The organism is Shewanella sp. SM71 (assembly GCF_025653905.1).
Classification (GTDB): Bacteria; Pseudomonadota; Gammaproteobacteria; order Enterobacterales; family Shewanellaceae; genus Shewanella; species Shewanella oncorhynchi.
Window position 1 is genome coordinate 1 of sequence record NZ_JAKKRW010000018.1, and the last position, 57671, is coordinate 57671.

A 57671-nucleotide genomic window follows, 5' to 3' on the forward strand; every position below is an offset into this window, starting at 1 on the left:
ATCGAGCCATCAATAAAGACCCATTCTATATCAGCAAGGTTGGCTAAGGCCTTGAATAAATGTGCTAGAACGCCTTTCTTAGACCATAAATGAAACCGTCTAAAGACCGTGCTCCAATGACCGAACTCTTTAGGTAAATCTCGCCAAGGGATACCTGTTCTAAGGCGGTAAAGAATACCTTCGAATGTTTGTCTATGTTCAGGTTTGTCATAAACACGGCCTGTGCTTTTCATTAAATGAAATAGCTTTCCCAGCGTGCATCGGTTAGCATAAGTCTTGGCATGGCTTGAGGTTATGGTTACTTTTGGCGAAGCAAATTATAACGTCTTGCCATGCTGTCTAAAAATCACTCTCGAAAGATCAACAGACCCTAGATATCGTAGTGCAAACCACACTCACGTTGTAGCCCATTAAAGCGAGTTTCTTCCTCTGTCATGCCTAATTCGAGTGGTTTACTCGAATGGGTATCTCCCACAGAAACATATCCTTGGTCCCAAAGTGGATGGTACGGCAAGTCAAATTGAGTCAGATAGAGGTGCACATCTTTATTCGACCACTCGATAATAGGCAGTAACTTAAAGCGCGTGCCATGAATCGCCAGTATCGGCAACGCCTCACGGGTACTGGCTTGGCTGCGTCGAAGCCCAGCAAACCAAGTGCCGACCTCAAGCTCGGCTAAAGCGCGTTGCATAGGCTCAACTTTATTTAACCGGTTGTATTGCTCTAGTCCGTTTACCCCTTGCTCCCATAACTGGCCAAAGCGCGCCTCTTGCCATGCCGATGTCATCACTGCTTGGTACACTTTTAAATTCAGTGATAAACGCTCTGTCAGCTCGTCGATAAACTGATAAGTCTCAGGGAATAAATAACCCGTATCCGTGAGAATAACCGGAATATTCGCCTGTGCCTGACTCATCATATGTAGCATTACAGCGGCTTGGATCCCAAAGCTTGAGGACAGCGCATGATTACCGGGCAAATAAGTTAAGCCCCATAGAACTCGCTCTTGTGCGCTTAATCCACCTAAGAACTGATTAATACGTTCAAGCTCTATCGCTTGCTCTGCCTTAGGCGCACTCAATAATGCCTTGAGTTCGGCAGCGCTGACCACAGTCGGCACTTTATCACTGGTTTTTTGCTCAATATCAGCCATGAAAATCCTTAGCGGCATCGATCACCGCCTTCACTACACCCACGCGGACGGTGAAGTTACCAAAGGTTTCGCCTGCATCACGCTCTACGGCGTAGCGGCCAAACAGGGTATCCAATTCGGCGAGAATGTCCGCCTCTTGGATATTTTCTCTGTGCATTTTGTTCAAACGAGTCCCTTCAAAACTTGCACCTAAGTACAAGTTATAACGGCCCGGCGCTTTACCCACAAGGCCAATTTCAGCGGCAAATGGGCGAGCACAACCGTTAGGACAACCCGTCATACGCACGACAATCGCTTGCTCGCTAATGCCGTGTTTTGCCTGCAGCGCATCGATATGATCGATAAACTCAGGGAAATAACGCTCGGCTTCCGCCATCGCTAATGGGCATGTCGGCAACGCCACACAGGCAATCGAGTGACCGCGGGTTTGCGTCAACACTTGGCCCAGCAGACCATGTTTACGGGCTAAACCTTCAATGGTAGCTTTATCTTCAGCTGCGACGCCTGCGATGATCATGTTTTGATTCGAGGTCATGCGGAAATCGCCCTTGTGGATCTTAGCGATTTCACGCAGCCCCGTTTGCAGGGTTTGGCCTGGTAAATCTTTAATACGACCGCTTTCGATAAATAAGGTTAAATGCCACTTACCGTCAACGCCTTCGACCCAACCATAACGATCGCCGCGATCGCCAATCACTACATCACGTTTAGGTTCAAATTTCACCCCAGCACGTACTTCAACTTCGGCTTTAAATTTCTCATAGCCGTGGTCAACGATTGTGTATTTAAGGCGCGAGCGCTTACGATTAGAGCGATTGCCCCAGTCACGTTGCACTGTCATCACAGCTTCGGCAAACTTCATCACGTCTTCAGTTTTGATAAAACCAAAGTCGTCTGCTAGGCGTGGAAAGGTTTCCACTTCGCCGTGGGTCGAGCCCATGCCGCCGCCAGCCGTTAAGTTAAAGCCAACTAGCTCGCCATTTTCGGCAACAGCAATAAAGCCTAAATCGTTGGTGTAAACGTCAACATCGTTATCTGGAGGAACCGCAACCGCCATTTTGAACTTACGTGGCAGATAGGTTTTGCCATACACAGGTTCAACGGTTTCATCTTCGGTTGAGAGTAACTTTTCTTCATCTAACCAAATTTCGGCGTAGGCGCGAGTGTGTGGTAATAGATGATCAGACAGTTGTTTCGCCACCGCATAGGCCTGCTCGTGCAGTTTAGATTCCACCGGATTGGGGTTACACATCACGTTACGGTTAACGTCACCACAGGCAGCAATTGAATCCAGCGCTTGACGATCTAAATCTTGAATAATGGTCTTCAAATTACGCTTAGGAATACCGTGGTATTGGAAGGTTTGGCGGGTCGTCAAACGAATACTGTTCGAGCTTGTGAGCGTCGAGGCAATTTTATCTACGCCTAACCATTGCTGCGGAGAACAAATACCGCCGGGTACACGGGCGCGCAACATAAAACTATATAAAGGTTCGAGTTTTTGCTCTTTACGTTCGTTACGTAAATCACGGTCATCCTGCTGATAGAAGCCATGAAATTTGATCAGCTGCTGATCGCCGTCACTGAAACTGCCAGTCACAGAAGAATCTAAACCTTCTTTGATGGTCCCTCGCAGGTAATCACTGTCGGTCTTTAGGTATTCGTTTAACGCTAATTTTTGCTCACTCATGGCAACTGCCTCTTAAAATTGGGTTCGCTGGCTGCACAGATCATCACGTGTGCAACGTTGGCTATTCTTATGCGTTTCTTATCTGCGCAACGGTTGAGATTAATACACGTCTTTTTGGTAACGTTTATCGCTGCGCAGGGTTTCAAAATAGGCTTCAGCAGCTTCGGTATTCAAACCACCGACTTCGACTGCCACCTCAATCAAGGCTTGGTGAACATCTTTGGCCATACGTTCAGCATCACCACAAATATAAAGATGCGCGCCATTTTGCAACCATTGCCACAGGGCTTGGCCTTGTTCTTTAATGCGGTGCTGCACATAAATCTTATGAGCTTGATCGCGTGAGAACGCCACATCGATACGGCTGAGATCGCCATTTTTCAGATACTGTTGCCACTCAGTTTGATACAAGAAACCCTGCTCAAAGTGAGGATTGCCGAAGAATAACCAGCTATCGCCTTGGCTCCCTTGTGCTACGCGCTCCTGCATAAAGGCACGGAAGGGCGCAACACCTGTGCCAGGCCCCACCATGATCACTGGTGTTTCTGGATTTTCAGGCAAACGGAAATGCTTGTTCGACTCAACATAAACCTTAACTTGCGTGCCTTCCTGCGCAGATGCTAAGAAGTGTGACGCGCCGCCAAAACGTGCTGAGCCGTGGCGCTCATCTTCCACTAAGGCCACAGTTAAGTGGACTTCTGTTTCGACTTCGCTTTGACTTGAGGCGATAGAGTAAAGTCTTGGCGTTAATGGACGCAGTAGCTCAAGCAGTTTTGCTGCATTTAAGGTTACTGAGTTATTTGATAACGGATACTGAGTGACTAAATCGGCAAATTGATGCTTAAGGATAAAGTGGCGCACTTGTTCTTTATCTTCGCTCAATGCCAGCAGTTCTGCGCTGCCGCTCAATTCGGCCCATGCTTTGACTAATCCAGGGTATAACTGAGTCAATTCTTTCTTATCAACCAAAGCCTGCTTAAGGGACAAGGATTCAGTACCAAGGGTCACTAACTCATCGGCGGCTAATGACAAACCCGCTAAGACTTCATCGACTAAGACTTCGTTATTACTAAACCACACACCAAGGGCATCACCCGCTTGATAGGTTAAGCCTGAGTCGCCAAGGTCGATTTCAACATGGCGCACATCTCGGTCTGATCCACGGCCGGTAATTTTTTGGCTCACAAGCACTTCGGCGCTATAGGGGTTTTGCTTAGTAAATTCACTTTCGCCAATCGCTTTAGCGGTGCCGATGGATACCACACTGGCGGACGAGGTTTCGATTAGCGGCTTAACGGCCTCTAATACATCGGCGTGCCACTGGCCCGCGGCAGCTTCATAATCCACATCACATTCAATTAAAGGTAATAGTGATTTAGCACCCAGCGCTGCTAGGCGGGCATCGAAGTCTTTACCGGTTTGGCAGAAAAATTCATAGCTAGAATCCCCCAGCGCCAGCACTGAGTAATGTAAATTGTCTAACTTAGGGGCACGTTTCGATGCTAAAAACTTGTGTAATTCAATCGCATCATCCGGCGCTTCACCTTCACCATGGGTGCTGACCACCAATAAAAGCACAGCTTCTTGCTTTAATTGGCGAACATTGTATTCGCCCATTGAAGCCAGATTGACCGCATAACCTTGCGCCTGCGCCTTATCGGCGAGCGCTTTAGCGACACCACGGCCATTACCCGTTTGGCTGCCATAGAGAATAGTCACAGTTTGAGCCGTTTGCGCCTGTGCGGCAGGCGCTAATTGGCCCGCATTGGCTGTGGCAGCAAGATAGCCACTCACCCAGGCCAATTGCACAGCACTTAACTCAGAAGTGAGTTGTTTTAGCTTATCGACTTGTCCTTGAGACAATGGCGAAGCCAGCGATGAAAGTTCTTTTAACAACATGAGACGGCCCTATGACAGTGTAATGTCCACAAGCTTATCGCGGTTTAAGAAAAGCAAAAAAGAATAAAATAGGATTTTTAATTCCATTTTGGAATATACAAAGTGCAAAATTTAAGCTACAAAAGTGTGCACTGGTTAAAAGTTTTTGATCCGACCAGTGCAGAAACGGCCTGCTTGAGAAATATGCACTTGTGCCAAGCTAAAGTATTGCCACAATGGTCATTAGCCTGTCGAACAATAATTTCTGTTGCCCACAGAATAGTTTGTTTTAAAAACAAAAAGTGTCCATCCTAGATTGAATGCCCTAACTGACTCGAATCACCCGCCGAATAAACGCTGGTGACGACAGATTTTGCAGTTGAGTACGATGAAGGAAGAACAGCAGGCGGAACGATTATATAAACCATCAGGGAGTAGTCATGCAGATTGGAATACCGAGAGAAAGTCTCGCCGGTGAAACTAGGGTCGCCGCGACCCCAGCCACCGTTGAGCAGCTTAAAAAACTCGGCTTTGAAGTTGTTATTGAGGCCAATGCAGGTCAACTGTCAAGTTTCGATGATGCAGCCTTTGAAGCTGCGGGCGCGAAGGTGACAACAAACGTTTGGCAAGCCGATCTGATCTTTAAGGTCAATGCGCCAAGCGACGCCGAAATTGAACAAATCAAAGACGGGGCGACTATCGTCAGCTTTATTTGGCCCGCACAAAACCCTGAGCTGGTTGCGAAGTTATCTAAACGTAAGATCAACGTGATGGCAATGGACATGGTACCACGCATCTCCCGTGCCCAGTCACTTGATGCCCTCTCCTCTATGGCAAACATTGGTGGATATCGCGCAGTTGTTGAAGCCGCACATCAATTTGGCCGTTTCTTTACTGGCCAAATTACCGCTGCTGGTAAAGTACCGCCCGCCAAAGTGTTAGTCATTGGTGCTGGTGTAGCTGGCCTTGCCGCCATTGGTACTGCTGGTTCGCTTGGCGCCATAGTGCGCGCCTTCGATACCCGCTTAGAAGTGGCCGAGCAAATCGAATCTATGGGCGGCCAATTCCTTAAACTGGATTTTGGTAACGAGGAAGGTGGTTCATCGGACGGTTATGCTAAAACCATGTCGGATGAATTTATTGCCGCCGAAATGGCACTGTTTGCCGAACAAGCCAAAGAAGTCGATATCATCATCACCACAGCGCTAATCCCTGGTCGTCCAGCGCCTAAGCTCATCACCAAAGCCATGGTTGATAGCATGAAGAGCGGCTCAGTGATCGTCGATTTAGCCGCTGCGACGGGTGGTAACTGCGAATACACGCAATCGGGTGAGCTGTTTGTTACTCCTAACGGCGTAAAAGTGATTGGTTATACCGACCTTCCCGGTCGTCTACCGGCGCAATCGTCACAGCTTTACGGCACTAACTTAGTCAACCTGATGAAGTTAATGTGTAAAGAAAAAGACGGCACAGCCAGCATCAACTTTGATGATGTAGTCATGCGCAATATGACAGTGATTAAAGAAGGTGAAGTGACCTTCCCGCCGCCACCGATTTCGGTTTCTGCGGCGCCAGCAAAACCAGCGGCGAAAATCGAGCCTAAAAATACCACTCCGAAGGCACCATCTAAGCTCAAATACGTGCTCGCCGCCTTAGGCGTTGCAGGATTTGCTGCCGTGGCATCGGTAGCACCACCAGAGTTCCTGTCGCATTTCACAGTATTCTTGCTGTCCTGCGTTGTTGGCTATTACGTGGTATGGAACGTATCCCACTCACTGCATACGCCTTTAATGTCAGTCACTAACGCGATTTCGGGCATTATCGTGGTCGGCGCCCTACTGCAAATCGGTCAGGGTTCAACTTTGGTCACTGTACTGGCGTTTATCGCCGTGCTGATCGCCAGTATTAACATCTTCGGTGGTTTTACCGTCACTCAGCGCATGCTGAAGATGTTCCGTAAGGATTAAGGGGGTTTAACGTGTCTCAAGGACTGGTAACAGCAGCTTACATTATTGCCGCCATTCTCTTCATCTTCAGTCTCGCGGGACTGTCGAAGCAAGAGACGGCAAAACACGGCAATTTATTCGGTATCTTAGGTATGGCAATCGCCCTACTGGCTACCATTTTCAACCCCGATACTAACGGAATTGCGTGGATCTTAATCGCTATGGTGATTGGCGGCGCGATTGGTATCCGTTTAGCACTAAAAGTCGAAATGACTGAAATGCCTGAACTGGTTGCTATATTGCACAGCTTTGTGGGTATGGCCGCGGTATTAGTGGGTTTCAACAGCTTTATCGACTTACACCCACAGGAAGTATCACAAGTCGTGGTGGCAGTCGGTGGTGATATCAATACGACCCTCGCCGCAGTACAAGATGCGCTAAGTGAAGCGGTGAAGACCGCCAGCAAAGAGCACCTCACTGGCGCTATGCTTAACATTCACTTGGTCGAAGTCTTCCTCGGGATCTTCATCGGTGCGGTGACCTTTACGGGTTCTATCGTTGCCTTTTGTAAGTTACGCGGACTGATTTCATCTAAACCTCTGATGCTGCCACATCGCCACAAGCTAAACCTAGTCGCAGTGCTAGTGTCTTTCGCCCTGTTGGTATACTTCGTTCAGACAGGTGGCACTATGCCAGCACTGCTGTTGATGACCTTGATTGCCTTCGCCTTTGGCTGGCATTTAGTGGCATCCATTGGCGGCGCGGATATGCCAGTGGTTGTGTCTATGCTGAACTCCTACTCAGGTTGGGCAGCGGCAGCGGCAGGCTTTATGTTGTCGAACGACCTCTTGATTGTGGTCGGCGCGTTAGTGGGTTCATCGGGTGCTATTCTGTCTTACATTATGTGTAAGGCCATGAATCGCTCGTTTATTTCAGTTATCGCGGGCGGCTTTGGCACAGATGGTGTGGCCTCAACCGGTGATGAAGAAATGGGTGAATACCGTGAAACCAACGCCGAAGATGTGGCGGATATGCTGAAAAATGCCACTTCAGTCATCATCACTCCGGGTTACGGTATGGCAGTGGCGCAGGCGCAATATCCTGTTGCGGAAATCACTCAAAAACTACGTGATCGCGGCGTGAAAGTGCGTTTTGGTATCCATCCAGTTGCTGGTCGATTACCAGGCCATATGAACGTACTACTCGCTGAAGCGAAAGTCCCCTACGATATCGTGCTCGAAATGGACGAAATCAACGAAGACTTTAAAGACACAGATGTCGTGCTCGTTATCGGCGCCAACGACACGGTTAACCCCGCGGCAATGGAAGATCCAGGCAGTCCAATCGCAGGTATGCCAGTGCTGGAAGTGTGGAAAGCGCAAAACGTGATCGGCTTTAAACGTTCGATGAACACAGGTTATGCCGGCGTGCAAAACCCACTGTTCTTCAAAGAAAATACCCAAATGTTGTTTGGGGATGCTAAGGCCAGTGTTGAAGCCATTTTAAAGGCACTTTGAGTTTGATTTAATATCAACAGAGTAGAAATCGTTTAGGCGATAAACATTATTCTAAAGAAATAAAGGGAGCCACTGGCTCCCTTTATTTTCACATTTTTTTAAGCCTATTAAGCTAGTCTCTGCGCCAATATGATGCGAGGCTTATCTGCCCCAAATGCTGATACGCTTAATGTAAGCTAAAACAGTAAGTTAAATCTAAAGCTGATTTAAGGAAATAAGAAATGTTGCTTGGGCTGTTTATCCTGTCTGCCGTATTAATCAAAACCTCATTACTCGGGCTTGGCTGGATATCGATTATCATCGGCCTGAGTGGGTACCTATTTTGTCGATGGTGTAATATCAAGTTAGATATCAAACTGATTGATAAATTTAAACGACTCTTTATCACTGGCGCGGCTCTGCATCTTCTCGTCTATATCGGCTTAATCACTAAGCTTTTCCTTATCGACAGCTTTGAAGACTTGCCCACATTCCTGATAAGTCACTTAGTCTTCCACCACGCAATCAGCGCCGTGATTGCTGCCGCATTAACCTTCTTGGCGATTCGCATCTATCTACAACAGCAAAAATTAACTCAAGCCTATCGACAGGAATTAAGCTAACTCAACAAGGTTTTGATGATAAATACCGACGGAGAAAATCTGACTAGATTCATCATTAGCTTAAGTACCATAAAATAATGGGGGACTAAAGCAGATCATACAGAGGTGTTGTCAGCAACACTGAATTCATCAATGGATTCAAACATCAGGGATAAGAATGACCCCTGATGTTTGGGGGGGAGCTAAGCCAAGATACGTTAGTCGGCGGCAATATCGTTATCTTTAAGCTCTTTTGACAGGGTTTCATAATTCGTTTTGAGTTTTGGCAAAGTATCTTCTTTGATTTTACTCAATACATTTTGCAACTGATCCTTACCGTAAGAAACGCTATAGTGACGGGTTTCAATATTGCTAATGATCTTCTCAGACTCTAAATACAAACGACGAATATCAGACAAAATATCACTCGGTGTTTCTAGCGCATTGGCAGAATAGCGCATGTTATCCCAGACAAATAATCCCATCTGCGGATGCATTTTCACTAAACTATTACTACTCACAGTCTCAACTGTGTCAGCGTAATGACTCAAGATTTCAACATTGTCACTCACTTCGTCATATAGGGCATGACGCAAATGATAGTTATTCTGCATATTGCTCAGGGCATCAAATTTAATTGCCTGTGACAACCCTTCTTGTGCGGCTAAATACACGCCAACAACAGTCGCAATGATTATAAAAATCTGACTCACCCAAAAACTGGTTTTGATAAGCTCAGTGTTATCAAGCTTAATGGTGCGTTTAGGCATATCTGCCTCATTAGAGATGGGGGTCATGTCCATATGTTTTATCCTGTCAAATCAAAAGTACAAGGCAATATCACTAACTTAAATCATTATTGAGTGGTCATCCTACACTATTGGGGTATGACTTACCTCAGTACAAATCACGATTTTTACCCACAAAAAAGGAGCCATCTGGCTCCATTTTTATATTCATTGGTCAGTCTATTATGCTGCTTTTGCCACATCAAAATTGGATAGCAACATCACAGCTGTACGGCCTAATAGGTGGTTGATCGTGCGATCGCCCGCTAAGCCTAACTCAGCAATCGCTTGCTGACGCGCTGTACTCACCGCTCTAAAGAGGGTAATTTCATTATTCGCACCACCACAAAGACTAAAGAACAGTCTTAATACTGCGCGGTAATGCTCTTCCTGCATTGCCTGCATCCAGGATGTTTCCAATGCCTCTTGGCTAGAAAAATCCAGCGCAGCAACAAATAGATTGCCGATACGACTATCTAAACGAACAAGAAAATCGCTTTTGCGTGGAAAATGGTGACTAATACCTGTGCGACTAATACCCGTTGCTTCAGATAACGTAGTATAAGACATAGTCTCAAAGCCGATAGTCAAAATTTGTCTTAACGCTTCATCCATAATTTGATTTATGGTTTGCTCAGTTTGTACTCGCGAGCGCTTAGCCATAGTAATGTCTCCCCTCTTATTTTTAGGGGGGAAAGCTTACCAAAGCCGCTCAGGGATTACTGCTGTTCACTGGGCCGTAACCAGCGTATTTCACTTTTGTTCAGCTAGGGTTCAGTTTAAAACAGGCTTCACCACTGATTTAATTAACACATTCATAACATTGAATTTTGTACCAACCAGTTATGTGCTTTTTCTTCGCCCATGAGTAAAACGAACGTCGGTTGGAGATAGTGTCCAAGATCAGCTTTTCGCCAAAATAGATATTCAGGAAGGGGTTGCAATACACTCGCGCCAAAAGTGCGTTGCATTAAGCTCGAATACTCACCTAATAATCTCGGCTCTAATTGCTCGGCTTTAGGGTAGAAATTCGTTAAAAAGTCCCGATACTCGGCAAATTTAGCCACTTGAGCAACATCGTATCGATGCAACACTTGTATCAACATTGGCGAGCTCCAATGCGACAAATATTGCGGGCTTGTTAATGCATCAAGGTTGCGTCTGTGGTATTGCTGCCACGCCAAGGCAAAATCATTTTTCTCCCGTGCGATACGCCAAACCAAATAAATGTCAGCTAGCCATTCATGTTGATATGCACTCAAGTGAGTCGGTAACACAGAGCCTTGCAGAGCAAGGTTCTCCAAATGACCGAGCTCATGCCATAGGGTTAATTGCGGCTGTTCAAGTAAAGGTAATTGATAGGTCACCATATCGACACTGGCTAACTGTACTTGTGGTGTCAGCTGCTCATTCACTAAGACTAGGCCCGCAATCTTATTGTCATCGACGGGCATGACCATGGCACTTCTGCGGCCTAAATCGCGCTTAAATTGATCTAGCGTGGCGGGCAGCTGCGCCAACACTTGCTTAGGCAATAATGCCAAGCAAGTGCCAAGCTCTGGTAAAGGGCAAATCAAAGCCTGCTTATCGGCAATGGGCGTCCAAGTCAGGCTAGATGCGAATGCCAGAGCGACTAAGCTCACTGATTCGCCATGATATTTTGTATAATCGCTGTCGTTGAAATACCATCCTCAAAACCCAGCACTTGCACTTGGCCACCTGCTGCAATCACTTCAGCGCCACCAGCAATATCCTCAAGCTTATAATCACCACCTTTGACCAGCAGATTTGGCAGCAATCGAGTAATGATGCGCTGCGGCGTATCTTCACTAAAAGGCACAACCCAATCAACAGAAGCTAAGCCAGCGAGCACAGCCATACGACGATCAACCTGATTAACTGGACGGCCTTCACCCTTGAGGCGTTTAACCGAGGCATCATCATTTACCGCGACGATCAAACGATCGCCCAAAGCTTTCGCCTGTTTAAGATAGCTCACGTGGCCCGCATGTAAAATATCAAAGCAACCATTAGTCATCACCACACGCTCACCGCGCAGTTTGGCTTGCTCTAAGGCGTAGGCCAGTTGATCTTCACTCACCACCCCAAAACCCGATTCTCCATGGTGCAAAGCTAAAGCTTCAATAAGCTCAATGCGGCTCACGGTAGAAGTGCCAAGTTTACCGACCACAACGCCAGCGGCGGTGTTCGCAATCGCACAAGCTTGGGGTAAATCGGCGCCCGCGGCTAATGAGGTTGCTAAGGCTGAAATCACAGTATCGCCAGCCCCCGTCACATCATAGACTTCACGGGCAACGGTAGGAATGTGCAACTCAGGCGCATTAGCGGTCACTAAGGTCATGCCCTTTTCAGAGCGGGTCACTAAAATGGCATCAAAATGATGTTGCTTGAGTAAGCCACGGGCTTTTTCTAGCAGATCGGCTTCAGAGGTCACAGTGCCAACAACGGCTTCAAACTCACTCATATTTGGGGTAATGAGTGACGCGCCATGATAACGACCAAAGTCACTGCCCTTAGGATCGACTAATACCATCACACCTTTCGAACGCGCTAAAGCAATAAAATCTCGCGGCTGATCGATAGCGCCCTTAGCATAGTCAGATAACACCACGACATCGACAGAATCGAGTAAGGCCTCGGATTGTTTCAATAAACGCACGCTATCGGCCTTGTCGAAGGCTTCTTCGAAATCGAGGCGGATAAGCTGCTGATTACGTGATAACACCCGCAGCTTAGTGATGGTTGGTTTATCAGCAATACTTAACCATTGGGGTTCAACCCCTAAAGTTTGCACACCGAGCGTTAGGGCATGGGCAGTATCATCTTGGCCGACGAGCCCGGCAAGTTGGACTTGCCCCCCTAAGGTCGCGATATTGAGCGCCACGTTGGCCGCGCCGCCGGGTCTGTCTTCGACTTGATTAATCTTCACCACAGGTACGGGGGCTTCAGGGGAGATACGTCCCGTAGGGCCAACCCAATAGCGGTCTAACATCACATCGCCGACGACTAACACTCTGGCTTTTTCAAATGCTGGCAGAGAAACCTTCATAGTGCTCTTATCTTTATGCAGAAATTAAACCGTGATTGTACCTAATTTTCAGCAAAAATTGAGTTAGAATGAGCAGTAATTTTCAAAAGTAGTGAGTATTTTTGTGGTCGAGAAAGCCGAGTTTTCATCTTCTTTATATCATCCTAAGCATTGGCCCATGTGGTTTGGCGTATTTTTGATGCGTTTAACTCAGCTTCTACCGCTTCCTTGGCAGATGACGCTGGGTAAGGGATTGGGTCGCTTAGTGATGAAATTCGCAGCTGGTCGCACCCACACAGCGCGCCGTAACTTGACCCTCTGTTTCCCTGAAATGACGGAAGCACAGCGAGAAGATTTACTCACGCGTAATTTTGAAGAAACGGGCAAAGCCATTTTCGATACCATCAATGCATGGTGGTGGCCCGATGAAAAAGTGCAGCAGCACATGAGTATCAAAGGCGAAGAACACGTACAAGACACGTTAAATGCTGGCCACGGCGTGATCCTCTTTGCCGTGCATTGTTTGCCGCTGGAAATGGGCGCACGTATCTTCGGCCAATTCCAACCCGGCGTGGGGGTTTATCGCCCACACAATAATCCAGTGATGGAATACCTGCAGGTCAAAGGCCGTTTACGCTCCAATAAAGGTCTCGTTTCTAAACGCGACTTGCGCCAAATGATACGCTGCCTCCGCAATCCCGATGTGATTTGGTACACGGCCGATCAAGACTTTGGCCGTTCCAGTGCGGTATTTATCCCATTTTATGCCATGCCAGATGCGGCAACGATTACCGGTGCCACCACGTTAGCTAAACTCGGCAAAGCCAAAGTCCTGCCTTTTTTTGTGGAACGTACTACAGATGATAAAGGCTATCGAATTGAAGTGATGCCACCGCTGGATAATTTCCCCGGCGAAGATGAATTAGCCGATGCCATTCGCGGTAACAAGATTATTGAATCCATCATAGATAAAAACCGCGCCCAATATATGTGGTTACATCGCCGCTTTAAGACCCGTCCCGACCCAACGGATAAATCTTTATATCAGTAACTCATTCAGTTTTTGAATACGAAAATGCCAGCAAATAAGCTGGCATTTTTTATGGTGACTTTCGATAGTAAGGACCATCTAGCACATAGGATTAGAGCGCATTCTCAGTCGGTAAACGAATACCTACGTTAGTGACTTTACCTTCATACAGCCCCGCCACCACCCAATGCAACGACTGCCAGTGGAACTGATCCCCAAGTACAGGATTAGCGCCAAGCTGAGATACCACAAGGTCTGCGACTGTCATATCATCAGCGAGATTATCTAAACTTAAACCATAAATAGGCGCGAGATCCGCAAGCTTAACGTCTGTTTCAATAAAGAAATCACCGAAGAATCGTTGTACTTCTTTATTTTCTGGCGCTTGGCTAAAGAGGTTACTCAAGGCTTCTAAACTTTTCTCCTGACCCAGCACACAGAGTATATCGCCCGCCTCGAGACGAGTGCTACCCGATGGATGCAGCAAAGTGTCATCCCTAAATACCGCCGCAATCCGTGTCCCATCTGGCATAGCCAAGCGCTTTAGCGGCTCACCAATACACCACTTACTTTCACTCAAACGATAGACAAACACTTCCCATTCGCTGCTCGGGTAAATTTCAACTCCCGAGCGCGAAACGGGTAACGGCTTTGGGGGCAGTTCCACCTTAGCTAAACGCGCTGCTGTGGTCAAAGATGCACCTTGAACCAGCAACGACACTAATACAACGAAGAAGGCTAAGTTGAAGTACAACTGAGCACCCGGTAAGCCCGCCATCATAGGGAATACTGCTAAGATGATAGGCACAGCGCCGCGTAACCCCACCCAAGAAATAAACCAGCGGTCGCGACTGCTAAAGCTCTTAAACGGCAATAGACTGATCCATACGGCGACAGGGCGAGCAAATAAAATCATCCCGAATGCCAGAGCAAAACCTGGGATCATGATATCGACTAAATCTGAAGGGGTAAGCAATAACCCTAATACGAGGAACATGCCGATTTGACTGACCCAAGTCATACCATCCAGTACGTTCAAAATCGCATGACGGCCACGGGTTGGCTTATTGCCGAGGAACAGACCCACTAAGTAAATCGACAAAATACCGCTACCACCCAGTTTGTTGGACGCAGCATAAATAATCAGACCACCGCTTAAAACTAAAATAGAGTACAGACCATCAGCTAACTTGCTTAAATTGACGAGCTTCCACAGCATCCAGCCGCCGCCCAAACCTAAACAGATCCCCAGACCAAATTGCTTAATAAAGCTAATAAGCATAAAGCTGAAGGACAACTCACTGTCGACATTGGCAAGAATGGCAATCAAGGTTACGGTTAAGAATACCGCCATGGGATCGTTACTGCCGGACTCAATTTCTAAGGTCGCACCAACCCGCTCGTTAAGGCTACGCCCTTTAAGCAGTGAAAATACCGCAGCGGCATCGGTCGAGCCCACAATCGCGCCCACCAGCAAACCTTGCAACCAATGCAAATCGAACAACCATGCGGCCATCATGCCGGTGATACTGGTCGTAATGGCAACGCCAAAGGTCGCCAACGATAATGCAGGCCATAGCGCCACCCTAAAACTGGCAACGCGGGTGCGCATACCTCCATCGAGTAAAATAATCGCTAAGGCTAAGTTACTGACTAAATAGGAAGTTGAATAATCATCAAACTGGATTCCACCAAGGCCATCTTCGCCAGCCAAAATACCCACAGCGAGGAAAATCAATAAAATAGGGATGCCCAAACGGGAAGACATAGGACTAAGTAAAACACTCACTGCTGTAAGCAAGGCGCCAATCAGAAAAAAACTATTGATGGAATCTGCATCCACAAACGCCTCCTTAATACAGGTTGTTTAGTTAAACGATAGACAAATCACCGAGGTTAAAAATGACTCAACTCACAATTTTATGATTTTATATTAGCACAAAAATATCGAATTATTGGAGCGTTAAATATTAAATTTCAATCATCTACATAAAAAATGTCATAAAACCAACTTTCTATTAACCTTTAGATAAAGGCTAACGTAAAACCTAAAGGATAGCAGAACATCACCACACGACTTAATAAGCATTAAAATAAATAAATATCAAATAGTTAAAAATAACAAACTGAACGTAAACTCAAATCATTCAAGCAAAACTCAGCTCACAAACCTGTATAAACTAACGGTATCATAGCCAATTTAGTGTCAGATAAAATAATGTCGTGTAAAGGGTGAATATTTGAACATTATCCTTAAGCTAATTGTTTTAACTCCATTTATTTGCCAATGAAATGATTTAAATTCACTTTATCCGATGAGCAATAGCCTTGTCAGAAAAGGACCACACTCTGTTTTCCCAAAACAAATCAATTCCAGTAACGCCATACATGCTCGCCATTCAAACAGACACGTTTTAGATTGGTTAACACTGCAAATATTTTTCATCAAGCAGGAAGGTATACACAAGATAATTGAGTACAGCAGGTTTTAACGACAAGACTAAATACTGACAATTGACGCCGCTAAGGAAAACCGTTAAAACAAAAAATTAAGCGACAAATACGCCGTACTGATCATATTTCAGTTGAAATAATGTCCAAAATAAGGAAGGATGCGAGCTTCGCGCGCCAGTGCATTTTGCTCGTCAAATTGCCGCTCTCGTTTTAAGAGAGAAAGCTGCGTTAAACACGCTTTTTTATTAACAGGAATCGTAGTATCCGCTTATGAGTATGCTTCGCACCACAGCTTTATTATTGACTTTGGTTTTCCCTAGTCTGTCCGCTTTAGCAACGGAATATCCTTTACCAGCCGCCCAAAGCAGGCTAATTGGCGAGAACCAGTATTATACGGTTCCAGAGGGTAAACACACTCTCGAAGATATCGCAGCCAAATACCAGCTTGGTCTCAGTAACTTACTCGAAGCTAACCCAGGTGTGGATCCATTTCTGCCAAAACCAGGTAGCCAACTGATCATTCCATTGCAATTGATCCTGCCAAACGCTCCCCGTGAAGGCATAGTGATCAACGTGGCTGAAATGCGTTTGTATTACTATCCGAAAGGCAAAAAGACTGTTGAAGTGTTGCCTATTGGTATTGGCCAAATTGGTAAAGACACACCAGAAAACTGGGTGACCACTGTACAACGCAAGCGTGCGAATCCAACTTGGACACCCACACCGCGCATTCGTAAAGAATATGCTGCTAAAGGTGAAATCCTGCCAGCGGTATGGCCAGCGGGTCCAGATAACCCTATGGGACTGTATGCGCTGTATATCGGCAACTTGTATGCGATTCATGGTACTAACGCAAGTTTCGGTATTGGTTTGCGTGTCAGTCAAGGTTGTGTGCGTTTACGCCATGAAGATATCGAGCATCTATTCAAGACTGTACCAGTGGGAACCCGGGTACAATTTGTGAACCAGCCGATTAAAGCAACCGAAGAGCCAGACGGTAAACGCTACTTAGCCGTGCATCAACCATTGTCTCGCACTGTGGCGGAGTTTGAATCAAATGAGCCAGTTGCGATATCACTGCCAAAAGAGATCGCTAAGTTTATCGCGAAAGCTGACACTGATTCTTCTGTGATCAAGAAGCTACTCGATGAACGTACTGGTGTGCCAATGCGAATTAATCAATAATTCACTGGCGAATACCACCTAAAAAAATACCCGCAATCTGCGGGTATTTTTTTGTCGTGTCAGGCTATTCACTAACGTAATAGACTAAAATATCAATCACATAAAGGTGCACACAGGGCCAAGAAGTGAGTCATAGCAGCACTGTTTGCTAATACGCGTTGATCGAAGTTTTGCAACGCAGGCGTTTCAGTACAAGCACCGACACGAGCACCACTTCGCACTAAACAAGCTTCAAAAGACGTATCAAAATGATTGAAGATCAAACCATCTTTTACAGGACACCCATCAATCTCACCGTCTACCGCAATCGGGAAATAACCACCTAAAGTATCGCGCAGATCGAGACTAAAACGTCCAGGTACTTGGCTTGGCTCAAAAGAATACACATAGGCTTCACGACTCAAGACATCTTCATGGCAAGTTAAAATACCGTCTCGACTCGCAGCAAGCAGTAACTGTGCGTGCTCTAACAATAGCTTACCTTCAACCGATGTATGTTCATTCGCTTTAGGTTTACCGTTCTCAAATACAAAACCACGATTTGGGTTTTCGCCGTATTTATTAAATCTATGACCACGACTGAATCCAGTAGGATTGACGAGAGGCAATAAACTCAAGTTCACCCGTTCAAATAGGTCTGCTGAAGCTTCACTCAAAAAATGCAACAAACCCCATGGGCCTGCAGATTCTTCGCCATGAAATCCTGTGCTGATCAATAAAGAAGGTAAGCCTGACTTAGCGGCCGGTGACTGATACAAGCTAACATCGTATTTACCCACTTCACCCAATGTTTTCTCAACCATGCCCAAACGGGTCATTTCCTGCTCAAGCAGCAGATAGAAATTATCAATATCAGTGCTTTCACAGTTAAAAATATCGCTTTTCCACTGAAAGGATTCGAACGGAGATCTGCTTACCATATCTTGTACTTATGCCAGAAAAAGAACTGTGCCATCATAGCAGTTCTTTTCAAAAACTGAATGCTATTCAACTGATTTCGATGAAATCCGAGCAGTCGTCGACAGTGGTGCAATCTGTATCGATACCTGCGAATGTATCAATTGCCTGTCGTTAATGGTATCCAGCTTGAGTAAGACATTTAACGAATTAAAAAATAAGCTCGGCAGGACGCACTTATGAACACTCAAATCACCTTTTTTATCGCCATTTCGGCCAGTGTTTTCAGTCATACGCTACAGGCCCAATGCCGCACCGAGCAAGATGCGCAAGCCTTATATGCGCTCGAAGCGAATATAGAGACCTATACGCTACAAAATGGCCTAACAGTGCGATTACTGCCCATGGCAGATAAACAAACAGTCACAGTCGCCAGCCAATTTAATTTAGGCGCCCGCAACGAAGCCCAAGGTCAGAGCGGTTACGCCCATCTGTTTGAGCACATGTTGTTTAAAGGGAGTGAAAATGCCCCCAGCGATACCTATGCTCAGCAGTTCAGTGCTTTAGGTGCACGTTTTAATGCCAGCACGCATTTTGACTACACCAACTACTATGTGACGCTGCCAAACCAAGCATTAGAACTGGGCTTATATCTCGAAGCCGATCGCTTTATCCGCCCTAGCCTTAACGCCACTACGGTTAAAAATCAGCAGGAAACCGTACTGCAGGAAATGGCACAAACCATAGATAATCAGCCCTATATCCGCAGCGCGATGGCGTTTTTACTCGAGCAAGTAAAAGGCACTCCCTACGGTCACGGTATTATTGGCAGTCGCGAAGATATCTTGCAAGCCACACCAGAAAACCTAACTGCCTTTCACCGTGCTTATTATCGTCCCGATGCGATGCAGCTTTCCCTTGTCGGCAAACTAAGCCCACAAACCCGACAATGGATTGAGCAAAATTTTGCGGCTTGGTCTAGGCCAACGATTGCTGAACCTGAATTTTCTGAGTTAACAATCCAGCCTAAACAAGTACATGCTGAGTTAGTGGATGAGCGCGGACCTTGGCCCGGATTACTGCTCGCTTGGCATGCAGTAGGTAAAGATCACCCAGATGCTGCCGCAATTCGGCTGCTAGAAGGCTATTTATTTCAAAACACCACCAGTGCACTTGCTAAACTCAGTCTGCATAATCCCGAACAAATGCTCAGCTACTCCCTGCCCTTTGAGTTAGAAAATCATGGCATAGCGAATATCGTCTTGGTTCCACGGGCACGGACCTCACTCGATGCCTTAGTGCAAAAAGTGTTGGGACTTGTGGCACAAACGCAGCAAGATGCTCTGGATGAAGCAAGTCTTTGCACACTTAAACAAGTGTGGTTAAACAATCAATTACAACAACTGGATGACACACAGGCCTTAGCCATCAAGCTTTCCGCAACGTCGGCTCAAGATAAAGACCATCCCTTTACTGCGCAGTGGCAACGGATCAACGCAGTCACGGCCGACGATATCCAAAGCGTCGCAAAACGGTATTTCAACCAAGATTATGTCCGAGTCGACCTACTGCCACCTTGGTATATTCGCTGGGGTAAAACGCTACTGGAATGGCTGCCTAACGATATGAGTGACAGTTTAGAGGATGCGGTATTATGACGACTCTGACAATGTCAAAGCAGCTACAAGGCTTAATGTTCTGCGCTGTGGCTTTATCACTAAACGCCTGCCAGCAGACGCAAATCGTCTTCACGCCGAGCGAACCGCCGAGTTTGGCCCATTTTGAAACACCAAACTCTTTAGCCCATTCTTTACCTAACTCTTTAAACAATCCTTTGGGCAGCTCTTTGAACAATCATTTACCCAAAAGCGGCGTCATTATCCCCGTAACGGATGAAATTTTTACCGATGAAGTCCATACCGAATTGGATTTACCCTATCAGTTACATCGCCTTGCCTCAGTTCAAATGAATAGTAGTGTGAGTAACAGGGTCAGTTTAGCGGCTGTGAGCCCGCAAGTTCCCTTCAATAATCCCGATATTTTACAGATTGCCTTTCAAGAAAAGGCCCGCGCACTTGCCATTAGCCGCGCAGATCCCTGTCTTGAGACTTTCAGTATGCGTGTCAGCTTGCACAGCATTAATTTAAGCCTCACTTGCCCCGACGATGTTAACCATATCTACGACTTACTACTGCAATTTTGGCAGCCAGATGCCTTTGTTGATGCGACAACCACCCCCGTCGATGTCGACAATATTCGCCGTCAACTCAAGCTCAATAAACACTTAAACGCCTTTAGTGGCGCCGAGATAGATAAAGTGTGGCGCGATAAACTGCTCGGCCCTGAACATCCCTACAATAGAGTGATCAATAATAATGCATTGTTCGATTCGCTCAGCCTAAGGCAACTGCAACAAATCCAACAGCAGGCGGTAACACAAGCACAGTGGCATCTTTTTCTACCCAACTCTTTGGCAAATAACGCTAAATTTGACCTTCAAGCTAGCCTTAAACTGTGGCCAATATTGCCTAATTCAGGGCCGAAAGTGGATAAACTAGAGACAGTAAAGCCTCAGCAAATCAAGAGGATTTACCTTATTGATGCGCCGGGCAGCGTGCAAACCCAAGTCCGCCTAGGTTATGCCATAGATCATGTCCTAAGTGATGCATCAACTCAGCAGCAACTGAACCCACAGGAAGTCGCCTTAAGCTGTCGCAGTTTATCCGCACTCATGGGCCGCAGTTTTTCGGGCAGACTCTACTATGATTTACGGGAAAAACGCGGTCTCACCTATGGCATCTACGGCCAGTGCGCCAATGCACCGCTCTCCAGCAGCATCAAGTTTTATGGCAGTACAGCCATAGAACATACGGGCGCGTTTGTGGTGGGGATAGTAGATCACCTAACACTCGTTAAGACGCAAGGTGTTAGCCAAGGTGAAATCGATGCACTTAAAACCTATTTGATCGGTGAAGATTTGCTCAGCCAAGACAACAGCATTCAACGTGAAAACCAATATATCCACCAAGTCGCGACAGGATTAACTCAAATTGAAGTTCAGCAGCTAAATGCAGGATTACAGGCTCTAACGCCCGAAAGGCTGCAGCAGTTAGCCAACGGGGCGTTTAGCGGTGAACCATTGATTATCTTGCGGGGCGATGTTGATCGAATTCTTCCTGACTTAAAAACTAAGCTACCAGAGTGGCAGTTTGAAAGGGTTAAGGTTGGCCTAACTGACAACTAAAGCCAAATAATCCTTCTAAAAGATTCAAATGCGCGATCGACAGATTAGAGCTTATTGGTCGCACTGTCGCTGGCAGGCGGTGCGCCATTATCACCCTGCGTCATCTGTTCATGGCCTTGTTCCATTTGTTGCAAATCTTCCATCGCCGAATCCTGCTGTATGGCCTGCGGATCAGGATCTTCTGCCGGTAACACCGCCATATTGTCGGCATTCGCGCTATTTGGCGTAGCAGGTTGATCAGGAGCCATACCATTTACGGCCTTAGGCCCCTCGATTGCCGGAGACACCTCAGTTTTCAACGGGCTGTCACTAAGATTAGGTAACCACTCACGCAATTGCTCGGGTCCAAAACTAAAACCTAACGCTATGACGACAGTTGCCACTGCAACATACAGCCAAGGGCGAATCGCCAGATGATCACCTCTTAGTAAAGTGCTTTCACTGGCATATAAATGCGCATCCGAGCGTTGATCTATTGGCGCGAGTGCTTGTAGCATGTCCGGCAAGGCATCGAGTTCAGGACCTTTAATACGCTGACCAATAAACTGCCCGCCTTCGTAAATCTCCATCTGATGACTGGCGACTTCACCGTCAACCACACCAGAACTGGTAATAATCAACTTATTACAACAGACTCTTCCGCGAAACACGCCGCAAACCCGCAGCTCATTACAACTGACTTCACCAGAGATCTCGCCGCCAAGTTCGATCTTAATTTGTCCTGCTGATCTAATCTTGCCCTGCAATTTACCCGCAATGAATGCCGCGCTCTCTAATTGAATGTCGCCCTCAATCAAGGTTTGCGCACTGATAACCGTAATGCCATTGCCCTTACTCGCCATAGGATTCATTCCATATCATTATTTTTGTGACAAAGATGTTATGGTAAAAGTCCTCGAGAATAAAGCACTGGTTTCGCTTAGTATTTAACCTAAGCCCCAGAGCGGGACTTAAGTCACGCCAGCGACTATGTTACCCTGAGCATCTTGCCATATGGCTCCCGAGTACCTGAATATGAGTAACAGGATGCCTCAAAAAGGTGAGTGTTGATATCGCACTAAAACAAAGCTAAAGAACACACTAGCAGCAAACACCGAAAACAAACCGCCAACGAGACCCCGACATGGCACATTCAAACTCCGCTAGCTCGCAATCGATAACCCAAATCGTGACACCACTTGAAGCGTATCGCGCCAAGGTGTGCATAGATCTCATTGACGATCCAGCGCAGCAACAGGCGGTGTTGGCGCTCGATGTGCTATTTAAGCAGTTGATGCCACAGCCACATTCAGCACACTTTCCCCTTATCAACAAACAAGCAATCAAAGGTCTGTATCTGTGGGGCGATGTGGGTCGGGGCAAAACGTTTCTGATGGATTTGTTTTTCGATTGTTTGCCGAGTGAAGGCAAGTTAAGACTGCATTTTCACCGATTTATGGCGCGGATACACCAAGCATTACGCGAACATTCGGGCAAACGAGATCCGTTAACACTCATAGCTAAAAATCTCGCAAAAGAGTGCAAGGTGCTGTGTTTCGATGAGTTTTGTGTCTCGGACATTGGCGATGCCATGATACTCGCAGGGCTCTTTGAATACCTATTCAAACAAGGTGTGGTACTGGTCGCCACCTCAAATATTCCTATTGAGCGCTTATATGAGAACGGCCTAGCTAGACACAGATTTTTACCTTGCATCCAACTGCTGCAAACACACACTCAAATGCTGCATCTCAATGGCAACCAAGACCATAGGATGCACGCCATCAATGCTTCATTAAACAACGAGATTGGCATTGATAGCGCTGAAGTTAACGCCTCGATTTCCCGCAATATCGGCATTACCGGAACACTCGATTTTGAGCAGATTTTTGACAAGCTAGTGAATAGGTTAACGCCAAATAGACCCAATACGAGCGCTATTGGCATTAGTGATAGCAGAATGAGTAATGCTAGCCTAACCATCTGCAACCGTGAAATCCCTGTGATCCGCGCCGCTATAGCACCAACAGGCAACTCAGTCGCTTGGTTCGACTTTTATGCCCTATGTGACGGCCCGAGATCCCAACTCGATTATATCGAAATAGCCAGTCGATTTAAGATCTTAATGGTAAGCGGCGTTCCCAAATTAGGGGGGGAAGTGAAAAGCTGGATCCGTGCCCGCGGCACAGAGGACGGTACAGGTGATAACCAAGCCGCAGCCACGGGCGAGCGCAAACTCTCCTATGCGGCCAACGACGACCCAGCACGGCGTTTTATCAGCTTAATTGATGAGTTATATGATCAAAATGTCAGCTTATATCTCAGCTGCGACGTGCCACTGAGTGAACTTTATCAAGGTGGCGCACTCAGTTTTGAATTCCGCCGCACCTACAGTCGATTAATAGAAATGAGTCGAAGTGAATGGCCGTAAAACATTAGCGATTTATCGCTCTGTTGAGTTAGACCAAAAGCCTAATATTGATAAGCGAGAAGTTAGCCATCACGATAAAAATTCGAGGAACAATTAGTGACAAGATAATTCATGCATTCAGAATATAACAAGTCAAATACGCTATTTGCAGATACAAGCCGAGAAAGATGAATAAGTACCTAAATTGAAAATCTGCAACCATAGATAAACTAGAACAGAAAAAAATTATAATAATTAAAAATCAAACACATAAAATAGAAAACCCATCCTCCATAATCGATTCAATCCACACAACCAAATGACTCATTACGTTCAATTTGCTTCTAGCTGTTGCTAACCTTGAGTTTTAAGGTACGGTGTAACTTAGTTTCAATTGTTCTAATTTACAGCCTATAGGTTTAAATCGATCAAATTTACAACCTGCAACATAAAAGCTCAAAAATATAATCTATAGTTTATGCAACCAACTAAAGACTCATGATTCTGACTAAGCGCCATGACACTTAACTTAGTTCGAAATATTCGCTAGAAAATATTAAGAACAGCCTTAAACGGAACTCTTTTAAATACAGGGACGATTAACTTATGTGGTTACGACAATTTAAGATTGGCTCACGATTAATTGCTGCGTTTGGATTACTTGCTCTTGTGTTGCTACTTCAAGGAATCATGTCATTACAGACAATGTCATCCATGCGATCCACTGCAGAAGAAATTGAAGATAATACCCTACCTACGCTGGTCAGTCTGTCGAGCATCAACCTCAATGTGATGCGCGCTAGGGTGTTTACATTTCGCCTGTTATTAGCAAATTCGGCAGCAGAACTTAACAAAGGACTCGATACATTAAGGCAAATCCGCCAGAGTATTAAAACGGATCAAAAAAACTATGAGCCTTTAATTAGCCTGCCAGGTGAGCAGGAGCTCTATCAAGAATTTAGTGGCAGCCTTGATCTGTATTTAAAGCATCAAGATGAGATGATCAGCAAGCTACAGGCGAATGATGCAGCCGAAGCTAAACGGATCATGGATGATGTCATGATAGTGCAAGCCGAAAAAATGACAAAGACGCTCATTAGCATTGGCAGCTTGAATACTGAATATGCAAAGGAACAAGGTCAAATAACTGCACAAGCCTACGACGAGAGTAAATGGCTAAACAGCATTATGATAGTGGGCTCCTTAATCGCTGCATTTGTAGTGGCAATATTTTTAACTCGCAGTATCGTGCAGCCAATGAAGGAAGCTGTAGGCATTTCAGTAGCAGTCGCAAGGGGGGATTTAACACAGAAAATCAGTACAGAGGGTAAAGATGAAACCAGTCAACTGATGCAATCATTAGCTGAAATGCAGCAAAACCTGCGCGACACTTTATCCCATATAGCAAACTCCTCTAGCCAGCTCGCCTCCGCCGCCGAAGAACTCAATTCCGTCACTGAAGATGCTTCCCGCGGCATACAGCAACAAAATGATGAAATACAGCAAGCGGCAACTGCGATTACCGAAATGAGTTCGGCAGTAGATGAAGTTGCCAATACGGCGGTGCTCGCTTCAGAAGCCTCTGAAGAAACCGCCCGCAGTACCGAATTAGGTAAAAAACAGGTAGATCAGACTGTCGCAGCCATTATCGACATGAATCAGGATGTGACGCAAAGTTCACAGGTTGTTCAAACCTTAGCGATTCAAGCGAGGGATATAGGTAAAGTTCTCGATGTGATCCGCGCCATTGCTGAGCAAACGAATTTACTGGCCTTAAACGCAGCCATTGAAGCGGCGCGAGCGGGCGATACAGGCCGTGGTTTTGCGGTTGTTGCTGATGAAGTTCGCGCCCTAGCCCATCGCACTCAGTCCTCGACCCGTGAAATTGAAGACATGATTAACAAAATCCAGCACGGCACCGAAACGGCTGTGCAATCGATGCAGCACAGCGGCCAAAAGGCTGAACAGGCACTCTCAGTCGCAAGATTGGCAGGGGATGCATTAAACACGATTAATCGCCAAATCAGTACGATGAATAACAGCAACATGGTCATTGCAAGCGCCGCCGAAGAGCAAGCGAAAGTCGCACGTGAGGTCGATAAAAACATTGTGAATATTAGTGATCTTGCCAGCCAAAGTGCTGCGGGGGCACAGCAAACCAGTGCCTCGGCACATGAACTCTCAAGACTCGCCGTTGAACTGAACAATCTACTGACGCGATTTAAAGTCTAGAGTATCGCTTTATAATGGAATCTGAGGGTAATGGCGCAAGATGTGTTAAACCGTTACCCTCAATGCATAACGCTATGATCTAGTTTAATAAAGCTTCCATAATACAAGCGAGACTCAAGAGTGCTAATACCGAGTTTGCGGTGCATGATTAAAGTGCATAGCCAGTTCACTGATATCAGTGGCAACCCATTCTGGCTCGATACACTCGACCAAATGCGCCGCCATAAAGTCCACCAGTTGCATGGCGGCATACGGCAAACGGCGATCTTTACGGCCAACTAGATACCAGTTACTTTCGAGCGGAAACCCCGTAACAGTTAGAATTGCAGGTTTTTCGCGCCCTTCTTGCAAGGTATGCGCCGAAATCACCGACAAACCTAAGCCCGACGCGACGCTCAAGCGTATCGCCTCATTACTCTCGATTTGCATAGTGTCACCGAGCGTGATGCCTTGACCACTGCACCAAGACTCGAACATTAAGCGGGTGGCTGATCCCGGTTCGCGAACGATAAAACGCTCATTTTTAAGCTCGTTAAAATTCACTTGTTCACGACCCACTGCCCAATGATCCTTTGGTGCAATCAGTTGCAGCGGATTTTTAATGATGCGTGCAGATAACACGTTATCGCCACTTGGAGGATGACTGAACAGGTATAAATCATCTTCTTGACGTTCAAATCTGCCTAATACATGGGCACGGTTACCAATGTTTAAGGTCACTTTAACCTGTGGAAACTGCCGATAAAATGCCCCTAAAATCCGTGGTAACACGTATTTTGCGGTAGTGACAATACCGATATTAATGTGACCAACACTGCCACCTTTAGCCTGCTGCATAAAAGCATCGAAATCCTCAAAACGACTCAAGGTATCGCAGGCTGCGCGGTACAACCCATTACCAATCAAGGTCGGTAACATGCGGCCATCACGACTCTCGAGTAATGGCTCACCCAACACATCGGCCAGTTTTTTAAGCTGTAATGACACTGTGGGTTGAGTTAAATGCAATGCCCTCGCCGCTGCGGAAATATTACCTAACCGCACCACTTGCACATACACCTGCAGTAACCGAAAACTCAAATGCCGCAATTTAAGCTGAGTCGATAACGAACGCTTATCCATAGACAATTATCTATACCTAGGTGGTAAACAATTTATTTTTCAATATAACTAATTAGGTCCAAAATCACCAGCCATCAGGATCACTCGACAAACAAGCGCGTTTTGCACCGCTTAAAAGTCAAACTTAATGAGATACCTATGCCCGATATTGTCATTGCATTTTTCGCCTTAGGCCTGTTAGCTGGCCTAGTGAAATCAGATCTTAAAGTCCCACCCGCGATCTACGAAACCCTATCCATACTGTTAATGCTTACCTTAGGTTTAAAGGGCGGAATGGCGCTCCACGGTCACACTCAAAACTTAGTGATCACTGAGCTGTTAGCGGTTGTTGCCTTAGGTTTGATTATCCCCTTGGCCTTATACCCTGTACTAACTCGGCTGGTTCGCATTGGCCATACCGATGCCATTAGTATTGCCGCCCATTACGGCTCCGTCAGTGCGGGAACCTTTGCGGTGGTGATGGCTATGGTTGAAAAATCTGGGCTGATCTTAAGGCCAGAAACGACCCTGTATCTCGTGCTGCTGGAACTGCCGGCGATCGTCGTGATGCTCTGGCTACACCGATACTTAAGCGCCAAAAAAGCAATTGAAACATCACCCAAAAATGAAAATCAATCGAGCGTGTTGCACGAAGCCTTAACCAGTCGTGGCGTTGTATTACTCCTTGGCTGCGTGGTGATAGGTTGGCTTTACGGCCCAACGGGACTTGCGCCGCTTACACCAGTGCTACTAGGCGGATTCAAAACTTTACTGGCATTATTTTTACTGGAAATGGGCTTAGTAACGGCCAAAGTGTGTTTGCCGCTACCACTTAAACAATGGCGGTTATTAATGTTTGCCGCCGTAGCGCCCTTTGTATTGGCTTGGTGTGGTATTGGTGTAGGCGTTTGGCTGGACTTACCTTCAGGCAGCATTTTAGTGTTAGCGGCATTAAGTGCCAGCTCATCTTATATCGCAGCGCCAGCGGCCATTCGAGCCGCAATCCCCGAAGCCAATATAGGTCTGGCTATGCTAGCCTCACTCGGGATCACATTTCCGGTTAACGTGCTAATTGGCTTACCCTTATATCAACATTGGGTAACGCTCATTACAGCTTAGTACTTCTTCGCCGAATAAAGTCCAATGAAAAGGGAGACATTATTGTCTCCCTTTTCATTGGCATAAGCGTAAACAATTTAAGATGCATCACTGTGATGTGTGGCTTTATCCTGATACATGGCTTTATCGGCGGAATCTAACAGATCCTCTAAGCTCATATCTGAATCCGGTGTCCAATGGGCGATACCTATGCTGGTCGCCAATCTATGTTGCTTAGGATGCTGTTGATTATATTGCTCAAGTAACTGCTTAAAACGCTCGATGACCCGATTGACTGTATCTCTATGCACAAAACTTAGCAGCACCACAAACTCATCGCCGCCAAGCCTTGCGATCACATCCGACTCCCTAAAAGCAGTCATTAAGATATGGGCAAAATCATATAACATCTGATCGCCCTTGCGATGACCAAAGCTGTCATTCACTTCCTTAAAAAAGTCGAGATCGAAGAATACTAAGGCCGCCTCAGATTCGGTACGTCGACAACTCGCCATTGACTGATGGGCCAGTAATTCAAAACCACGTCGATTCGAAATAGCCGTCAAGGGATCTAAGGTATTTTGCGCGATAGAGAGTAATTCAGCCTCTACCATTTGTCCTAAATCCGTTAAGGTTTCAATGTCTTCAGCCGTAAAATCCCGCGGTTCAGTGCCGATTAAACACAAAGTACCCACCCGATATTGCCCGTGAATGGTGAGGGGATAGCCGGCGTAAAAGCGAATATGCGGCTGCTCAGTCACCAGTGGATTGTCACTAAAGCGCGGATCTTTGAGGGCGTCATTCACGATAAAAATATCGTCTTGATTGATTGCATGGCCACAAAATGAGATTTCCCGTGGTGTTTCAGTCACCTCCAATCCTTGGCGAGATTTAAACCACTGCCGCTCGGCATCCACTAAGGTCACAACACAAATCGGCAAAGAGAAAATTCTGCGCGTGAGCCGAGTAATACGATCGAAACGTTCTTCGGCATCAGTGTCGAGCACATTGAGTGCGCGTAACGTGGCCAAACGTTGCAGCTCGTTTTCAGGGATAGTAGGTAATTGCATGGTGCTCTCTGCTAACTGCTCTCATTAAACTCTAGCCTAAATTGTGCATTCTTGCGGTGTTAAGGCTGATATTCGTTTCAGCCTTACTCCCTTTAAATGACTGTATAGATGACTGTACTATTCAAGCACAGCGCGATAGATATTGAGCACTCGCTCGGCATGTTCCTCAACCTCTAACACAGGTAACTGCCCCGCCTTTTGTTGCAGAGTCAGGCGATGATTTTCATCCCGCAGTAAGCAATAGGTCTGAGTTAAATGCTGGGCACTCATCATTGGCAAGAGTTCAAGCTCAGCTAATACCCCAAAAATCCGCACATTGTCGGACCAAATCGTTAGCTCTGGATACTCGTGGGCATTAGCCAGCACTAAGTACTGGGCAATAAACTCAATATCGGCAATCCCGCCTGGACTCTGCTTTAAATCAAACATGCCATCACTGACTTTAAGCAAGTGATCGCGCATCTTCTGACGCATCTCACGTACCGCTTTTTGCAGCTCAGCTTTATCACGGGGCTTTTCCAATACTGAAGCGCGAATATGACTGAATTTAACTGCTAAACTATTGTCGCCAAAAACAAAACGCGAGCGCACTAAAGCTTGATGTTCCCAAGTCCACGCCTCATTAGCTTGGTATTCGCCAAAACGCTCAATCTCACTGACCATCAAACCCGAGGCGCCAGAAGGACGCAGGCGCATATCCACTTCATACAACTCTCCCGAAGTGGTGCGAGTCGAGAATAAATGCAGAATGCGCTGGGCGAGTTTGAGGTAAAAATGACCAACTTCAATCGGGCGATCACCATTGGTCAGGCCGTTCTCTGTTTTATTTTCACACAAGAAAACTAAATCGAGATCGGAGCCGTAACCCAATTCAATCCCGCCGAGCTTGCCATAACCGACAACGGCAAAGCCTGTGTCACTGCCCTCAAGGTATGCTGGCACGCCGTGGCGCACTGAAACCTGTTGCCACGCCTGCATCACCACTTGTTCGATAATAGCTTCGGCTAAAAAAGTTAAGTGATCGCTCACTTGCATCACGGGTAAAACACCCGTGACATCGGCTGCGGCGATTTTAAGTTGTTGTGAAAGCTTAAATTGTCGCAGCGCTTCCATTTGCTGCTCCATATCATCCTCGGGCACGCGCATCATGTACTGACGCAGCTCGCTCGGATAATCGTCGATGGAGGTCGTGTCATAGAGCTGCGACGGATCGATAAGCTCATCGAGCAACATGGGGAATTTAGCCAACTGCGCGGCAATCCAAGGACTGGCGCAACACAAGCTCACTAACTGCTGCCGCGCACCAGGGTTTTCACACAAAAGCTCAAGGTAAGTGGTGCGAGTTAAAATCTGCTCCAGCACCTTAGACACGGGCTCAAAAGCTGACGATGGACTCTGTTGATTAATCAATTCTTCCAATAATCTTGGCATTAATTTATCTAAGGTTTCTCGCCCGCGTGGACCAATCGAACGCTTAGTCACTGTTTCGCGCCAACTGCTGAGCATAGGGCACAGCTTGTCATCATCAATTTGCTGTTCGGCCAACAACGCTATGCCATCATCAAGGTCTTGCATGTTCCACAGCTGCGTCGTCCAATGTTCAGCTTTTTCTTCGCCTTCTTCGCCGCCCACTGTGGCTTTAAAATGACGATGGATTTTGCTCATTGCCGCTTCAATATGAGTGCGTAAATCAACCTCATTAGCCATATCGAGTACATGGCACAATCGAGCCCAATCCAATGGATTATTCGGTAAGGTTTGGGTTTGTTTATCGTCAATGGCTTGCAGCAGATTCTCAACCCGGCGCAGCAGTAAATAACTGTGTTTAAGCTCATCCACCGCCAAATATTCAAACTGCCCTAAGCTGTAAAGCGTATCGATAGCACCGAATAAACTCTGCTGACGCAACGCAGGCTCACGGCCGCCACGGATCAATTGAAAACTTTGCACCACGAACTCGACCTCACGAATACCGCCTGCACCGAGTTTAATATTGTCGGTCAAATGACGGCGCCGCACTTCTTGCGCGATGAGTTGCTTCATTTTCCGCAGGGATTCAATTGCCGAAAAGTCGATATAACGGCGATACACAAAGGGTCTCAGGAGGCTGTGTAGTTCATCGGAGAAATGATTCCAAGGCCCGAGCGCACGCGCCTTGACCATGGCATAACGCTCCCAGTCTCGTCCTTGTTCTTGGTAATAATCCTCAAGACCGCTAAAACTCACCACCAAGGGGCCACTTTCACCGTAGGGACGCAAACGCATATCCACGCGGAACACGAAACCATCGACGGTGACTTGATCGAGCAAGTTCACTAGCCTTTGCCCCATGCGGATAAAGAATTGTTGATTATCTAAACTGCGACGACCGCCGACGGTTTCGCCATGCTCAGGAAACGTGAAAATCAAATCGATATCGGAGGAGAAATTAAGCTCGCGGCCGCCTAACTTACCCATGCCTAAAATCAGTAGCGGTTGCGGATTCCCTTCTCTGTCCATCGGCGTGCCATATTGAGCGCACATATCTTTATAGAGCCAATCGCGGGCGCAGATCACTAACGCTTCGGCGAGCGCCGACAGATCAAGCAAGGATTCCTCTAAACTGGCATAGTCTAAAAAGTCACGCCAAGCTAAACGTACCATTTGATAGTTACGAAACCGTCGCAGGGTGGTTTTAGCCATCTCCTCTGTGGTCGTGCTAGCCAGTTCTTCATGTAAATCAACATCAAAGTTTTTACGATCAATCAGGCTTAAATCGCCCGCAAACAGCATAGCGATCCACTCGGGATGTCGGCATAGTTGAGCCGCCACATAATCACTGAGTCCCAAAACCGTTTTGAGTTCTTGCTGCTGAGCAGGCGTTAATTGCGCAAGTCCTTCGGACCATGCTTCCTCTAATCGCAGCCAATTGCGTTCAGCGGTTTGATTAATAAGAATAGACAATGACTTATTACTGTCTTTTTGCATGGTCATAATAATCCCTAACAAATTTAGCTATCGACATATTATGTCGTAAATGATATAGATTGACGCCACATCATGTTATGTTCGACGAGACTTGCAGCTACCTGATGTAACACACAAATAAAGGTTTACACTTTTATCTGTGGCATTTAAGGGTACTATAACCTGCGCGGCAGGCATATTGGGCAAGCGGATTATTATTGCCTGCAAGTATTTGAGTTTTATTTCATTACCTTTTGGAGAAAACATGGCAGGAATGCTAACCCGTGTTCTCACATCGATACTTTTTTTAGCCGTTTCGCTATCGCTGACGGGTTGTGGCGATGACAGACCGGATAAAATCGCGAAGTATCAACAACTCACACAGCAACGTCTCGCTACGCTCACGACGATGATCGATGACGGCCAGTTGCGTAACGCTAATCTCTTAAAACAATACACGACACTGCTAAAGCAACAGAAACCCGATTTAGCACCCTTACTCGATGAATTAGCAAAGGATTCTGGTACCCAAGGTCCCATGTATACCTCGCTAAAACGTCGTTTAGATGAATCGAAAGTGGCGAGTAACTTTGCTGATCTCGATCAACAGCTGGCCGAAGCAGAAAATCTTTATCAAGCCGCAGATCCCAGTCTGTTTAACGATATGTTGTCTGATCCAGTCAACGTGGTCGCCGATATGTCCGACGGCAAACTGGCTCGCGTAAATGCGATTAGCCGTGAGGCCGCAACATTAGCCAATGGCGGTGAAGATTTTGGTCCAGGCAGTCAATTAGTTGGTAATCCCTCTTACGGCAACTGGCAAACCGACTCAAGCGGCACTTCGTTTTGGGCTTGGTATGGCATGTATTCGATGTTTTCGAATGTTTTCAATCGCCCAGTTTCCTACGATCGTTGGTCGGGTAACCGAGGTTATAGCTATTACAATGACGTAGGTCGTTATCGCTATACCTCACCCAAGCAAGCGGATGCGCAAAATAAGACCTTCGAACAAACGAAAAAACGTTTCGACTCACAAGGCAAGCGCTTTGACAGCCCTTATGCTAAACCGCGAACTGGTGGCACGGCGTTATCCCGTGAAAGTACCAGCGCACCTAAGGCCAGCACGACAAGTGCGAGCAAGAGTTCGAACAGTAAGTTTCGATCTAACTATGCTAAAGACAGCAGTTTCCGCAATTCCAGCAATCGCACGACCCGCAGTGTGCGCCGGGGCAAGTAACTAAGGATTTCCAATGACATTATTTCAGGATTTCGGTATCACACCAGAGCTAGCCATCATTCTGGCTATCGATCTCACCATAGCCGTGATTTTGCTAACGCTAATGCGTTATTTGCAAGGTTGGAGTGTAAAGGTCAATAGCAGTAAGGAGCTGGCAGAGCGGGATAACTTTGCCTTTGGCATAAGTACCGCTGGCGCAGTTGCCGCCCTAGGCATAGTGCTTACAGGCGCTATCACAGGCGCTGCGGCACACTCTTATCTTACCGAAGCGATTGGCATGAGCTGCTATGGTTTATTCGGTTTAGTACTGATTAAACTCGGCCGTTTTCTCCACGATAAAATAGCGCTAAATGAGTTTGATAAGAACGAGCAAATCATCAAAGGTAATGTGTCCGTCGCTATCGTCGATGCTAGCGTTGCTATTGCTACCGCCATTATCATTCGCTCCGTCTTGCTGTGGGCAGAAGATTTAACGGTCGATACCTTCATTGCCATCTTCAGCGCCTTTGCGATTTCGCAGTTGATGTTAGTGCTACTCACGCGCTGGCGTGAAAACCGTTTCGCAAGCCGCAACCAAGACTCGTCTATGCAGCAAGCCTTAGCCCAAGGTCATACAGCGTTAGCGCTACGCCATGCAGGTTACATGATTGCTATGGCACTGAGCTTTAATGCCGCCAGTCACTTTATTATTTATAATCCAACGGCTTATGTGACGAATGTGATCGGTTGGTTAGTGTTCTCAGTCATTATGCTGATCGCGCTCTCCTTACTGCTGTTCGTCGTGAAGAAACTGGTATTAGCCCGTATCGATTTAGCCGATGAAGTGGAAAGACAACACAATATCGGTATCGCCGCAGTAGAAATGGCGATCAGTATCGCTATCGCACTTATTCTTACGGCACTGATGGCTTAATCGAATGCAAGAAATTAGCTTAACTCCCTCGGCGGCTAAACCTAGCCGCCTAGGTTGGTTCGACGATGTTCTCTTATTGGGCATTATGGCCGTATTAGCAGGTTGCGGCCTGATCTACGAATATCTTTTATCCCACTATGCGGGCCGCATTTTAGGCGCATTAGAAGCCGCCATTTACACCATGATAGGCTTAATGATTGTCTCCATGGGGCTAGGTGCCTTCGCCGCGCGTAAGATCCGTGATGCCTTTACCGGTTTTGTGATCTTAGAACTCACAGTTGCACTCTGTGGCTCACTCGCCATTTTAATCACAGCAGCGGTGATTGGTTTTGGTCAACAACTACCATTGATCATTGCTAACACCTTAGGTTTACCGCCAGATCAACTGCCCGAAGGTGGCATGATAGGCTCGCTGCAAAAACTCAGCGAATACTTACCCTATGTGTGGGGTGTGTTATTGGGCCTGATGATTGGTATGGAAATCCCGCTGATTGCTAGGGTTCGCCAATCCCTTTCCGACGAGCATTTACTGCATAACGCGGGCACCATTTACGGAGCTGATTACATAGGCGCAGGCATAGGTGCCGCCATTTGGGTTGGCTTTATGCTCGCCATCGATATCCAACTCGCCGCCGCCTTAACTGCCAGTTTCAATCTATTGGCAGGTTTTGTGTTTATCTGGCGATTCTGGCCTAAAATCCGCCGCCCTAAACTGCTTTTGAGTGGGCATTTTATCGTGACTGGCGTCTTACTCGTATTAGCAATCCACGGCCCACGCTGGGAGCAAGAATTCAATAATTTGCTCTATAAAGACAAAGTGGTTTACGCCAAAGCGACACGTTTCCAACAGCTGACCTTCACCGAGCGGTTGCGCGGTAACGGTCTGCCGCCCGTTTATGCTTTATACATCAATGGTCGCTTACAATTTTCTAGCATAGACGAGCACATCTACCATACGTTTCTCGTTCATCCTACGCTCGCGGCCAGTGCCCGTCACAACAAGGTGCTGATCATTGGCGGCGGTGATGGACTCGGTCTAAAACAAGTACTGCGCTGGGAACCTCAACAAGTCACGCTGCTAGATCTCGATGTGGGCCTAGTGCAATTATTTAAATCGCCCGATACAGATATGCCCGATAGTCTCAGTCGCGCTATGTTGGCGCTCAATGGCAACGCACTGAACGATCCCCGTGTCACAGTGATCAACGACGATGCATTTAATGGTGTCGATAAACTGATTGCCACAGGCGTGAAATACGATGCGATTATCGTAGACTTGCCCGATCCGAGCCATCCCGATCTTAATAAGCTGTATTCGGACTATTTCTACCGTAAATTAAAGGAACTTATGAGCAGTGATGGCGCTCTGACTGTACAGTCGACATCGCCTTACCATGCCCCTAAGGCCTTTATTTCGGTAGCAAAAACCTTGGCATTGGCGGGATTTGACGTCAAGCAGTACCATCATAATGTGCCCAGTTTTGGCGAATGGGGCTGGAGTATTGCAACCTTAGGCGGACTCGATGCACAACACAGATTAGCTAAGTTAACTGAGTTGCCCATCAAAGATGACTGGCTCACTTTAGGTTTAGTGGATGGCGCCTTTGAGTTTCCAGCCAATTTTTATCAAGATGCCGCCAACATAAAACCCAATGAATTGGGTTCATTGCAGCTGTATCACTACCATTTGCAAGATTGGTCCGAGAATCAAGGACTGGATCTTTTTTAATAGGATGAAATAGTACTTGACATATTATGTCTCGGTGCTATCTTTGAACACAGACATAATATGTCAATAAGGACAAATATGAATATCCATACCATTGCCAATCACCTCAACAGTCTTGGCAACAACAGCCAAACTGGCTTTCAATTTGATTGTTATCCAATCGATGGTGAAGTCGAAGTGTTGCAAGTGAATGTGGTCGGCCGTGAAGAAATCCCGGTATTTGTATCGGTAACGGACAACCAAGTGCTTTGCATCAGCTACCTGTGGGGCGAGAACGAAGTAAATCAAGAACGTCGCAGTGAAATGTTTGAAACCATGCTAGAGCTCAACATTCCAATGCCATTGTCAGCTTTTGCAAAAATTGATGACAAATACGTGGTTTACGGTGCGCTATCACTACAATCTAGCATGCTCGAAATCGAGCAAGAATTAGCAGTTTTATCTGATAACTGTTTAGAAGTTATTGATGAATTGGTCGACTATCTAAAATAAGGAGCCACAAAATGGGCATTCTGAATAAAATTTTAACAGCGTTTCGCGGTGGTGCCACCGAAGTTGGCCAAAGCATCGTTGACGCAAACTCAACCCGTATTTTCGAACAGGAAATCCGTGATGCAGAAAAGCATTTAACCAATGCTAAACGTGAACTGACCGATGTCATGGCAAAAGAAATGCAAGCCAGCCGTGAAATCGACCGTCTGAAACGTTCAATTGCAGAACACGAAGGTTATGCGACTCAAGCATTGGACAAAGGTAATGAAGCCTTAGCGATTGAAATTGCTGAAAAGATTGCTCAGTTAGACCAAGAGTTGTCTGAGCAACAAAGCGCCAACGACAGCTTTAGCGCCCATGCTGCACGCTTGAAAGACTTAGTGAAGAAAACCGAACGCCAACTGTCTGATTATCAACGTCAGTTGAGCATGGTTAAAACCACTGAAAGCGTACAAAAAGCGACGGCAACCATTACTGACTCGTTCGCGTCTAGCAACTCTAAGCTGCTGAACGCTAAAGATTCACTAGAACGTATCAAGGCACGTCAGCAACAATTTGACGACCGTTTAAAAGCGGCTGAAACCTTAGCCGATGAAAACAGTGATAAGTCGTTGCAAGCTAAACTAGCCGAAGCGGGTATTGGTGAGCAAAAGTCAAACGCAAATGCAGTGCTAGATCGAATCAAAGCACGTAAAAGCTAAGCAATGATTGACCGAATGCCGAGTCTCAGTGGGATCATCACCCCCTACTGACCTCGGCATTTTTTTGTTTCATCCTCATTAAATAAAAATGACCACTATTGCCCGTGAATATCCGCAGCCAATCAATATGAGGCCGCACGCGAGCATAGTCAGCAGGAGTCACTATGGGATTTTTCAATAGTATTTTTGGTAAGAAAGCCCCGCCACAGCGCGAGCTCAATCACCCGTCCCAGCTCAATGTCGGCGACATGATCTCAATCGATGATAGTTTTGCCCTGCCACCACAACTCCGTGGTCAACAATTAAGAGTCGAAGCCGTACATACTTACGAGTCTGAACGTAAACAACACTCCGAGTGGTTACTCAAGGGACATGGTAGCGATACTCTCTTTTTGAGCATTGAAGAAGACGACGAAACCTATCTCGCCTTTTCGATGAAGGTTTCCCGCGCCCAAGTGGAGCAATTATTCAATCTCGAGCAATTCAGCGCCATGTTCGAGGAACCGGGTCATGCCGAGTTAACTACGCAAGTATTACCGGCCGACTTAGCTGAACAACTTGAACAATGGCTTGGAAAACAATACCACCAAGTGACTTTTGCCGCTTTTGGCTATTTCCATCGTCAGGATTATCGTGGCCAAAAGCCGCCACAGGATGCCAATGGCGCCACAGGTGAGCCCTTTGAGTACTATTTATTACTTGATGACAATGAAAGCTGCGCCGTCGAAGTGGAAGTCTACGAAGGGGGTGATACAGATGTCGTCTTGACCCTATATCGCCCGCTAACGGATATTCGGGAATACTGGCCGGCGAAATAACACAAAAATAAGATAAAGTGCGTGCTCGCACTTTATCAATAATCCCAATACAATCTCACAGATAAGCGCTAGAAACGGTTGATAGCAATAGGTAATACGCCATGAGTAAAACCAAACACCCTCTGCCCGAGCAATGGTTAAAGAACCAACAAGCCGCTAAGGCGACACAGGTTGCCTTCGATCTCGATGAAAAATTTCAATACTCTATTCGTAAAGCCGCGTTAGATGCAGGCGTTAGCCCTTCTGATCAAATTCGCACTATTTTAGGTCTTAGCGTATCGAAACGGCCAACGCGTCCGCGCCTTACCGTGTCACTCAATGCAGATGACTATGTGCAACTGGCAGAGAAATATGGTTTAAGTGCCGATTCACAGCTAGAAATTAAACGCCGTGTACTCGACGATTTAGTCCACTTTGTTGATGAAACCTAAAGCAACGCAGATCTCAAGCGCCAACCCTTCTTACCATTGGCTGGCGCGATTAATCGATATATAGCCCTTTTATTAACTCAGTCAATTTACTCACAGCCTAAAGTCTTTTACTTTAGTAGTGATATTCGCCGCACTTAACAGGGATCATGTTTGGCATGACAGATAAAACCCCATGGTCGCTTCGCACCCTTGGCACTCCTTCTCCATTCGAAATGGCGATGATGCTATTGTCCTTGCTGTCGGTGATCATAGTACTTGTCATGACCTTCGGCCGCCTAGATAGCGAAACCTACCGCTTGCTCTTCTTTGTCGATACCAGTATTTGCATGATTTTTATGATCAACTTCTTTGTTGGGTTGATCCGTGCTCGCGATAAACGCTTTTTCATTAAACACCATTGGATTGATTTTATTGCCAGTATTCCGGCGATTGAAGCCCTACGTATGGCACGGCTTTTTCAAATCCTACGGGTAATACGCCTGATCCGCATGAGTCGCTCACTGCTGCTCCCACTGGTAAAACAACGTAAACAAGCCACCTTAGCCAGTTTACTGGTTGCTATGGTGACGATTCTAACATTAGCTTCCGTCATTATGCTCATCGTCGAAAGCGGCACCGAAGGCGCCAATATCCAGACCGCTGAGCAAGCGATTTGGTGGGCATTAGTCACTATCTCTACCGTCGGCTACGGCGATTATTATCCTGTAAGCACAGCAGGCCACATCATAGGTGGCGTGGTCATTGTCAGCGGTGTGAGTTTTTTTGGGGTGATTTCAGGTTATATGGCATCGGTATTTGTCGCGCCAGATGAATCTGAACGCCAAGAACGCCAAGATGCGCATAAAGCCGAAATCAAATCAGAGCTTGAATTAGCCTTAGCGAGAATGGAAGAGAACCAACAAAAAATATAACAAAATCAAGCGCAAATGCTGGCTCAAATTGCGGAACTTAAGCAGGCTATCGAAACAAAAAATAGCTGACTTTGTTGCGAAAACGGACTAATGAAAAGGCTCAATCTATTTTAGATTGAGCCTTTTCCGTTTATCAGCGATAAAAAGTAATACTACCAGTAGACCTGCTGTTGCATCGCGTTACGGCGTGTCGATTCCATAGCAAACAACAAACTCTGCTGCTTGTCTTCCAGCCACTCAGCTAAATTGATATCTAACTCCCGACTCGCATCCTGTAAGGCGCGATAACAAGCCAAAGTTTTAATCCCAAGCGCGAGATCTTGCCAAGGTGCACGAAATGCGTCCCGTGATTTCGCCTCATATAAACTGCCGTAGGCATGACCCACAAGAATGCTCGCATCCAACACTGTGGCCACTTGTAGATAATTCGCCGCTGTCATGACGCTATTGAGTGGCATGACCTCAATTATCGCCATCCAAGAAGCTTGCTGAGCACGATCGGCATGCTGGCGTAAGCTAGGCTGATGGGTGATGTCCACTTCACCAGCACTGATCTTTAGCAACAGTTCAACAATAGCCAGCTGTAATTGACCATATTCGGTCTGTTGCCATAGGAAGAGTAAGCGTCCCGTCAGATTAATCTCTGTCAGTTGCGCCAGAAGTCGCACTTTAACTTGGGCGTGTTGGCCAAGTTTAGCAAATAAGCCTCTTTGGCTACCAAGCAAAGCGGTCAACGCCTGTGCCTGCTCAATAAAATCGAGCTGCTTTTCAATCAGCATAAATTGGCTAGACAGTGTCACATTCAATAATTCGAACTGATTTAGGGTCATGCGCAGCAAACGAATACAGGCGCGCATCCGCCACCATAGTACCACACAGGCTTCAGGGTCGCTTTCCTCTGCGATCATGCTCTCTAATAATTGCCAACGCTCAAGGGCGGTTTCAAGCAGGATTTGGCAGTTTGCACTTAAATCCTGTGAAGAAGAATCGTGTGACTCGGCCAGTGGCAGAAATTCCAATGCTTTTAAATCGAGCGGCTTAGCCTTGCCCGCCAATCGATAGCCCCGCTGCGCTTTACTGGCCTTACCTAAACGCACGGGCACAACGCTCGCCACTTGCATCGCCAGCTTAAGTAGCGCCTCAGTATCGCCGCTGAGGAGTTCAAACTCGAGCTCACACAGGGCTTCTTGCTGGCCATTTGCGGTGATTTCACCTATGTCTAACGCCACTTCGACCACGCTGTTATCAATCTGAACATGCCAAGCGCGACGATAAAAATCGGTGTGAAATATACAAGTCAACTGAGCTTGCGTCGCCGCTAAATCGGCATCAACGGGCCAAATGCTGGTAGGAAATAGACTTAAGTCTGGGCTATCGGATTGGATAGTCACATTGTATTCGGGCCGCGAATGAATGCCGCCCACGACTTGTCCTGCGGTTTTTATGGTCTGCTCTCGGTGCGCATCGTAACCGCGCACCCGCAATCCCATGTCCCACTGACGTAATTGCAAGTCAGGGGTGTCGAAGTAACCATTCGCCAAACGACGTTGACCTTGAGGTACGGCATTATCGAGACTATCTAACTTATTTATCAGGGATTCTTGATATATCGGCAGGAAAAACAGTTTTAATTCAATCTCAGCATTCATTGCGTAACCGCTCACTTTGTCATCAAATATTCATCGATGCGTCATCTTTAGTTCATAATGTCACAAATGTGTCATAAAAATCCCGTAGGATTTGGTTTTGCAGTTGGTATATAACCCGTTAGAATAAACCTGTCGTTTTTTCTGAAAAAACACAGTTTCAATACGCGGACGCATAGGTTAACATGCGCCCGCTTTTTCCAATAATGGAACAATCTAAATAGGTAAACGGCAATGCCAGTAAACTCTATTTTGGGCGTGTTTGCAAAATCGCCAATTAAGCCTCTTCAAGAGCACATGGACAAAGTACACGATTGCGCATCGTTACTCGTCCCCTTTTTCGAAGCCACTATCACAGGTAACTGGGACAGTGCAGTTCAATTACGTAAGCAAATTAGTTTAGCCGAGAAGCAAGCAGATTCACTGAAGCGTGAAATCCGTCTGACTCTGCCAAGCGGTTTATTTATGCCAGTAGAACGTACAGATTTATTGGAACTTTTAACTCAACAAGACAAGATAGCCAACAAAGCCAAAGATATTTCCGGTCGTGTTATCGGCCGTCAGCTGTTAATCCCTCAGGTCATGCAAGTCCCATTTATTGCTTATCTACAACGCTGTATCGATGCGGTAGCACTAGCAAAACAAGTCATTAATGAACTCGAAGATCTGTTAGAAACAGGTTTCCGTGGCCGTGAAGTCGACTTAGTGGCAAAAATGATCAACGAACTCGATATCATCGAAGAAGATACTGACGATCTACAAATTCAGTTACGCCGTCAGTTATTCGCTATGGAATCTGAATTGAATCCTGTCGATGTGATGTTCCTCTACAAAACGATTGAATGGGTCGGTGGTCTTGCAGATCTTGCCGAACGCGTCGGTTCGCGTCTTGAGCTTATGCTGGCTCGCGTTTAACAAATTAAGGTTATCAAGGTATCAATATGGTTGATGCAGGTATTGAGGTGGCTAACGTCTTAGTCACCAATGGCCCGTGGCTTATTGCCATTGCGGCTGCATTTGGTTTTCTCATGGCATGGGGTATTGGGGCGAATGACGTCGCCAATGCGATGGGAACCTCTGTAGGTTCAAACGCAATTACAATTAAACAAGCGATTATTATCGCAATGATCTTTGAGTTTTCCGGTGCATTTTTAGCTGGGGGCGAAGTTACCAATACAATTCGTAGCGGTATTATTGATTCTAGCTATTTCACTGCAACTCCTGAATTGCTGGTTTACGGCATGATAGGATCATTGTTGGCAGCAGGTATTTGGCTTGTCGTCGCATCGGCTCTTGGCTGGCCAGTATCAACGACTCACTCCATCGTCGGTGCCATTATTGGCTTCGCCGCCGTGGGTGTTGGTGCAGATTCAGTCTCATGGGATAAAGTAGGCGGGATTGTAGGCTCTTGGATCGTAACCCCCGCTATTTCGGGCTTTATGGCATTCATCCTCTTCCAAAGCACTCAAAAACTCATTTTCAACACTGACGATCCATTGAGTAATGCTAAGCGTTTCGTACCTTTCTATATGGCATTTGCTGGTTTCATCATGTCATTAATGACGATTATGAAAGGCTTATCCCATGTTGGTCTGCATTTCTCAGTTACCGAGTCTTACCTACTCGCAGGTGCTATTGCTGCTGTAGTTGGTATCTTAGGTAAAATCGCCATTTCACGCTTACAAATGAGTGATAAAGCAGATCGTCAAACCCAGTTCAAAAACGTTGAAAAAGTGTTTGCGATCCTGATGGTTTTGACTGCTTGTTGTATGGCTTTTGCCCATGGTTCAAACGATGTAGCAAATGCGATTGGTCCATTAGCGGCGGTTGTTTCTGTCGTCAATAGCGGTGGTGAGATTGCAGCGAAATCACCTCTAGTCTGGTGGATTTTACCTTTGGGTGCCGTAGGTATTGTGATGGGTCTGGCGATTTTTGGTCAGCGCGTTATGCAAACTATCGGAAAAAACATCACTCACTTGACGCCAAGTCGTGGTTTTGCGGCAGAATTAGCCGCGGCAACAACTGTAGTTATTGCTTCTAGCACTGGTTTACCTATTTCTACCACACAAACCTTAGTAGGTGCGGTATTAGGTGTAGGTATGGCCCGTGGTATCGCAGCGATTAACATTGGTGTGGTACGTAATATCGTCGTATCTTGGGTTGTGACCCTACCAGCAGGTGCTGGCCTATCAATCATCTTCTTCTATATGATTAAAGGTATTTTTAATTAAGAAGTCTCGCTAAATGTGTTGCTGACATTAAGCAGTATTAGCGCCTAGGACTAGAAGGTCGTAGGAAAGATTGAATTAAATTGGAATGGTCATAGCATGGATGCCGTAAAGTTGAGGGAAGTCTATGACTTCCCTCTTGCATTGCAGGCATCAAATCCATAGCATGTGTTCACTATTTCGTTGATGAGAATACAAAAGTGTTAAGACTCCTGACTCTGGTGGGAATGATGTTGCTATCTCCCAACCTGCTGGCCGAAGGCCAATCCCGCTACATCTCGGATAACGTGTTTCTTTATCTTTTAAATGGTCCAAGTACAGATTATCGTATTTTAGGTTCCATTGAAGCGGGTCAACCTGTTACCTTTTTAAATGAAACCCAAGGTGATTATTCAAAAATAATTGATCACAAAGGCCGAGAAGGTTGGGTACTTACCAATTTAATTAGCTCGACTCAAAGTTTCCGTGAGCAAGTACCAGTCTTAAAAGATGAATTAGCTAAAGCAAAGGCGGAATTAGCAGAGGTGTTTAATTCAAAAGATAACCATGCTGGTGAGGTTATCGAATTAAAAGCCAAGCTGAGTGAGCTGGAAAATACCTTGGAACAAACAATTAAAGAACGGGATAATTTAAAAGTCGCTGTTGATCGAAGCGCCCAAGATGAGCGCTTCGAATTGTGGCGTCAGGGTGGATTGATTGCAGGTGCGGGGTTAATTGCGGGTATGATTTTAGTCTATCTCCCCAGACCACAACGTCGTAATAAAAAGCGTTGGATGTAATTCTGGACCTATCAATATCGAGCAAAAAGCCAGTGTTTTAAACCACTGGCTTTTTGTCAATTAAGCGTTACATCAATTCATTTACGCCTCAGTTAAACATTCTTCACATTCTTCCACTCGATAGTGTTGTCCGTCACATTTTGCTTGTATAATCTGCGCGCGCAAACCTTCATATTGTATACAAAATATCAAATGCGTTTGGCGCCTCCCAATTTGTTTCAACAATAGCGCCCCAATAACGGCCAAGATGGAAGCGATAACTATGTTCAAAGCGAGTGAAGTGCTGGCAGGCCGCTACGATTCTGCCAATCTCGACGAACTGTTCAAAGCAGTCAGCGACAACTACATTGTCGATGAAGAACAATACTTGTCAGAGCTGATCAAACTAGTTCCCTCAAGTGATGAAGCCATAGAGCGCGTCACTCGTCGTGCCCACGAACTGGTCAATAAGGTTCGTCAATTCGATAAAAAAGGTTTGATGGTCGGCATAGATGCCTTCCTGCAACAGTACAGCTTAGAAACACAGGAAGGCATTATCCTGATGTGTTTAGCCGAAGCTTTACTGCGAATTCCCGATGCGGCCACTGCCGATGCGCTGATTGAAGATAAGCTTTCAGGCGCTAAGTGGGATGAGCACATGAGCAAGAGTGACTCAGTGCTGGTTAATGCATCGACCTGGGGCTTAATGCTCACAGGTAAAATCGTTAAACTCGATAAAAAACTCGATGGCACCCCAAGCAACTTGCTGAGCCGCTTAGTGAATCGTCTGGGTGAACCTGTGATCCGTCAAGCCATGATGGCAGCGATGAAGATCATGGGTAAGCAGTTCGTACTGGGCCGCAACATGAAAGAAGCCCTAAAGAACAGTGAAGACAAACGTAAGTTAGGTTATACCCATTCCTACGACATGCTGGGCGAAGCGGCGTTAACTCGCAAAGATGCCGAGAAATACTATACCGATTATGCCAATGCGATAACTGAGCTCGGTGCTCAAAGCTATAACGAAAATGAATCACCGCGCCCAACAATCTCCATCAAGCTATCGGCATTGCACCCACGTTACGAAGTGGCCAATGAAGACCGCGTCTTGACTGAACTGTACGACACAGTGATTCGCCTGATTAAGCTGGCACGTGGCTTAAATATCGGTATATCTATCGATGCTGAAGAAGTCGATCGCCTCGAGTTATCACTAAAACTGTTCCAAAAACTGTTTAATGCTGAAGCAACTAAAGGCTGGGGATTACTCGGCATAGTAGTACAAGCCTACTCTAAGCGTGCCCTGCCCGTACTGGTTTGGTTAACGCGTCTAGCGAAAGATCAAGGGGATGAAATCCCAGTGCGTCTGGTAAAAGGTGCCTATTGGGATAGCGAACTTAAGTGGGCGCAACAAGCTGGCGAAGCCGCTTATCCACTCTACACTCGCAAAGCCGGTACTGACGTTTCTTACCTCGCCTGCGCCCGTTACTTATTATCGGATGCGACTCGCGGTGCTATCTATCCACAATTTGCTAGCCACAATGCGCAAACCGTTGCGGCAATTTCCGATATGGCGGGCGATCGTAACCATGAGTTCCAACGCTTACACGGCATGGGACAAGAACTGTACGACACGATTTTGGCTGAAGCTGGTGCTAAAGCGGTACGTATTTATGCGCCTATCGGTGCCCATAAAGATCTACTGCCCTATTTAGTCCGTCGTCTGCTGGAAAACGGCGCGAATACTTCGTTCGTCCACAAACTGGTGGATCCTAAAACCCCCATCGAGTCATTAGTGGTACATCCGCTAACAACACTGACGGGTTACAAAACCCTGGCTAACAACAGAATCGTTTTACCTGCCGATATTTTCGGTAGCGATCGCAAAAATTCCAAGGGACTCAATATGAACATCATTTCCGAATCTGAGCCATTTTTCGCGGCACTAGAACAGTTTAAAAATACCCAATGGCAAGCGGGCCCTCTGGTTAACGGTAAAACCTTAACTGGCGAACATAAAACGATTGTTAGCCCATACGACACTACCCAAACCGTAGGTCAAGTCGCCTTCGCCGACCAAGCTGCGATCGAAGCCGCCGTCGCATCTGCCGAAGCGGCATTTACCTCTTGGGCACGTACGCCAGTAGAAACCCGTGCCTCTGCACTACAAAAGTTAGCCGATTTATTAGAAGAAAACCGCGAAGAATTGATCGCCCTGTGCACCCGTGAAGCGGGCAAGAGCATTCAAGACGGTATCGACGAAGTCCGTGAAGCCGTTGATTTCTGTCGTTACTACGCAGTACAAGCCAAGAAGATGATGGCAAAACCTGAACTACTTCCAGGCCCAACGGGTGAACTGAACGAACTGTTCCTCCAAGGCCGCGGTGTGTTCGTGTGTATCAGCCCATGGAACTTCCCATTAGCCATCTTCCTCGGTCAAGTCTCTGCGGCATTAGCGGCGGGTAATACAGTCATCGCAAAACCCGCGGAGCAAACCTCGATTATTGGTTACCGTGCGGTTCAACTCGCTCATCAAGCGGGTATTCCTGTCGAAGTGCTGCAATTCCTACCCGGTACTGGTGCGACTGTGGGTAGCGCAATTACGGCCGATGAACGTATCGGTGGCGTGTGCTTTACCGGTTCAACTGGCACAGCAAAACTGATTAACCGCACACTCGCCAACCGCGAAGGCGCAATCATTCCGTTAATCGCCGAAACAGGCGGTCAAAATGCCATGGTAGTGGACTCAACCTCTCAACCTGAGCAAGTGGTTAACGATGTGGTTTCATCGTCATTCACCAGCGCGGGCCAACGCTGCTCCGCACTGCGCGTGCTCTTCCTCCAAGAAGACATCGCAGATCGCGTGATCGAAGTCCTGCAAGGCGCCATGGATGAATTAGTGATTGGCAACCCAAGCTCAGTGAAAACTGACGTAGGCCCAGTGATTGACGCCACCGCCAAAGCCAACTTAGATGCGCACATCGACCATATCAAGCAAGTCGGTAAGCTTATCAAGCAAATGCCGCTGCCTGCTGGCACTGAAAACGGTCACTTTGTTTCGCCAACGGCGGTTGAAATCGATTCGATTAAAGTGCTTGAGAAAGAACACTTTGGCCCAATCCTGCACGTGATCCGTTATAAAGCAGCGGATCTTGGCAAAGTGATCGATGAGATCAACAGCACAGGCTTTGGCTTAACCTTAGGTATCCACAGCCGTAACGAAGGCCATGCCCTTGAAGTTGCAGATAAAGTGAATGTGGGTAACGTCTACATCAACCGTAACCAAATCGGTGCAGTGGTTGGCGTACAGCCTTTCGGCGGTCAAGGTCTATCAGGTACTGGCCCTAAAGCCGGTGGCCCACACTACTTAACCCGTTTTGTGACTGAAAAGACTCGCACTAATAACATCACCGCTATCGGTGGTAATGCGACCCTGCTGTCACTCGGTGATAGCGAAGAATAAGCTTATCCCGTCTTCGGCTAAGGCATCCGCTTAAGCTAAGACAGCTATGTAAGTTAAGGCCAGACACTGTCTGGCCTTAACTTACATTAATCAAAATCAAAGTCGTGGGGCTTCACCCCACACCCGACCAAGGAGGACTGCTCGTCCTATCCTCCTTGGATGCTCCAAGACGCCCCTAGCGAAGTTACATGCATTAAATACTGGCTTCGTGCTTATTCGAAAATCGCTAACGCTTCCGATGGTACATCCTGTACCCCGAAAGCTAGCGAGGCATCCATGCCTCGCTCACGCGATTTTCTTCAACTCCCTTCAGCAACTTCGCAGGGAAGATGAACTCCTGTGGTCACGGTGTTGGCAGTTAATTCCAAAAGAGTTATGCATGTCCCATTTTTTGACATTGCAAAATTTAACAATGGGTGTCTCAATAAATTGTTTTAACGTGTATGTTCGGATCTATATTTTAATAATTTAATTAGGAATAAACATGAAATTACATTCATTAAAAATTTGTGGATTCAAACGAATAATAAATACCGAGTTACTTTTCGGTGACGCAACTTTTCTAATTGGGTCGAACAACTCAGGAAAAAGCACAACCCTAAAAGCCATTGAATGGCTATTATCTGGTAAAAAAACAATCCCTAGCCAAGAGTATTTTTCAGTAATAGATGAAGATACTCATGAAACAAAGCCTGCTGTCGATACCATTATTTTCGAAGCTGAATTCAGAAACCTACCTGCCGAAGCAAATGAGTGGAGAGGATTTAAAGGTCACATTTTTAAGTATGACGTACCTAAAGACGAGAATGATGATTCAGGTTTATCTGTCACTTATAAAAAAACCTATAAATTAGGCAGCGATGTAGTTATTGAATTCAAATCAAAAGAAAGAGAAAGGAGTGCTGCATTTGCATCCTGCAAAACTGGCCAAGAATTTATTGACTCAGGAGTCCCATCTAAGGATGTTAAAGAACTTTTCACAGATATCACCGCAAAGATTGGCACCAGTAAAGCGGCGCAAGAAAAACTAGAACAATTAGATGTGATCTGGGACCTCAAAGAAACCGATACATGGTTTACTAACCCTGGTGGTATTCCTGGCAATGTTCTAAAAATGTTACCTAGATTTTTATTAATACCAGCAGACTCCTCCTCCACTGAAATTGAAGGTGGTACATCAGGAGTACTAGGAAAAACACTAAGTGAATTATTTGAAGACGTTCGAAGTAAATCTGAGAATTACACCCAAGCACAAGAGTGCCTAGACAAACTAGCACAAGAACTCAACCCTGAAGATGAAAACTCTGAGTTTGGCAAAATGATTAGCGAATTAAACTCAGTATTAGCAAGTGTTTTTCCTGATTCTAAGCTTCACGCTACAGCTAATTTAAGTGATCCAAAAACAGCATTAAAGCCTACATTTAATGTTGAAATGTCGAGCAATGTTAGAACTGAAATTAGCCAACAAGGAGCAGGCATGATTCGAGCAGCAGCATTTGGAATGCTTCGCTTCAGACAAAAATGGCTTTCGAAGCGAGAAGATGAGCACAATCGTGCGCTAATTATTGCCTTTGAAGAGCCGGAAACCTATTTGCATCCAAGTGCAGCGAATCAAATGCGTGATGCCATTTATGAATTAAGTGACAAAGAATCCCAAATTGTAGCCACAACACACTCGCCTTTCATCATTGACTAATCAAGAAAACCCAAGCAAGTACTTAATAGTCTTCGATGTAATGGGCACGGCGTTATTTCCTCACCATTTAATGTTACAGAGACATACGCAAAACTAGAAGATGATGATAAATCACATGTAAAAATGATATTGCGTATTGATGATCATATCGCACGCATCTTTTTCACAAAAAATGTTGTTATTGTAGAAGGAGATACTGAAGAGATTGTCATAAAAGAAACACTAAAAAGACTCCCAAAAGAAGACTATCTAAAAATAATATCAGAATTTGAAATAATTAAGGCAAGAGGTAAAGCGTCTATCATTGGGTTGATTAAATATCTTGTTGCAATGGGAATATACCCAATTGTTGTACATGATAGGGATTATGGCGTGGCTGGTGCGATGATCTTCAATCAGCCAATAGTTGATGCTTTAGCTGGAAATGGCAAAGTAATTCAAATGCATGAGAACATTGAAGATGAAATTGGTTATAAAGCACCTAAATCAGAGAAACCATTTAAAGCCTATATACAAACTCAAACTTGGGGGGATGACTGGACTACAGTACCAGTAAAATGGAAAGAAAAAATGATAGAAATATTTGGCGATTACATTAAGTAAAATTATTAAATAGAACATAGTGAGTAAGTTTAATAATTTAACGAGCCATTAAAATTACCATTCACGGCATGGTAACACTAGTCTTTTGAACCAGCAGATTACGCTGATTTTCAAAAGGCAAACCATGGTAATGGGCGAGACGACCGTCCGCCCCATGGACGGGGCGGTCGAGCATCCACGGATGGACTCGCTGCGTGTCGGTGAGTGAATGCCATGGCGAGCCGCTGCCAGTGAATATCAGCAAACGTTAAGCAACCAACCATCCTTGCCGCTTGGCTGTAATCCCACAACACTCACTCAGCGAGAGGCTTCAAACCAATGTGAGCGGCTTCAAATTGTGAATAGGATTTTCAAAGTGATACTAGGGGATTGCACCTAAGAGATAAAAACCTTCATAATCAGCCTTCAATCAATCGATTGATTTTCACTTTATCAAGGTCACTTTCTCAAGGTAGCTATGACATTTTCGTTGTTAGATATTTCTGCATTGGTGTGGTTTATCGTTTCTTGGGCTGGCTACACCGCCTTTGCCCGTAGCAAGGCGAGAGATACAGACTGTATTGCCCGTGGTCTGCATAAGCATAGAATTTACTGGATGCTTGAGGTGATGACCCGCGGTGTGCGCGTGGGTGATGCGGCACTACTGGCCAACTTAGAACGCAATATTGCCTTTTTTGCCTCGACCACGCTGTTTGTGCTTGCGGGTGTACTGACCTTATTTGCGCAAGTTGAACGACTAGAAAGTGTTATTGCGACGATTCCCTTCGCTACGCCACCGAATCATGCGCTGGTGCAAGTCAAGTTAGCTCTGCTAGTCGGCATTTTTGTGATGGCCTTCTTCCAGTTTACTTGGTCAATGCGTCAATACGGCTTTGTGAACGTGATGATAGGCGCGGGTCCTCTGGACACCGATGGCTCAAATGACAATCTCAAAGCCTATGCAAGACAAATGGCGACAGTGCAAGATCAAGCGGCACACTCCTATAACTATGGTTTACGCGCCTATTACTTTTCAATGGCGGTATTGTGCTGGTTTGTACACCCGATACTCTTTATCTCGGCCAGCTTATTTGTGGTAGCAACCTTATATCGCCGCGAGTTCAAGTCCCGTGCCGTTCTGGCGATCACGGCAGCGAAAGGCCATCTCCAAATAGAGAGCCAAGTGCGAGAAACCGCCCGCAACCATAAAATAGAATCATAGCCTTGGCGGTTTAGGCCGCTGGCGTCATCTTGATTGGAATTATTGTTCTATACTCTTTGGGTCATGTTTCTATTGAATTACTGGGAGAGTGCCATGAGCGATAACTTATTAACCTTAGATGAAGTGTGCAAAATGCTAGATAAAACACCAGCGACCATCAAACGCTTCGCTCGGGAGAATTTACTCTCAAGTGTTCAAGATGGTGACGAATTAAAATTCCCTGAAGCGGAAGTTAAACGCTACCTCGCCTTTTCACAACGCTTAGGCTAAAACGCATCAAGTAACTCACGGCAAATAAAACTGAGTCATCAGTATTTAAGCCGTTTGAATTTGTAAAGGTGGCTTGAATTGAAATGTGATACTCGAATTTAAGTATGCTGCTTAAGTTTAAGTCGTCGATAGCAAGTTAAAACAGGCAGTGAATGCGATATGGACAGTGACGCTCAAAGGGATTTGAACTGAGCTATAGCGGTTTGTTTCGAAGGATTGGTTAGCCGAATTTAGCGGTGCAAGCCATTAAACTTAAGCTATGGAACTTTAAGCTATTAAACCTCAAGCTGTTAATCCAAAAAATTCAATCCATTACTTATTATTTAAAGCCTGCTGCAACTGCCGATAGGATAACCACTCCCGCTGCGTTTCACTTAAACCCAAATCGGCGGCGAGTTGTTGCAATTGCACTTCATATTTAGGCAATAGGGTTTCATCATTGGTCATAATCGCGAGTTCAGCAAAATCCCCTAAACCTTCGATATGATCGATTGTTAGATGAAATTCACCCAGAAAATAGATACTGCGGCGCTTTTTAATTTCCAGTACACACTCATAACCTAAGGTATGCAGCATACTTTTTGCTTTTGTTGCTTCAGTGATATTCACGGCTTCACAGCGGTCTTTTTCTGGCCCTTTCACTATCCACAGCATTATCCCCGATGGCTGCATCTCACGGATACACAAGCTCTTGTGCTCACCTTTAAGTGACTGTGATGGCAGATCAAAGTAACAGTCATGCTCAAGGTTATCTTCGAGCATGACCTCGGGATTTCTCATTTGTAAGGCAGCGAAAAAATCGTGGCGATCCAATAAGCGATATTTAAGCTCGACCTCAAACTTACCATTAAAATGAGCATTAATTTGTGGGGCTAACGCTTCTGGCATCGCAGGGTTCATAGATTCATATCCGCTTTTAATGAGTAAAATATATCGCTATTTATAATATTGAGCGCCAACATCTTAATTCCAAAAGATTAAATCCAAAACCTTAAGCGAGTCTTTGGTACAAGGCCTGATACTCCACACAGTCTTCAATTAAGCTCTGGTGAGTACCAGACGCAATAATCTTCCCCTGACCGAGTAGATGAATTTGATCCATCTTCGCCATAGCAGTTAAACGATGGCTAATCATAAGTAAGGTTTTATCCTGAGCAAATTCAAACAGTAAACTTAAAATTTCCCGCTCGGTGCGTTTATCTAGCCCTTCGGTTGGCTCATCTAGCAATAACAGCGGTGCATCACGCAGCAGCGCCCTAGCAACACCAATACGGCGCTGCTCGCCGCCCGAAAGCTGACGTCCACCTTCACCTATCCACATATCCAGCGGCTTATCACCCGTGAGTAAAGCGCCAAGCCCAACCCGCTGTAACACATCAATCAAGCGTGCGTCGTGGGCCGTGCGTTTCTCGCCCTCGATAACAGGTAAGGCTAATACTAAATTTTCCCGCAAAGTACCTGCAAACAAATAGATGCGTTGACTAATCACAGTAATCGCATCCCTAAGACCGCGCTCACTGTACTCTGAAAGTGCATGACCATCGAGCTTGATGTGCCCTTGCTGCGCTTGCCATTCTCGGGTAATCAGCGTCAATAAGCTCGACTTACCGCACCCCGTTGGTCCAAGTAACGCGACTTTTTGCCCAGCTTTTATCTCAAGGGACAAACCTTGCAGCACGTTTTGATCGTCTCGATAACCAAAGTGGATACCTTCAATCTGTAATGCGCCAGACTTTGCCCTCAAGCCAGTATCGACAGCAAATTGAATATCGGCCTTTTGTTCGGTGATTTCATTAATTCGCGTTACGGCCAATACGCAACCTGACAAATGCTGAAACGCGCCCGCAATCGGCATCATCATCTCGACGCAGGCCATAGTCGCAAACACCATAAGTGCAAACATGGGCCCCGGCGGCACGGCATCACCCACACCTTGAGCGGCTAAATAAAGCATCATGATCAAGGCTGAGCCCGTGGAGAGGATCAACATGGCTTGGCTGAGAGCAGTGATATTGGCCATCGCGCTTTGGCTGCGAAAAAGTGCAATTTCAGCATCATTCAGTTTCTGCCTGAATCTGTTGTTCGCGCCAAATAGGCTAAGTTCGGCTTGGCCTTGCAACATATCGAGCAACTGCACCCGATAATGACGCTTGGTTTCGAGCATAGTCCGGCTTGGCGCGTGTCCAAGGCGATAAAATAGCAGTGGCATCACCAGCCAAACAGCGACTAAGAATAAGCAAAGACTGAGAGCAAGTTTGGCATCGAACCAAGCGAGGAATAGATACAAGAGCCCAGTCATCAGAAGTGATGCTGCCATAGGCGTGAGCAGTCGCAGGTAAAGATGATCTAGGGTATCGATATCGGCCACTAAGCGATTGAGCATGTCGCCACGGCGCAGCCCCTGCAGATTTTTAGCACTGAGCGGCAAGAGTTTACACCACGCCCAAACACGAAGTTCAGTCAGCAACTTAAAGGTCGCCTCATGGGTCGCTAAACGCTCGCCATAACGACTAGCGGTTCGGGCAATTGATAAGAAACGCACGCCGCCCGCAGGAGTGAAAAAGTTAAAGGACTGCGCCGTAACTATCGTCAAACCCGCGACCGCGGTAGCGGAAAGAAACCAGCCCGAAAGTGACAGTAAACCTATGCCGGCCATCAAAGTAATAATGGTCAGCAGCAAGCCCACGGACATCATCAGCCATTGACGCGAGAACAATCGAATAAAGGGGATCAGCACTTTCATTGGGCATCTCCTTTAGTAGACTCGGCTGCACTGTCGAGTGGAGCGTCACTATCAAGCTGCGTCTCACTGGCGCTTGCCGATAACGGTACAAGTTCAATATCCGCCACGGACTCAACATTTTCACGCAGTAAAGTTTGAAATAAACCGTGTGTATTAGACAAAGTGGTAAAGTCGCCCCGCTGTACTATCAAGCCTTTATCGAGCACAAGAATAGTATCCATTTGATCTAACTGATCTAATCTGTGGGTCACCATAATGCACATCTTACCCGCCATGGCGCGATTCAGCGCAGAACTCACCGCCTGCTCACTCTGGCTATCTAAACTGGCTGTGGGTTCATCAAGGACAAACAAACTCGTTTGCTGCCCAAGCGCCCTTGCTAAAGCAATACGTTGAGCTTGGCCAACGGATAAACCGGAGGATTGTTCACCGACTGGGGCATCTAAACCCAATGGCTGCGCCTTAACGAAGTCGCTGATATTGGCCTCAGCCAGTAAGTGCCACAGCTTATCGTCGGGCAGAGTTGGGTCGGCTAAGGCCACGTTATCCCGCACTGTGCCGTGAAATAACTGCGGTTCCTGTCCAAGCCAAGCTAAGTGCTGTCGCCAATGGGCTAAGTCTAATGCGGATAACTCATGGCCATTAATCAACAAATGGCCCTTGTAGGGTAAAAATCCCAATAAGGCGTTGAGTAAACTGGTTTTACCCGCGCCACTCGGGCCAACTAAGGCTAAGCGTTCACCCTCTTTTAACTCAAAACTCAGCGGGCCAAGTAAACGCGTGCCATCGACACTGAACACCTCAAGATTGTCGGCACTCAGCGTCTCTATGCTATTGATACGGACGTGGCCGGCAAATTCAGGTTCCGGATGTTCTAGCAAGGTAATCAAAGCTTCTGCCGCGCCTATAGCCTGCGCCTTAGCATGGTAATGAGTCCCCATGTCGCGCAGCGGTTGATAAAACTCAGGAGCTAAAATCAGAATAAATAGCCCAGTAAATAAGCTGAAAGGAATACCGCCCATGTCAGGATCTGTACTTGAACTAATATTGGCATGGGCGCCATAATAGCCAAAATCTAAGTGACCTAAGTAACTGAAACCAAAGTAAACCGCCAATACTGCAATCGATACCGCGGCAAAAAACTCTAAGACTGCCGAGCTTAAAAATGCCATGCGTAGCACCGACATAGTGCGGCTACGAAACTCCTCCGAAGCAGTAGCGATCACCTTAAGCTCGGCATCACCACGGTGGAAGAGTTTCAACGTGCTTAAGCCTTTTAATCTATCCATAAAATGGCCGCTCAATCTTGCAAGCGCACTGAAGTTTTTGCGATTAGCATCGGCAGCGCCCATGCCAACTAAGATCATAAACATAGGGATTAATGGCGCTGTGAGTAACAGGATTAAGCCTGCCGCCCAGTTAATCGGGAATACCGCCGCTAAAATGAGTACGGGAATAAAACCAGCAAGACTGATTTGCGGAAGGTATCTGGCATAAAAATCTTGTAAATCTTCGACTTGCTCTAAGACTATGCTTGCCCAACTCCCTGCGGGTTTACCTTTAATAAACGCCGGACCTAGCTTAGTCAACTTATCCATCACTGCCGCGCGAATATGGCCACGTAGACGCTTACCCGCCTCAAAACTGGCGCGCTCACGCCCATAAGCCAGCAAGGCACGCAGTAACATCAAGGCAATTAGCGCAATAAAATGAGGTGTATAGGTATCAATACTCACGCTGGAACTGATCGTTTGGGCATTGTCAGTTAGCGGTACGACTTGCTGCCCTATGATCACGCCATCCAGAATCGTCGCAATAATATAAGCCTGTGCCACCATAGCGACGGCGCTTATCATCCCAAGCCATAACGACAATTTAAGGAACAGGCCACAGGCTTTTTTTTGCGCCTTAAGCCAAACGAGAAGGGATTTTTCTAACGACTTATCCATGGTGCTCCAACAAGAAAACAATTAAGCGACTCGTAGCGGGGATCGACTATCGATAACAATTCAGTTTAAGGGGCTTGCAACAGCTAAAAAGTTCCGATAGGGACGCAGTATCGCAGGCATCTACAACAGATGAAACCCTATCACAGACTTTTGCTAGCGGACTCACAAAAACGAGCTAAAGATAAATAAATCTAGGAGTTAACGGAACTTTACCTAGTACTAGCCTGATTTTAAAAACTTAGGTAGCATGAAGCTCTTTGTATTAAATGTCCTCTATCTATGCCAAATAAAAATGCTGGTTTCACCCTGATTGAACTCGTTGTGGTTATTATTATTCTTGGCGTATTAGCCGTAGTAGCTGCGCCTAAATTCATTAATTTACAATCAGATGCCTATAAGAGTCAGCTCTCAGGTGCACTGGCTTCGATGAAATCCGCCGTCACTTTATTCAAATCAAAGTCGGAAATTACTAACAGCGGCACCACGAATAGAGTCGTTTACGACGAAATCCGTGGCGAAAACTATCAGCCTTGGGCTGCCAGCACCAGCGGTATAACGCCAAGTACGGCTTACACGACTCCGCCAGAAATTTTTAAAGCGGCAGGGCTAAATGTGAATGAGTGGTCCTATCGAATTTACACCACCAACGGCACCTATGAAGTTATCGCCACACCAAAGCAAAAACTGAACCTTGCCACGCCCACAGAAGCGCAAGTCGAAGCGACAAATTGTTATATCGACTATAAATGGGAGACAACGGGCGTCCCCACTTATAAAAAAGTCGACACTGGTTGCTAGGCGACCTTAACGATAAAATATCTATAGAAAAACAGCGAGTTAACCTGATGTTATCTCGCTGTTTTATTTACGCCCTAAACTCATTTTGTTGTTAATGCTTACGTTTACAATTAAGCATTTTTAAAGAGTTCGCGCTTATTGCACTCCACCGTATTTCACTAGCACATGCCAGAGCAACTTAAGTTCATGGGCGACTTGCGCACGATTACCGCGGTCACGCCAATGCTGGGGCGAATGGTATAAATCCCGCGCCGCCACGCCTATGGCATAGGCATCAACTCTGTCTTCTATGGCGATACGATTAGCGAGCGATGGCATAGTCGGCCCGCGAAAATCGCTTGGGATCTGCGCCGTATGTAGGCTAAAACCATCATGATATTGCAGCTCGATATCATATCTGTCGCAAATCTTGCTTAAGCTGGCGCCAATATCAGTGCCTTTAAAACTTGGATCGGCCACCAGCATGGCGATATCTTCATCGAGGGAAACATCACCGTGGATCTGCGCCTCGATATAATGATCGAGATTATTCGATAACGGCCGCTCGAAACGTGACAGCAAGGAAGCATTGAGCTGATGCCCCAAATAATGAATCACATTAAGCGGCTTAAAGTCGGATTTGCCTAGGGCATAGTGACGCTCAAAACTCTCGGTCAGCAGCGCCGCTAACACATCATCGAAGCATGATAGCGTACCCTTCTCTTTCGGATTACGATACGAGTCAAGATAACTAAAGGTTGAACGCGCCATCGCACTCGTATGAGTCAAAAAATAACAGCTTCCAAAACGTGGGGCGGGACCGTCCTGCCACATCCCCAGATCGAGTGCACCGTATT

Annotated in this window: 44 protein-coding genes and 2 pseudogenes (1 of these 46 running past the window's edge); 27 read left to right on the forward strand and 19 right to left on the reverse strand. The window is 46.2% G+C overall.

Features of this window, described 5'->3' with window-relative positions:
* The 4 genes and pseudogenes from L5L97_RS16715 to L5L97_RS16730 form a co-directional block, all read right to left on the reverse strand.
* Window positions 1-283: pseudogene (locus L5L97_RS16715) on the reverse strand (transposase); the annotation flags it as partial.
* 87 nt (window positions 284-370) lie between these two features.
* Window positions 371-1153, reverse strand: a complete 783-nt coding sequence (locus L5L97_RS16720) for a phosphoadenylyl-sulfate reductase (RefSeq protein ID WP_263183014.1) — start codon at window positions 1151-1153, stop codon at window positions 371-373.
* Complete coding sequence (gene cysI, locus L5L97_RS16725) at window positions 1146-2843, reverse strand: assimilatory sulfite reductase (NADPH) hemoprotein subunit (protein ID WP_263142651.1); 1698 nt, start codon at window positions 2841-2843, stop codon at window positions 1146-1148. The genes L5L97_RS16720 and cysI overlap by 8 nt, the downstream gene beginning before the upstream one ends.
* 99 nt (window positions 2844-2942) lie before the next feature.
* Entirely contained in the window at window positions 2943-4742 is a 1800-nt protein-coding gene (locus tag L5L97_RS16730; RefSeq protein ID WP_263142652.1) for an assimilatory sulfite reductase (NADPH) flavoprotein subunit, read from the reverse strand.
* A 419-nt stretch (window positions 4743-5161) separates the two neighbouring features.
* Between L5L97_RS16730 and L5L97_RS16735 the strand changes: the two genes are divergently transcribed.
* The 3 genes from L5L97_RS16735 (at window position 5162) to L5L97_RS16745 (ending at window position 8786) form a co-directional block, all read left to right on the forward strand.
* Window positions 5162-6688: a Re/Si-specific NAD(P)(+) transhydrogenase subunit alpha gene (locus L5L97_RS16735; RefSeq protein ID WP_105251577.1), complete on the forward strand. Its 1527-nt coding sequence runs from the start codon at window positions 5162-5164 to the stop codon at window positions 6686-6688.
* 11 nt (window positions 6689-6699) lie between these two features.
* Window positions 6700-8184 carry a Re/Si-specific NAD(P)(+) transhydrogenase subunit beta gene (gene pntB / locus L5L97_RS16740; protein WP_263142653.1) on the forward strand — a complete coding sequence of 495 codons (1485 nt, stop codon included), beginning with the start codon at window positions 6700-6702 and terminating at the stop codon, window positions 8182-8184.
* A gap of 221 nt (window positions 8185-8405) precedes the next feature.
* Window positions 8406-8786, forward strand: coding sequence for a hypothetical protein (locus L5L97_RS16745; RefSeq protein ID WP_263142654.1), 381 nt, complete (start codon window positions 8406-8408; stop codon window positions 8784-8786).
* A gap of 197 nt (window positions 8787-8983) precedes the next feature.
* Here the strand turns inward: L5L97_RS16745 and L5L97_RS16750 are convergent, their stop codons facing one another.
* The 4 genes from L5L97_RS16750 to hldE all read right to left on the reverse strand — a co-directional run bounded on the left by L5L97_RS16750 (window position 8984) and on the right by hldE (window position 12623).
* Window positions 8984-9568, reverse strand: coding sequence for a hypothetical protein (locus L5L97_RS16750; protein ID WP_263142656.1), 585 nt, complete (start codon window positions 9566-9568; stop codon window positions 8984-8986).
* A gap of 168 nt (window positions 9569-9736) precedes the next feature.
* Window positions 9737-10216: a TetR family transcriptional regulator gene (locus tag L5L97_RS16755; RefSeq protein WP_006082899.1), complete on the reverse strand. Its 480-nt coding sequence runs from the start codon at window positions 10214-10216 to the stop codon at window positions 9737-9739.
* A gap of 152 nt (window positions 10217-10368) precedes the next feature.
* Window positions 10369-11196 (reverse strand): hypothetical protein, encoded by an 828-nt coding sequence (locus tag L5L97_RS16760; RefSeq protein WP_263142658.1) that lies wholly within the window; start codon window positions 11194-11196, stop codon window positions 10369-10371.
* Window positions 11193-12623 (reverse strand): bifunctional D-glycero-beta-D-manno-heptose-7-phosphate kinase/D-glycero-beta-D-manno-heptose 1-phosphate adenylyltransferase HldE, encoded by a 1431-nt coding sequence (hldE, locus tag L5L97_RS16765; RefSeq protein ID WP_028761811.1) that lies wholly within the window; start codon window positions 12621-12623, stop codon window positions 11193-11195. The genes L5L97_RS16760 and hldE overlap by 4 nt, the downstream gene beginning before the upstream one ends.
* A 103-nt stretch (window positions 12624-12726) precedes the next feature.
* On the opposite strand from hldE, the gene L5L97_RS16770 reads away from it, so the two are divergent.
* Window positions 12727-13653, forward strand: coding sequence for an LpxL/LpxP family Kdo(2)-lipid IV(A) lauroyl/palmitoleoyl acyltransferase (locus L5L97_RS16770; protein WP_168822581.1), 927 nt, complete (start codon window positions 12727-12729; stop codon window positions 13651-13653).
* 91 nt (window positions 13654-13744) lie between these two features.
* Here L5L97_RS16770 and L5L97_RS16775 read toward each other — a convergent pair whose 3' ends face one another.
* Entirely contained in the window at window positions 13745-15475 is a 1731-nt protein-coding gene (locus L5L97_RS16775) for a potassium/proton antiporter (RefSeq protein WP_105251569.1), read from the reverse strand.
* A gap of 881 nt (window positions 15476-16356) precedes the next feature.
* On the opposite strand from L5L97_RS16775, the gene L5L97_RS16780 reads away from it, so the two are divergent.
* Complete coding sequence (locus tag L5L97_RS16780) at window positions 16357-17271, forward strand: L,D-transpeptidase family protein (protein ID WP_105251568.1); 915 nt, start codon at window positions 16357-16359, stop codon at window positions 17269-17271.
* Window positions 17272-17363: 92 nt separating this feature from the next.
* Here L5L97_RS16780 and L5L97_RS16785 read toward each other — a convergent pair whose 3' ends face one another.
* On the reverse strand, window positions 17364-18191 hold the full coding sequence (locus L5L97_RS16785) for a M14 family metallocarboxypeptidase (RefSeq protein ID WP_105251567.1): 828 nt from the start codon (window positions 18189-18191) through the stop codon (window positions 17364-17366).
* A 216-nt stretch (window positions 18192-18407) separates the two neighbouring features.
* Between L5L97_RS16785 and L5L97_RS16790 the strand changes: the two genes are divergently transcribed.
* Window positions 18408-19826 (forward strand): M16 family metallopeptidase, encoded by a 1419-nt coding sequence (locus tag L5L97_RS16790; RefSeq protein ID WP_263142662.1) that lies wholly within the window; start codon window positions 18408-18410, stop codon window positions 19824-19826.
* Window positions 19823-21412, forward strand: coding sequence for a M16 family metallopeptidase (locus tag L5L97_RS16795; protein ID WP_263142664.1), 1590 nt, complete (start codon window positions 19823-19825; stop codon window positions 21410-21412). Before L5L97_RS16790 ends, L5L97_RS16795 begins: the two co-directional genes overlap by 4 nt.
* 44 nt (window positions 21413-21456) lie before the next feature.
* Here the strand turns inward: L5L97_RS16795 and L5L97_RS16800 are convergent, their stop codons facing one another.
* Window positions 21457-22254, reverse strand: coding sequence for a polymer-forming cytoskeletal protein (locus tag L5L97_RS16800; RefSeq protein WP_263183016.1), 798 nt, complete (start codon window positions 22252-22254; stop codon window positions 21457-21459).
* Between the two features lie 281 nt (window positions 22255-22535).
* Here L5L97_RS16800 and zapE point away from each other — a divergent pair, with 281 nt between their 5' ends.
* Both zapE and L5L97_RS16810 read left to right on the forward strand, forming a co-directional pair.
* Window positions 22536-23822: a cell division protein ZapE gene (gene zapE / locus L5L97_RS16805; protein ID WP_263183018.1), complete on the forward strand. Its 1287-nt coding sequence runs from the start codon at window positions 22536-22538 to the stop codon at window positions 23820-23822.
* A gap of 585 nt (window positions 23823-24407) precedes the next feature.
* Window positions 24408-26033 (forward strand): methyl-accepting chemotaxis protein, encoded by a 1626-nt coding sequence (locus tag L5L97_RS16810; RefSeq protein ID WP_168822572.1) that lies wholly within the window; start codon window positions 24408-24410, stop codon window positions 26031-26033.
* A 123-nt stretch (window positions 26034-26156) separates the two neighbouring features.
* Here the strand turns inward: L5L97_RS16810 and L5L97_RS16815 are convergent, their stop codons facing one another.
* Entirely contained in the window at window positions 26157-27155 is a 999-nt protein-coding gene (locus L5L97_RS16815) for a LysR family transcriptional regulator (RefSeq protein WP_263183020.1), read from the reverse strand.
* Window positions 27156-27293: 138 nt separating this feature from the next.
* Here L5L97_RS16815 and L5L97_RS16820 point away from each other — a divergent pair, with 138 nt between their 5' ends.
* Window positions 27294-28253, forward strand: coding sequence for a sodium-dependent bicarbonate transport family permease (locus L5L97_RS16820; protein WP_263183022.1), 960 nt, complete (start codon window positions 27294-27296; stop codon window positions 28251-28253).
* 77 nt (window positions 28254-28330) lie between these two features.
* Here the strand turns inward: L5L97_RS16820 and L5L97_RS16825 are convergent, their stop codons facing one another.
* Both L5L97_RS16825 and glnE read right to left on the reverse strand, forming a co-directional pair.
* Window positions 28331-29302, reverse strand: coding sequence for a sensor domain-containing diguanylate cyclase (locus L5L97_RS16825; protein ID WP_263183024.1), 972 nt, complete (start codon window positions 29300-29302; stop codon window positions 28331-28333).
* A 117-nt stretch (window positions 29303-29419) separates the two neighbouring features.
* Entirely contained in the window at window positions 29420-32275 is a 2856-nt protein-coding gene (gene glnE / locus L5L97_RS16830; RefSeq protein ID WP_113939025.1) for a bifunctional [glutamate--ammonia ligase]-adenylyl-L-tyrosine phosphorylase/[glutamate--ammonia-ligase] adenylyltransferase, read from the reverse strand.
* 238 nt (window positions 32276-32513) lie between these two features.
* Between glnE and L5L97_RS16835 the strand changes: the two genes are divergently transcribed.
* The 8 genes and pseudogenes from L5L97_RS16835 to L5L97_RS16870 all read left to right on the forward strand — a co-directional run bounded on the left by L5L97_RS16835 (window position 32514) and on the right by L5L97_RS16870 (window position 39549).
* Window positions 32514-33485: a hypothetical protein gene (locus tag L5L97_RS16835; RefSeq protein ID WP_105251557.1), complete on the forward strand. Its 972-nt coding sequence runs from the start codon at window positions 32514-32516 to the stop codon at window positions 33483-33485.
* 13 nt (window positions 33486-33498) lie between these two features.
* Window positions 33499-34398, forward strand: a complete 900-nt coding sequence (locus L5L97_RS16840; RefSeq protein WP_113939026.1) for a DUF350 domain-containing protein — start codon at window positions 33499-33501, stop codon at window positions 34396-34398.
* A 4-nt stretch (window positions 34399-34402) separates the two neighbouring features.
* A complete protein-coding gene (locus tag L5L97_RS16845; protein ID WP_028761812.1) occupies window positions 34403-36127 on the forward strand; it encodes a polyamine aminopropyltransferase in 1725 nt (574 codons plus the stop codon).
* Between the two features lie 78 nt (window positions 36128-36205).
* Window positions 36206-36619 carry a YjfI family protein gene (locus tag L5L97_RS16850; protein WP_105251554.1) on the forward strand — a complete coding sequence of 138 codons (414 nt, stop codon included), beginning with the start codon at window positions 36206-36208 and terminating at the stop codon, window positions 36617-36619.
* Between the two features lie 11 nt (window positions 36620-36630).
* Window positions 36631-37320, forward strand: a complete 690-nt coding sequence (locus L5L97_RS16855; protein WP_028761835.1) for a PspA/IM30 family protein — start codon at window positions 36631-36633, stop codon at window positions 37318-37320.
* A 164-nt stretch (window positions 37321-37484) separates the two neighbouring features.
* Window positions 37485-38138: a DUF4178 domain-containing protein gene (locus tag L5L97_RS16860; protein WP_263183026.1), complete on the forward strand. Its 654-nt coding sequence runs from the start codon at window positions 37485-37487 to the stop codon at window positions 38136-38138.
* A 101-nt stretch (window positions 38139-38239) separates the two neighbouring features.
* Window positions 38240-38569, forward strand: a complete 330-nt coding sequence (locus tag L5L97_RS16865) for a hypothetical protein (protein WP_028761837.1) — start codon at window positions 38240-38242, stop codon at window positions 38567-38569.
* 155 nt (window positions 38570-38724) lie between these two features.
* A pseudogene (locus L5L97_RS16870) lies at window positions 38725-39549 on the forward strand (ion transporter).
* An 83-nt stretch (window positions 39550-39632) separates the two neighbouring features.
* Here L5L97_RS16870 and L5L97_RS16875 read toward each other — a convergent pair.
* Window positions 39633-41129: an inorganic triphosphatase gene (locus tag L5L97_RS16875; protein ID WP_263183028.1), complete on the reverse strand. Its 1497-nt coding sequence runs from the start codon at window positions 41127-41129 to the stop codon at window positions 39633-39635.
* Between the two features lie 231 nt (window positions 41130-41360).
* Between L5L97_RS16875 and L5L97_RS16880 the strand changes: the two genes are divergently transcribed.
* The 8 genes from L5L97_RS16880 (at window position 41361) to L5L97_RS16915 (ending at window position 51345) form a co-directional block, all read left to right on the forward strand.
* The gene (locus L5L97_RS16880) at window positions 41361-42041 is read left to right on the forward strand and encodes a TIGR00153 family protein (protein ID WP_105251552.1); all 681 of its coding nucleotides are present in this window, start codon (window positions 41361-41363) and stop codon (window positions 42039-42041) included.
* A gap of 26 nt (window positions 42042-42067) precedes the next feature.
* Window positions 42068-43357 (forward strand): inorganic phosphate transporter, encoded by a 1290-nt coding sequence (locus L5L97_RS16885; protein ID WP_113939029.1) that lies wholly within the window; start codon window positions 42068-42070, stop codon window positions 43355-43357.
* Between the two features lie 227 nt (window positions 43358-43584).
* On the forward strand, window positions 43585-44133 hold the full coding sequence (locus L5L97_RS16890) for a TIGR04211 family SH3 domain-containing protein (RefSeq protein ID WP_011919912.1): 549 nt from the start codon (window positions 43585-43587) through the stop codon (window positions 44131-44133).
* A gap of 247 nt (window positions 44134-44380) precedes the next feature.
* On the forward strand, window positions 44381-47575 hold the full coding sequence (gene putA / locus L5L97_RS16895; protein WP_263183030.1) for a bifunctional proline dehydrogenase/L-glutamate gamma-semialdehyde dehydrogenase PutA: 3195 nt from the start codon (window positions 44381-44383) through the stop codon (window positions 47573-47575).
* Between the two features lie 484 nt (window positions 47576-48059).
* A complete protein-coding gene (locus tag L5L97_RS16900) occupies window positions 48060-49271 on the forward strand; it encodes an ATP-binding protein (protein WP_263183031.1) in 1212 nt (403 codons plus the stop codon).
* Between the two features lie 129 nt (window positions 49272-49400).
* Window positions 49401-49874, forward strand: a complete 474-nt coding sequence (locus L5L97_RS16905; protein WP_263183032.1) for a TOPRIM nucleotidyl transferase/hydrolase domain-containing protein — start codon at window positions 49401-49403, stop codon at window positions 49872-49874.
* Between the two features lie 457 nt (window positions 49875-50331).
* Window positions 50332-51075 (forward strand): DUF599 domain-containing protein, encoded by a 744-nt coding sequence (locus L5L97_RS16910; protein ID WP_131524297.1) that lies wholly within the window; start codon window positions 50332-50334, stop codon window positions 51073-51075.
* Between the two features lie 93 nt (window positions 51076-51168).
* Complete coding sequence (locus tag L5L97_RS16915; protein WP_006082937.1) at window positions 51169-51345, forward strand: helix-turn-helix domain-containing protein; 177 nt, start codon at window positions 51169-51171, stop codon at window positions 51343-51345.
* A gap of 312 nt (window positions 51346-51657) precedes the next feature.
* Here the strand turns inward: L5L97_RS16915 and cyaB are convergent, their stop codons facing one another.
* From cyaB to cydD, 3 genes are all read right to left on the reverse strand, one after another.
* Window positions 51658-52245, reverse strand: a complete 588-nt coding sequence (cyaB, locus tag L5L97_RS16920; RefSeq protein ID WP_263175838.1) for a class IV adenylate cyclase — start codon at window positions 52243-52245, stop codon at window positions 51658-51660.
* A gap of 91 nt (window positions 52246-52336) precedes the next feature.
* Window positions 52337-54088: a heme ABC transporter ATP-binding protein/permease CydC gene (gene cydC / locus L5L97_RS16925; RefSeq protein WP_263183033.1), complete on the reverse strand. Its 1752-nt coding sequence runs from the start codon at window positions 54086-54088 to the stop codon at window positions 52337-52339.
* On the reverse strand, window positions 54085-56037 hold the full coding sequence (cydD, locus tag L5L97_RS16930; protein ID WP_263183035.1) for a heme ABC transporter permease/ATP-binding protein CydD: 1953 nt from the start codon (window positions 56035-56037) through the stop codon (window positions 54085-54087). Before cydD ends, cydC begins: the two co-directional genes overlap by 4 nt.
* 279 nt (window positions 56038-56316) lie before the next feature.
* Here cydD and L5L97_RS16935 point away from each other — a divergent pair, with 279 nt between their 5' ends.
* Window positions 56317-56835 carry a type II secretion system protein gene (locus tag L5L97_RS16935; protein ID WP_263178635.1) on the forward strand — a complete coding sequence of 173 codons (519 nt, stop codon included), beginning with the start codon at window positions 56317-56319 and terminating at the stop codon, window positions 56833-56835.
* Window positions 56836-56970: 135 nt separating this feature from the next.
* On the opposite strand, the gene L5L97_RS16940 is transcribed toward L5L97_RS16935, so the two are convergent.
* On the reverse strand, window positions 56971-57671 hold the 3' portion of the coding sequence (locus L5L97_RS16940) for a DUF3626 domain-containing protein (RefSeq protein WP_263183037.1). The gene runs 346 nt beyond the window's last position; the window shows 701 of its 1047 coding nt (coding positions 347-1047); its start codon lies beyond the right edge, outside the window; its stop codon occupies window positions 56971-56973.

Excerpts from the sequence above, each read along its gene's own strand:
- cysI (WP_263142651.1), bottom strand. The coding sequence starts at position 2,843 with ATGAGTGAGCAAAAATTAGCGTTAAACGAATACCTAAAGACCGACAGT.
- L5L97_RS16855 (WP_028761835.1), top strand. The coding sequence starts at position 36,631 with ATGGGCATTCTGAATAAAATTTTAACAGCGTTTCGCGGTGGTGCCACC.
- L5L97_RS16910 (WP_131524297.1), top strand. The coding sequence starts at position 50,332 with ATGACATTTTCGTTGTTAGATATTTCTGCATTGGTGTGGTTTATCGTT.
- L5L97_RS16835 (WP_105251557.1), top strand. The coding sequence starts at position 32,514 with ATGGCAGGAATGCTAACCCGTGTTCTCACATCGATACTTTTTTTAGCC.
- L5L97_RS16745 (WP_263142654.1), top strand. The coding sequence starts at position 8,406 with ATGTTGCTTGGGCTGTTTATCCTGTCTGCCGTATTAATCAAAACCTCA.
- L5L97_RS16750 (WP_263142656.1), bottom strand. The coding sequence starts at position 9,568 with ATGGACATGACCCCCATCTCTAATGAGGCAGATATGCCTAAACGCACC.
- L5L97_RS16885 (WP_113939029.1), top strand. The coding sequence starts at position 42,068 with ATGGTTGATGCAGGTATTGAGGTGGCTAACGTCTTAGTCACCAATGGC.
- putA (WP_263183030.1), top strand. The coding sequence starts at position 44,381 with ATGGAAGCGATAACTATGTTCAAAGCGAGTGAAGTGCTGGCAGGCCGC.
- L5L97_RS16825 (WP_263183024.1), bottom strand. The coding sequence starts at position 29,302 with ATGCAATTACCTACTATCCCTGAAAACGAGCTGCAACGTTTGGCCACG.
- L5L97_RS16800 (WP_263183016.1), bottom strand. The coding sequence starts at position 22,254 with ATGGCGAGTAAGGGCAATGGCATTACGGTTATCAGTGCGCAAACCTTG.
- L5L97_RS16780 (WP_105251568.1), top strand. The coding sequence starts at position 16,357 with ATGAGTATGCTTCGCACCACAGCTTTATTATTGACTTTGGTTTTCCCT.
- L5L97_RS16840 (WP_113939026.1), top strand. The coding sequence starts at position 33,499 with ATGACATTATTTCAGGATTTCGGTATCACACCAGAGCTAGCCATCATT.
- L5L97_RS16860 (WP_263183026.1), top strand. The coding sequence starts at position 37,485 with ATGGGATTTTTCAATAGTATTTTTGGTAAGAAAGCCCCGCCACAGCGC.
- zapE (WP_263183018.1), top strand. The coding sequence starts at position 22,536 with ATGGCACATTCAAACTCCGCTAGCTCGCAATCGATAACCCAAATCGTG.
- hldE (WP_028761811.1), bottom strand. The coding sequence starts at position 12,623 with ATGAAGGTTTCTCTGCCAGCATTTGAAAAAGCCAGAGTGTTAGTCGTC.
- cydC (WP_263183033.1), bottom strand. The coding sequence starts at position 54,088 with ATGAAAGTGCTGATCCCCTTTATTCGATTGTTCTCGCGTCAATGGCTG.
- L5L97_RS16720 (WP_263183014.1), bottom strand. The coding sequence starts at position 1,153 with ATGGCTGATATTGAGCAAAAAACCAGTGATAAAGTGCCGACTGTGGTC.
- L5L97_RS16810 (WP_168822572.1), top strand. The coding sequence starts at position 24,408 with ATGTGGTTACGACAATTTAAGATTGGCTCACGATTAATTGCTGCGTTT.
- L5L97_RS16815 (WP_263183020.1), bottom strand. The coding sequence starts at position 27,155 with ATGGATAAGCGTTCGTTATCGACTCAGCTTAAATTGCGGCATTTGAGT.
- L5L97_RS16875 (WP_263183028.1), bottom strand. The coding sequence starts at position 41,129 with ATGAATGCTGAGATTGAATTAAAACTGTTTTTCCTGCCGATATATCAA.
- L5L97_RS16785 (WP_105251567.1), bottom strand. The coding sequence starts at position 18,191 with ATGGTAAGCAGATCTCCGTTCGAATCCTTTCAGTGGAAAAGCGATATT.
- cydD (WP_263183035.1), bottom strand. The coding sequence starts at position 56,037 with ATGGATAAGTCGTTAGAAAAATCCCTTCTCGTTTGGCTTAAGGCGCAA.
- L5L97_RS16735 (WP_105251577.1), top strand. The coding sequence starts at position 5,162 with ATGCAGATTGGAATACCGAGAGAAAGTCTCGCCGGTGAAACTAGGGTC.
- glnE (WP_113939025.1), bottom strand. The coding sequence starts at position 32,275 with ATGACCATGCAAAAAGACAGTAATAAGTCATTGTCTATTCTTATTAAT.
- L5L97_RS16935 (WP_263178635.1), top strand. The coding sequence starts at position 56,317 with ATGCCAAATAAAAATGCTGGTTTCACCCTGATTGAACTCGTTGTGGTT.
- L5L97_RS16865 (WP_028761837.1), top strand. The coding sequence starts at position 38,240 with ATGAGTAAAACCAAACACCCTCTGCCCGAGCAATGGTTAAAGAACCAA.
- L5L97_RS16915 (WP_006082937.1), top strand. The coding sequence starts at position 51,169 with ATGAGCGATAACTTATTAACCTTAGATGAAGTGTGCAAAATGCTAGAT.
- L5L97_RS16900 (WP_263183031.1), top strand. The coding sequence starts at position 48,060 with ATGAAATTACATTCATTAAAAATTTGTGGATTCAAACGAATAATAAAT.
- L5L97_RS16790 (WP_263142662.1), top strand. The coding sequence starts at position 18,408 with ATGAACACTCAAATCACCTTTTTTATCGCCATTTCGGCCAGTGTTTTC.
- L5L97_RS16730 (WP_263142652.1), bottom strand. The coding sequence starts at position 4,742 with ATGTTGTTAAAAGAACTTTCATCGCTGGCTTCGCCATTGTCTCAAGGA.
- L5L97_RS16845 (WP_028761812.1), top strand. The coding sequence starts at position 34,403 with ATGCAAGAAATTAGCTTAACTCCCTCGGCGGCTAAACCTAGCCGCCTA.
- L5L97_RS16820 (WP_263183022.1), top strand. The coding sequence starts at position 27,294 with ATGCCCGATATTGTCATTGCATTTTTCGCCTTAGGCCTGTTAGCTGGC.
- L5L97_RS16890 (WP_011919912.1), top strand. The coding sequence starts at position 43,585 with ATGTTGCTATCTCCCAACCTGCTGGCCGAAGGCCAATCCCGCTACATC.
- cyaB (WP_263175838.1), bottom strand. The coding sequence starts at position 52,245 with ATGAACCCTGCGATGCCAGAAGCGTTAGCCCCACAAATTAATGCTCAT.
- L5L97_RS16850 (WP_105251554.1), top strand. The coding sequence starts at position 36,206 with ATGAATATCCATACCATTGCCAATCACCTCAACAGTCTTGGCAACAAC.
- L5L97_RS16755 (WP_006082899.1), bottom strand. The coding sequence starts at position 10,216 with ATGGCTAAGCGCTCGCGAGTACAAACTGAGCAAACCATAAATCAAATT.
- L5L97_RS16795 (WP_263142664.1), top strand. The coding sequence starts at position 19,823 with ATGACGACTCTGACAATGTCAAAGCAGCTACAAGGCTTAATGTTCTGC.
- L5L97_RS16880 (WP_105251552.1), top strand. The coding sequence starts at position 41,361 with ATGCCAGTAAACTCTATTTTGGGCGTGTTTGCAAAATCGCCAATTAAG.